Source organism: Caulobacter segnis ATCC 21756 (assembly GCF_000092285.1).
Taxonomy (GTDB): Bacteria; Pseudomonadota; Alphaproteobacteria; order Caulobacterales; family Caulobacteraceae; genus Caulobacter; species Caulobacter segnis.
In genome coordinates, this window is sequence record NC_014100.1 from 2,361,311 (window position 1) to 2,417,568 (window position 56,258).

At 67.8% G+C, this 56,258-nt stretch carries 51 protein-coding genes and 2 pseudogenes (2 of these 53 running past the window's edge); 25 read left to right on the forward strand and 28 right to left on the reverse strand.

What is annotated here, in order from left to right; genetic code table 11:
- Nucleotides 1-380, reverse strand: partial view of a DUF6624 domain-containing protein gene (locus CSEG_RS10825; RefSeq protein ID WP_013079275.1) — the 5' portion only. It extends 298 nt beyond the left edge of the window; only the first 380 of its 678 coding nucleotides appear in the window; it begins with the start codon at nucleotides 378-380; the stop codon falls past the left edge of the window.
- Between the two features lie 65 nt (nucleotides 381-445).
- The gene (locus tag CSEG_RS10830; RefSeq protein ID WP_041538584.1) at nucleotides 446-1,549 is read right to left on the reverse strand and encodes an anhydro-N-acetylmuramic acid kinase; all 1,104 of its coding nucleotides are present in this window, start codon (nucleotides 1,547-1,549) and stop codon (nucleotides 446-448) included.
- 43 nt (nucleotides 1,550-1,592) lie between these two features.
- On the opposite strand from CSEG_RS10830, the gene CSEG_RS22545 reads away from it, so the two are divergent.
- The 5 genes from CSEG_RS22545 (at nucleotide 1,593) to CSEG_RS10850 (ending at nucleotide 5,454) form a co-directional block, all read left to right on the forward strand.
- Nucleotides 1,593-1,643 (forward strand): hypothetical protein, encoded by a 51-nt coding sequence (locus tag CSEG_RS22545; RefSeq protein WP_024265744.1) that lies wholly within the window; start codon nucleotides 1,593-1,595, stop codon nucleotides 1,641-1,643.
- 97 nt (nucleotides 1,644-1,740) lie between these two features.
- Entirely contained in the window at nucleotides 1,741-3,066 is a 1,326-nt protein-coding gene (tyrS, locus tag CSEG_RS10835; RefSeq protein WP_167535122.1) for a tyrosine--tRNA ligase, read from the forward strand.
- Nucleotides 3,067-3,139: 73 nt separating this feature from the next.
- Nucleotides 3,140-3,601: a peroxiredoxin gene (locus CSEG_RS10840; protein WP_013079278.1), complete on the forward strand. Its 462-nt coding sequence runs from the start codon at nucleotides 3,140-3,142 to the stop codon at nucleotides 3,599-3,601.
- A 235-nt stretch (nucleotides 3,602-3,836) separates the two neighbouring features.
- Nucleotides 3,837-4,988, forward strand: a complete 1,152-nt coding sequence (locus CSEG_RS10845) for a peptidoglycan DD-metalloendopeptidase family protein (protein ID WP_013079279.1) — start codon at nucleotides 3,837-3,839, stop codon at nucleotides 4,986-4,988.
- Nucleotides 4,969-5,454, forward strand: coding sequence for a bactofilin family protein (locus tag CSEG_RS10850; RefSeq protein ID WP_013079280.1), 486 nt, complete (start codon nucleotides 4,969-4,971; stop codon nucleotides 5,452-5,454). The genes CSEG_RS10845 and CSEG_RS10850 overlap by 20 nt, the downstream gene beginning before the upstream one ends.
- Nucleotides 5,455-5,468: 14 nt before the next feature.
- Here the strand turns inward: CSEG_RS10850 and CSEG_RS10855 are convergent, their stop codons facing one another.
- Nucleotides 5,469-5,837, reverse strand: coding sequence for a VOC family protein (locus CSEG_RS10855; RefSeq protein ID WP_013079281.1), 369 nt, complete (start codon nucleotides 5,835-5,837; stop codon nucleotides 5,469-5,471).
- A 107-nt stretch (nucleotides 5,838-5,944) separates the two neighbouring features.
- Between CSEG_RS10855 and CSEG_RS10860 the strand changes: the two genes are divergently transcribed.
- A complete protein-coding gene (locus CSEG_RS10860; protein WP_227878824.1) occupies nucleotides 5,945-6,229 on the forward strand; it encodes a helix-turn-helix domain-containing protein in 285 nt (94 codons plus the stop codon).
- Nucleotides 6,230-6,232: 3 nt separating this feature from the next.
- Here the strand turns inward: CSEG_RS10860 and prfB are convergent.
- The 3 genes from prfB to CSEG_RS10875 form a co-directional block, all read right to left on the reverse strand.
- Nucleotides 6,233-7,355, reverse strand: a protein-coding gene (gene prfB, locus CSEG_RS10865; RefSeq protein ID WP_013079283.1) for a peptide chain release factor 2 whose coding sequence is annotated in 2 segments (ribosomal slippage) — nucleotides 6,233-7,285 and nucleotides 7,287-7,355 — 1,122 coding nt in all. Because the reading frame shifts where the segments join, the coding sequence is not laid out codon by codon here.
- 67 nt (nucleotides 7,356-7,422) lie between these two features.
- A complete protein-coding gene (locus CSEG_RS10870) occupies nucleotides 7,423-9,789 on the reverse strand; it encodes a penicillin-binding protein 1A (protein ID WP_013079284.1) in 2,367 nt (788 codons plus the stop codon).
- 125 nt (nucleotides 9,790-9,914) lie between these two features.
- Nucleotides 9,915-11,114 (reverse strand): N-acetylmuramoyl-L-alanine amidase family protein, encoded by a 1,200-nt coding sequence (locus CSEG_RS10875; protein ID WP_013079285.1) that lies wholly within the window; start codon nucleotides 11,112-11,114, stop codon nucleotides 9,915-9,917.
- Nucleotides 11,115-11,517: 403 nt separating this feature from the next.
- Between CSEG_RS10875 and CSEG_RS22000 the strand changes: the two genes are divergently transcribed.
- From CSEG_RS22000 to CSEG_RS10890, 4 genes are all read left to right on the forward strand, one after another.
- Nucleotides 11,518-11,736, forward strand: coding sequence for a hypothetical protein (locus CSEG_RS22000; protein ID WP_083778384.1), 219 nt, complete (start codon nucleotides 11,518-11,520; stop codon nucleotides 11,734-11,736).
- Nucleotides 11,660-14,383, forward strand: coding sequence for an Rne/Rng family ribonuclease (locus CSEG_RS10880; protein ID WP_013079286.1), 2,724 nt, complete (start codon nucleotides 11,660-11,662; stop codon nucleotides 14,381-14,383). Before CSEG_RS22000 ends, CSEG_RS10880 begins: the two co-directional genes overlap by 77 nt.
- A 141-nt stretch (nucleotides 14,384-14,524) precedes the next feature.
- A complete protein-coding gene (locus CSEG_RS10885; protein WP_013079287.1) occupies nucleotides 14,525-15,961 on the forward strand; it encodes a M48 family metalloprotease in 1,437 nt (478 codons plus the stop codon).
- Between the two features lie 28 nt (nucleotides 15,962-15,989).
- Nucleotides 15,990-16,730, forward strand: a complete 741-nt coding sequence (locus tag CSEG_RS10890) for a DsbA family protein (protein ID WP_013079288.1) — start codon at nucleotides 15,990-15,992, stop codon at nucleotides 16,728-16,730.
- Between the two features lie 3 nt (nucleotides 16,731-16,733).
- Here the strand turns inward: CSEG_RS10890 and CSEG_RS10895 are convergent, their stop codons facing one another.
- On the reverse strand, nucleotides 16,734-17,543 hold the full coding sequence (locus CSEG_RS10895; RefSeq protein ID WP_013079289.1) for a thiazole synthase: 810 nt from the start codon (nucleotides 17,541-17,543) through the stop codon (nucleotides 16,734-16,736).
- Nucleotides 17,544-17,588: 45 nt separating this feature from the next.
- The gene (gene thiS, locus CSEG_RS10900) at nucleotides 17,589-17,789 is read right to left on the reverse strand and encodes a sulfur carrier protein ThiS (RefSeq protein WP_013079290.1); all 201 of its coding nucleotides are present in this window, start codon (nucleotides 17,787-17,789) and stop codon (nucleotides 17,589-17,591) included.
- Nucleotides 17,790-17,868: 79 nt separating this feature from the next.
- Here thiS and CSEG_RS10905 point away from each other — a divergent pair, with 79 nt between their 5' ends.
- The 4 genes and pseudogenes from CSEG_RS10905 (at nucleotide 17,869) to aat (ending at nucleotide 20,907) form a co-directional block, all read left to right on the forward strand.
- Entirely contained in the window at nucleotides 17,869-18,309 is a 441-nt protein-coding gene (locus tag CSEG_RS10905) for a type II 3-dehydroquinate dehydratase (protein ID WP_013079291.1), read from the forward strand.
- 64 nt (nucleotides 18,310-18,373) lie between these two features.
- The gene (gene accB, locus CSEG_RS10910) at nucleotides 18,374-18,886 is read left to right on the forward strand and encodes an acetyl-CoA carboxylase biotin carboxyl carrier protein (RefSeq protein WP_013079292.1); all 513 of its coding nucleotides are present in this window, start codon (nucleotides 18,374-18,376) and stop codon (nucleotides 18,884-18,886) included.
- A gap of 5 nt (nucleotides 18,887-18,891) precedes the next feature.
- Entirely contained in the window at nucleotides 18,892-20,238 is a 1,347-nt protein-coding gene (gene accC / locus CSEG_RS10915) for an acetyl-CoA carboxylase biotin carboxylase subunit (protein ID WP_013079293.1), read from the forward strand.
- Nucleotides 20,239-20,251: 13 nt separating this feature from the next.
- A pseudogene (gene aat, locus CSEG_RS10920) lies at nucleotides 20,252-20,907 on the forward strand (leucyl/phenylalanyl-tRNA--protein transferase).
- On the opposite strand, the gene CSEG_RS10925 reads toward aat, so the two are convergent.
- Together CSEG_RS10925 and CSEG_RS10930 are read right to left on the reverse strand one after the other, a co-directional pair.
- Nucleotides 20,844-21,509, reverse strand: a complete 666-nt coding sequence (locus CSEG_RS10925; RefSeq protein ID WP_013079294.1) for a DUF2155 domain-containing protein — start codon at nucleotides 21,507-21,509, stop codon at nucleotides 20,844-20,846. The pseudogene aat and the gene CSEG_RS10925 overlap by 64 nt on opposite strands.
- A 5-nt stretch (nucleotides 21,510-21,514) precedes the next feature.
- Nucleotides 21,515-21,910, reverse strand: coding sequence for an NADH:ubiquinone oxidoreductase subunit NDUFA12 (locus CSEG_RS10930; RefSeq protein ID WP_013079295.1), 396 nt, complete (start codon nucleotides 21,908-21,910; stop codon nucleotides 21,515-21,517).
- A 281-nt stretch (nucleotides 21,911-22,191) separates the two neighbouring features.
- Here CSEG_RS10930 and CSEG_RS10935 point away from each other — a divergent pair, with 281 nt between their 5' ends.
- Together CSEG_RS10935 and CSEG_RS10940 are read left to right on the forward strand one after the other, a co-directional pair.
- A complete protein-coding gene (locus CSEG_RS10935; protein ID WP_013079296.1) occupies nucleotides 22,192-24,927 on the forward strand; it encodes a TSCPD domain-containing protein in 2,736 nt (911 codons plus the stop codon).
- Nucleotides 24,928-25,108: 181 nt separating this feature from the next.
- Nucleotides 25,109-25,984: a pentapeptide repeat-containing protein gene (locus tag CSEG_RS10940; RefSeq protein ID WP_013079297.1), complete on the forward strand. Its 876-nt coding sequence runs from the start codon at nucleotides 25,109-25,111 to the stop codon at nucleotides 25,982-25,984.
- A gap of 91 nt (nucleotides 25,985-26,075) precedes the next feature.
- Here CSEG_RS10940 and aspS read toward each other — a convergent pair whose 3' ends face one another.
- The gene (gene aspS / locus CSEG_RS10945; protein ID WP_013079298.1) at nucleotides 26,076-27,914 is read right to left on the reverse strand and encodes an aspartate--tRNA ligase; all 1,839 of its coding nucleotides are present in this window, start codon (nucleotides 27,912-27,914) and stop codon (nucleotides 26,076-26,078) included.
- A 120-nt stretch (nucleotides 27,915-28,034) separates the two neighbouring features.
- Nucleotides 28,035-28,796: a triose-phosphate isomerase gene (tpiA, locus tag CSEG_RS10950; protein ID WP_013079299.1), complete on the reverse strand. Its 762-nt coding sequence runs from the start codon at nucleotides 28,794-28,796 to the stop codon at nucleotides 28,035-28,037.
- A gap of 139 nt (nucleotides 28,797-28,935) precedes the next feature.
- On the opposite strand from tpiA, the gene CSEG_RS10955 reads away from it, so the two are divergent.
- Together CSEG_RS10955 and trpE are read left to right on the forward strand one after the other, a co-directional pair.
- A complete protein-coding gene (locus tag CSEG_RS10955; RefSeq protein ID WP_013079300.1) occupies nucleotides 28,936-30,897 on the forward strand; it encodes a peptidylprolyl isomerase in 1,962 nt (653 codons plus the stop codon).
- A complete protein-coding gene (gene trpE / locus CSEG_RS10960; protein ID WP_013079301.1) occupies nucleotides 30,897-32,432 on the forward strand; it encodes an anthranilate synthase component I in 1,536 nt (511 codons plus the stop codon). Before CSEG_RS10955 ends, trpE begins: the two co-directional genes overlap by 1 nt.
- A gap of 15 nt (nucleotides 32,433-32,447) precedes the next feature.
- Here the strand turns inward: trpE and CSEG_RS22870 are convergent, their stop codons facing one another.
- A complete protein-coding gene (locus CSEG_RS22870) occupies nucleotides 32,448-32,657 on the reverse strand; it encodes a hypothetical protein (protein WP_041538587.1) in 210 nt (69 codons plus the stop codon).
- A 115-nt stretch (nucleotides 32,658-32,772) separates the two neighbouring features.
- Here CSEG_RS22870 and CSEG_RS10970 point away from each other — a divergent pair, with 115 nt between their 5' ends.
- The 5 genes from CSEG_RS10970 (at nucleotide 32,773) to lexA (ending at nucleotide 36,995) form a co-directional block, all read left to right on the forward strand.
- A complete protein-coding gene (locus tag CSEG_RS10970) occupies nucleotides 32,773-33,369 on the forward strand; it encodes an anthranilate synthase component II (protein ID WP_013079303.1) in 597 nt (198 codons plus the stop codon).
- A gap of 10 nt (nucleotides 33,370-33,379) precedes the next feature.
- The gene (gene trpD / locus CSEG_RS10975) at nucleotides 33,380-34,405 is read left to right on the forward strand and encodes an anthranilate phosphoribosyltransferase (protein WP_013079304.1); all 1,026 of its coding nucleotides are present in this window, start codon (nucleotides 33,380-33,382) and stop codon (nucleotides 34,403-34,405) included.
- Entirely contained in the window at nucleotides 34,402-35,190 is a 789-nt protein-coding gene (trpC, locus tag CSEG_RS10980; RefSeq protein ID WP_013079305.1) for an indole-3-glycerol phosphate synthase TrpC, read from the forward strand. The genes trpD and trpC overlap by 4 nt, the downstream gene beginning before the upstream one ends.
- A gap of 71 nt (nucleotides 35,191-35,261) precedes the next feature.
- Nucleotides 35,262-36,125 carry a class I SAM-dependent methyltransferase gene (locus CSEG_RS10985; RefSeq protein WP_013079306.1) on the forward strand — a complete coding sequence of 288 codons (864 nt, stop codon included), beginning with the start codon at nucleotides 35,262-35,264 and terminating at the stop codon, nucleotides 36,123-36,125.
- 171 nt (nucleotides 36,126-36,296) lie between these two features.
- A complete protein-coding gene (lexA, locus tag CSEG_RS10990) occupies nucleotides 36,297-36,995 on the forward strand; it encodes a transcriptional repressor LexA (RefSeq protein WP_013079307.1) in 699 nt (232 codons plus the stop codon).
- Between the two features lie 86 nt (nucleotides 36,996-37,081).
- Here the strand turns inward: lexA and CSEG_RS10995 are convergent, their stop codons facing one another.
- Together CSEG_RS10995 and CSEG_RS11000 are read right to left on the reverse strand one after the other, a co-directional pair.
- Nucleotides 37,082-37,837, reverse strand: a complete 756-nt coding sequence (locus CSEG_RS10995) for an isocitrate lyase/PEP mutase family protein (RefSeq protein WP_013079308.1) — start codon at nucleotides 37,835-37,837, stop codon at nucleotides 37,082-37,084.
- A gap of 36 nt (nucleotides 37,838-37,873) precedes the next feature.
- Nucleotides 37,874-40,020 (reverse strand): annotated as a pseudogene (locus tag CSEG_RS11000) (ComEC/Rec2 family competence protein).
- A 184-nt stretch (nucleotides 40,021-40,204) separates the two neighbouring features.
- Between CSEG_RS11000 and gltX the strand changes: the two are divergent.
- Together gltX and gltA are read left to right on the forward strand one after the other, a co-directional pair.
- Nucleotides 40,205-41,632 carry a glutamate--tRNA ligase gene (gene gltX, locus CSEG_RS11005; RefSeq protein ID WP_013079310.1) on the forward strand — a complete coding sequence of 476 codons (1,428 nt, stop codon included), beginning with the start codon at nucleotides 40,205-40,207 and terminating at the stop codon, nucleotides 41,630-41,632.
- A 67-nt stretch (nucleotides 41,633-41,699) separates the two neighbouring features.
- Nucleotides 41,700-42,980, forward strand: coding sequence for a citrate synthase (gltA, locus tag CSEG_RS11010; RefSeq protein ID WP_013079311.1), 1,281 nt, complete (start codon nucleotides 41,700-41,702; stop codon nucleotides 42,978-42,980).
- Between the two features lie 53 nt (nucleotides 42,981-43,033).
- On the opposite strand, the gene CSEG_RS11015 is transcribed toward gltA, so the two are convergent.
- From CSEG_RS11015 to uppS, 13 genes are all read right to left on the reverse strand, one after another.
- On the reverse strand, nucleotides 43,034-43,297 hold the full coding sequence (locus CSEG_RS11015) for an EscU/YscU/HrcU family type III secretion system export apparatus switch protein (RefSeq protein WP_013079312.1): 264 nt from the start codon (nucleotides 43,295-43,297) through the stop codon (nucleotides 43,034-43,036).
- Nucleotides 43,294-45,021 carry a flagellar hook-length control protein FliK gene (gene fliK / locus CSEG_RS11020; RefSeq protein WP_013079313.1) on the reverse strand — a complete coding sequence of 576 codons (1,728 nt, stop codon included), beginning with the start codon at nucleotides 45,019-45,021 and terminating at the stop codon, nucleotides 43,294-43,296. Before fliK ends, CSEG_RS11015 begins: the two co-directional genes overlap by 4 nt.
- A gap of 64 nt (nucleotides 45,022-45,085) precedes the next feature.
- Complete coding sequence (gene lpxB / locus CSEG_RS11025) at nucleotides 45,086-46,258, reverse strand: lipid-A-disaccharide synthase (RefSeq protein WP_013079314.1); 1,173 nt, start codon at nucleotides 46,256-46,258, stop codon at nucleotides 45,086-45,088.
- Entirely contained in the window at nucleotides 46,255-47,097 is an 843-nt protein-coding gene (gene lpxI, locus CSEG_RS11030; protein WP_013079315.1) for a UDP-2,3-diacylglucosamine diphosphatase, read from the reverse strand. The genes lpxB and lpxI overlap by 4 nt, the downstream gene beginning before the upstream one ends.
- A gap of 9 nt (nucleotides 47,098-47,106) precedes the next feature.
- On the reverse strand, nucleotides 47,107-47,898 hold the full coding sequence (gene lpxA, locus CSEG_RS11035) for an acyl-ACP--UDP-N-acetylglucosamine O-acyltransferase (protein ID WP_013079316.1): 792 nt from the start codon (nucleotides 47,896-47,898) through the stop codon (nucleotides 47,107-47,109).
- Entirely contained in the window at nucleotides 47,895-48,374 is a 480-nt protein-coding gene (gene fabZ / locus CSEG_RS11040; protein WP_013079317.1) for a 3-hydroxyacyl-ACP dehydratase FabZ, read from the reverse strand. The genes lpxA and fabZ overlap by 4 nt, the downstream gene beginning before the upstream one ends.
- Entirely contained in the window at nucleotides 48,371-49,396 is a 1,026-nt protein-coding gene (gene lpxD / locus CSEG_RS11045; RefSeq protein WP_013079318.1) for a UDP-3-O-(3-hydroxymyristoyl)glucosamine N-acyltransferase, read from the reverse strand. The genes fabZ and lpxD overlap by 4 nt, the downstream gene beginning before the upstream one ends.
- A 54-nt stretch (nucleotides 49,397-49,450) precedes the next feature.
- Nucleotides 49,451-50,089 (reverse strand): OmpH/Skp family outer membrane protein, encoded by a 639-nt coding sequence (locus CSEG_RS11050; RefSeq protein ID WP_013079319.1) that lies wholly within the window; start codon nucleotides 50,087-50,089, stop codon nucleotides 49,451-49,453.
- Between the two features lie 2 nt (nucleotides 50,090-50,091).
- Nucleotides 50,092-52,455, reverse strand: coding sequence for an outer membrane protein assembly factor BamA (bamA, locus tag CSEG_RS11055; RefSeq protein WP_013079320.1), 2,364 nt, complete (start codon nucleotides 52,453-52,455; stop codon nucleotides 50,092-50,094).
- Between the two features lie 17 nt (nucleotides 52,456-52,472).
- A complete protein-coding gene (locus tag CSEG_RS11060; protein WP_013079321.1) occupies nucleotides 52,473-53,669 on the reverse strand; it encodes a M50 family metallopeptidase in 1,197 nt (398 codons plus the stop codon).
- Between the two features lie 20 nt (nucleotides 53,670-53,689).
- Nucleotides 53,690-54,886: a 1-deoxy-D-xylulose-5-phosphate reductoisomerase gene (gene dxr, locus CSEG_RS11065; RefSeq protein ID WP_013079322.1), complete on the reverse strand. Its 1,197-nt coding sequence runs from the start codon at nucleotides 54,884-54,886 to the stop codon at nucleotides 53,690-53,692.
- On the reverse strand, nucleotides 54,874-55,701 hold the full coding sequence (locus CSEG_RS11070) for a phosphatidate cytidylyltransferase (protein ID WP_013079323.1): 828 nt from the start codon (nucleotides 55,699-55,701) through the stop codon (nucleotides 54,874-54,876). The genes dxr and CSEG_RS11070 overlap by 13 nt, the downstream gene beginning before the upstream one ends.
- Nucleotides 55,679-56,258 carry the 3' portion of a polyprenyl diphosphate synthase gene (uppS, locus tag CSEG_RS11075; RefSeq protein ID WP_013079324.1) on the reverse strand. 200 nt of this gene lie beyond the right edge of the window, so only the last 580 of its 780 coding nucleotides appear in the window; its start codon lies beyond the right edge, outside the window; it ends in the stop codon at nucleotides 55,679-55,681. The genes CSEG_RS11070 and uppS overlap by 23 nt, the downstream gene beginning before the upstream one ends.

The following is a 56,258-nucleotide window of genomic DNA, read 5'->3' on the forward strand; positions in this document are numbered from 1 at the left end:
ATAAAGGCGGCCTTCGCGGCCTTGTCGCCATAGCGGCTTTTCAGAAACCAGCCCTCGGGCGGCGCCATGGCCAGGAGGGCCTTCTCGTTCTCGGCGTCCGCCTCCTCGACCGGGTCCCACATGGCCTTTCGCGCGGCGTTCATCTCTTCCGGCGGCAATAGGGAGAGATCAATGGTCACAAGAACGCGCCGACCGACCTGATCCAGCCGCCCCATCCGCTCCAGCTTCTCGGCATCGTTGGCCGGCGGCGGCAGCGCGGCCTGAGCCTTGCGTTCGGCTTCCAGGGCTTGGCGTACGGGCGCGATCAGCTCCGCGGCGCGCGGGCTAAGGGGCGGCCCATCGCTCGCGCCCAACAAGACCGCCAACAAAATCCCGATCATGCTCGCCCCCTGGCTTTAGTCCGAGGCCAGCTCAATTCAAAATCGTGGCCAAGTCTAGGCGTCGGTCAGGGCTCGACGATCCGACCGCCCGTCATCGGCGCCGTCACGCCGGTCGTGCCCGGGAAGCTGATCGGCAGGCCCTGGGCCGTGCGGGCGGCGAGATAGGCGAAGGCCTCGGCCTCGATGCTGTCGCCGCGCCAGCCGAAGGCCTCGGCGGTCTTCACCGGCACGGGCGCGCGCTCGGTCAGGGCGCGCATGATCTGCGGATTGTGACGGCCGCCGCCGCAGACGATCAGCGCGCTGGGCCGCGCGCCGTGGTCGAAGGCCTTGATCACCGCCTCGGCCGTGAAGGCGACGAGGGTCGCGGCCGCGTCCTCGGCCGACAGCGGCTCGACCAGGTCCAGCGGGAAGTCGTAGCGGTCCAGGGACTTGGGCGCGGGCCCGGCGAAGTAGTCGCTGGCCAGGAAGGCGTCGAGGATGGCCTGATCGACCCGGCCGGCGGCGGCCAGCCGGCCGTTCTCGTCGAACCGGCCCAGCCCGCGCTCCTGAAGCATCAGGTCGATCATGCCGTTGCCGGGGCCGGTGTCGAAGGCCCACAGGTCGTCGCCCTCTCCAATAAGGGTGATGTTGGCCACGCCGCCGATGTTCAGCGCCGCCACGGGCGCGGAGAGGCCCGAGGCGCGGGCGCGAGCGGCGTGGTAGATCGGGGCCAGCGGCGCGCCCTGCCCGCCGGCCGCCACGTCGGCGGTGCGGAAGTCGAACGCCACCGGCCGCCCCGTGGCCTTGGCCAGGCGCTCGGCGTCCAGCAGTTGCACCGTCCGACCGATCCGTTCGGGCGTCGGACGCTCATGCAGCACCGTCTGGCCGTGCACGCCCAGAAGATCGAACTCGCTCCATGCGAGGCCATGCTCGGCCAGGAAGCTCTCGGCGGCGTGAAGGTGCTCGTCGGCGACCGCCTGGGCGGCCTCGGCGAAGATCTCCGGCGCGGGCTTGCCACGCGGCCAGCCGCGGGCGACCTCGGTGGCGACCAGCAGCAAGTCCCGGGTTTCCTCGCGCAGCTTGCGCTCGCCGGCCGGGCCGAAGGCTTGAATGTCGTGGCCGTCCGTCTCCAGCACCGCCATGTCGACCGCGTCCAGCGAGGTGCCGGTCATGAATCCCAGGATCTTCATGGGAGCGTTGACTGCCACGGCCGCGAAACGGTAGCTAGGCCCCATGATCGACGCTTTCGTCCTGGCCCGCCCCTATTACCGCCCGCTGCCATAGCGGGAGGCCGACCAGACACGTCGCTTAGCCCCCGCCTCGCCGGGGTCGCTTTCTTTCCAGTCGATCATGCGCTCCGGCATCCTCCCCGGAGTCTGAAATGAAAGCCTCACAATCCAATCCCGCCGTGCTAGACGGCCCGCCAAGTCAAATAGAGAGTCGATCCATGTCCGCCGCGTCGTCCTTCAAGTCAGAGTTCCTGCGAACCCTGGAGGCGCGCGGCTATATCCACCAGATCACCCATCCGGAGGAACTGGACGCGGCCGCCTCGGCCGGGATCGTCACCGCCTACATCGGTTTCGACGCCACCGCGCCATCCCTGCACGTCGGCAGCCTCATCCAGATCATGCTGCTGCGCCGCCTGCAGCAGGCCGGCCACAAGCCGATCGTCCTGATGGGCGGCGGCACCACCAAGGTCGGCGATCCCACCGGCAAGGACGAGAGCCGCAAGCTGCTGTCGGACGCCGACATCCAGGCCAACATCGCCGGCATCAAGCAGGTCTTCGCCAAGTTCCTGACCTTCGGCGACGGGCCCACCGACGCGATCATGGTCGACAACGACGTCTGGCTGTCGAAGTTCGGCTACGTCCAGTTCCTGCGCGAATACGGCGTGCACTTCACCGTCAACCGGATGCTGGCCTTCGACTCGGTCAAGCTGCGCCTAGAGCGCGAGCAGCCGATGACGTTCCTCGAGTTCAACTACATGCTGATGCAGGCGGTGGACTTCCTGGAGCTGAACCGCGCCCACGGCTGCGTGCTGCAGATGGGCGGCTCGGACCAGTGGGGCAACATCCTCAACGGCGTCGAGCTGACCCGTCGCGTCGACCAGAAGAGCGCTTTCGGCCTGACGACGCCGCTCCTGGCCACCGCCTCGGGCGCCAAGATGGGCAAGACGGCGGCCGGCGCGGTGTGGCTGAACGCCGAGCAGCTGAGCCCCTACGACTACTGGCAGTTCTGGCGCAACACCGAGGACGCCGACGTCGGTCGCTTCCTGAAGCTGTTCACCGACCTGCCGCTCGAAAAGATCGCCGAACTGGAAGCCCTCGAAGGCGCCCAGATCAACGAGGCCAAGAAGGTGCTGGCCGACGAAGCCACCCGCATGGCCCACGGCGAGGAAGAGGCCCGCAAGGCCCGCGACGCCGCCGAGAAGGCGTTCGAACAGGGCGCGCTGTCGGCCGACCTGCCGACCTTCGAGGTTCCGGCGGCGGATCTTGAGGCCGGGATCGTGCTGGCGGCGCTCTTCACCGACGCGGGTCTGGCCGGTTCTCGGGGCGAGGCGCGTCGCCTGGCTCAGGGCGGTGGCCTGAAGGTCAACGACAAGGCGGAGGCCGACGCCAACCGGACGATCACCTCGGCCGATCTCGTCGAGGGCGTGGTCAAACTCGCCGCCGGCAAGAAGAAGATCGTGTTGGTGAAGCCCGTTTAGTTATCGTATGCCGGACGGACTTAACCGGCCCGTCCGGCCCCTCACCTGTTTCGAGTGATCGAGGAAGAGACCGATGCTGCAACCCGGCGACAAGGCCCCCGATTTCGACCTCCCGACCGACACCGGTCGCGTCAGCCTGTCGGCCCTGAAGGGCAAGAATGTCGTCCTCTACTTCTATCCGAAGGACGACACGGCCGGCTGCACCTCCGAAGCGCTGCAGTTCTCGTCCGAGGTCGAGGAGTTCCAGAAGCTGGGCGCGGTCATCATCGGCGTCTCCAAGGACAGCGCCGCCTCCCACGCCAAGTTTCGCGCCAAGCACGACCTGACCATCGAACTGGCCGCCGACCCCATGGGCGACATCGTCGAGGCCTATGGCGCCTGGGTCGAGAAAAGCATGTACGGCCGCAAGTACATGGGCATCGACCGCTCCACCTTCCTGATCGACCGCGAGGGCGTCGTGCGCGAGGTCTGGCGCAAGGTGAAGGTGCCGGGGCACATCAAGGCCGTCATGAACGCCGCCAAGGCTATTAAGTAAGTTCGACGGCTTCGGGAACGCTTGCGCCGCGCGCGTGTTGTATTGGCGCCTCAACCTGTGGCGTTTCCACGACTTACGCGGTTAACGCGTATTTCCTCTGGTCAGAAAACGTTAAGGATCGAGGCGCAAAATGACTTTTCGCGACTCGCGTCCTTTCAGGGCGCGAAGAGTCTTGCACGTTAGCGTTTTATCGTTCCATATCCCCCAGACCTGAAACGGGGGGTTTCCTGGGACGATGGCGATCAAGCGCTTCAAGCGACTGCGGCAATCTCTCGAGGCCCTGTTTCCTGAACGGCATGTCTACGTCCGCTCTGGCGGCGAGATGCGCGGCTATGTTCTCTCCACCAACAAACAACTGATCGGCGCGGGCTGCGTCGGCGCTGGCGCTCTGTGGATGGGCGTGTGCACGGCCGCCATGCTGATCAATGTTCTGTCGGTCAGCTCGACCGATCAGCAGGTGATCAAGCAGAAGGCCTACTACGAGCGGCTGAACGCCGACCGCCAGGCTCGCCTGAACAGCGCCGTGGCTCAGCTTTCCGCGACCAACGGCTCGCTCGACGAGCTGGCCAGCTCGGTCGAGAAGCGCCACGCCGCCCTCGCCCTCCTGGTTTCCGATTTCAAGGGCGTTCCGGGCGCCGCCGACGCCCTGAGCGTCGCCAAGCCGCGCCTGCTTGCCGCCGGCCCGGTCGAGCGCATCCAGGCCACGCGCATGGATCAAGAGCGCCTGATCGACGCCGCCGAAGGCTTCGCCAAGAGCCGCGCCGAACGGCTGCGCCTGGCCATGCGCATGGCCGGCCTCGACGCCTCTTCGTTCACCGGACGAGGCGTCTCGCTGGGCGGTCCGCTGATCGAGGCCAAGGACCCGCGCGCGCTGGCCGCGGTTCTGGACGTCGACGAGGATTTCGCCAGCCGCATCCAGCACGCCGCGAACGACATGTCGGACATGCGCAGCCTGGGCGCGGCGGTCAAAAAGCTGCCGTTCTATCGGCCGACCAGCAATCCAGCCCTGTCGTCCAGCTACGGCGTCCGCTTCGATCCGTTCACGCACCGCCCGGCCTTCCACTCGGGCCTCGACTTCCCCGGCGCCATGCGCACGCCGATCATGGCCACCGCCCCGGGCGTCGTCTCGTTCACCGGCGTCCGCGCGGGCTACGGCAATACGGTCGAGGTCGACCACGGCGGCGGCTTCAAGACCCGCTACGCGCACCTGTCCTCGATCGGCGTTCGCGTCGGTCAGCGGGTGACGATCGGCTCGCGCGTCGGCGCGATGGGCTCGACGGGCCGCTCGACCGGCCCGCATCTGCATTACGAAGTCTGGGTCAATGGCAAGGCCCAGAACCCCAACCGCTTCTTGAGGGCTGGTGAGTATGTTCAGCAAACAAGCTAAGTCGGGGCCCAAGGCCTCTGGTCGCGCCGAGGCGCCGGCGAGCCTGCCCTCCAGCAACCCCGCGGACGCCACGCGCCGCACGCCCAAGGTGGCCTCCCTGCTCTCGGCCGACCTGACGATCGAGGGCTGCATCGAGGGCGAAGGCGAGCTTCAACTGGATGGAATTCTACGCGGGGACGTCCGCGTGGCGCGCCTCAGCGTCGGCGAAACCGGCCATGTCGAGGGTTGCGTCCAGGCCGACCTCGTCGAGGTGCGCGGTCGCATCGTCGGCTCGATTATCGCCAAGCAGGTCCGCCTCTACGGCACCGCCTATGTCGATGGCGACATCACCCATGAACAGCTGTCGATGGAGTCGGGCGCCTTCTTCCAAGGCCGCAGCCTGAAGTTCCAGCGCCCGCCCTCGCCGATCCAGCCGACGCCGGAGCCGGAAGTCCTAGCCCTCGCGGCGGCCGAAACGGTCGGCTGACCGGGGACTTCGGCCTAGCGGCTGCTCAGCACGAAGGTGTTGCCGTCGGGGTCCTTGAACTTGGCGAAGGCGCCCCAGGGCTGTTTCTGAGGCGGCCCCTCGAATTCGACGCCCTTCTCGCTGAGCTTGCGATAGGCGTGCTCGACGTCGTCGCAAGCCAGCGAGCCGTTGAAGAAGCTGCCGATCCGGTCCTCGTGGCCCTCGGGCGTGAACAACACCAGCCCCGTCTCCGCGCCGGGGATCGACAGCTCGATCCAGCGCTGGGCGCCCATCGGCTGGTCGGTGGCGACCCGCAGGCCCACCTTCTCCGTCCAGAATTCCAGCGCCCGGTCCTGGTCGCTGACCGGGATGCTGACGAACTTCACCTTACTGATCACGCTCACGACCCGCCTCTCCTGTCGGCCATCGACGAGACCGGCGTAGCCCGCCGGGGTTGCGCCGGTGAAGACGTGCAAATATTGCTATAGCAATGGATGCGCAAAGTTACAGGTTGGACCGGTACGTCCTCGACACGCTGATGGCCGACCTGGTGGGCCATGACCACAAGCCATCCGCCTTCCTCGTCTATCTGGCGATCGTCGCGGCGCGCGCCGACGGCCGCGCCAGCTTCAGCCACGCGGAGTTGGCCGAACGCACCGGCCAGTCACGGCGAACGGTTCAGAACGCCGTCGATATCCTGAAACGAAGGGGTTTGATCTCGGTCAGTCGCCATGCCCCGACCGAACCGGCGACCTATGTCCCGCTGACGCCTTGGCGACGCCAGCGGGATCAATAGACCTTAAGCCTCGGCGCCGTCGCGAGTCGCGCCGACGCGCTGGGCCAGGGCCGCGCCCATGAACGCGTCGAGATCGCCGTCCAGCACCCCCTGGGTGTCGGAGGTCTCGACGTTGGTCCGCAGGTCCTTGACCATCTGGTAGGGCTGCAGGACGTAGCTGCGGATCTGGTGACCCCAGCCGATGTCGGTCTTCTGGTCTTCCAGCGCCTGCTGAGCGGCTTCGCGCTTTTGCAGCTCGGCCTCGTAGAGGCGCGCGCGCAGCATCTTCCAGGCCTCTTCGCGGTTCTGGTGCTGCGAGCGGCCCGCCTGACAGGCCACGGCGATGCCGGTCGGGATGTGCGTCAGGCGCACGGCCGAGTCGGTCTTGTTGATGTGCTGCCCACCGGCCCCGGAGGCCCGATAGGTGTCGGTGCGCACGTCGGCCGGGTTGATCTCGATCTCGATCGTGTCGTCGACCACCGGATAGACCCAGGCCGAGGCGAAGGAGGTGTGGCGGCGAGCGCTGCTGTCGTACGGACTGATGCGCACCAGACGGTGCACGCCGGCCTCGGTCTTCAGCCAGCCGTAGGCGTTGGGGCCCTTGACCAGCAGCGTGGCCGACTTGATGCCGGCCTGGTCGCCGTCGGTCTCTTCGATCAGCTCGGTCTGCATGCCGTGGGCGTTGGCCCAGCGGGTGTACATGCGCAGCAGGATGCCGGCCCAGTCGCAGGACTCGGTGCCGCCAGCGCCGGAGTTGATTTCGATATAGGCGTCGTTGCCGTCGGCCTCGCCCGACAGCAGGGCCTCCAGCTCGGCGCGGCCGGCGCGGTCCTTCAGGGCTTTAAGCTGCACGCGGGCGTCGTTCAGCGACTCCTCGTCGCCTTCCATGTCCGCCAGCTCGGCGTACTCGACGGCGTCCTTCAGATCGCGCTCGATCGACTGCACGGCCTCGACCTTGGCGGCCAGGGCGGCGCGCTCGCGCGAGACGGCTTGAGCCTCGGACGGGCGGTCCCACAGGGTCGGGTCCTCGACCCGGGCGTTCAGCTCATCGAGCTTGCGGAGAGCGACGTCCCAGTCAAAGACGCCTCCTGAGCAGTCCCACGGACTGCTCGATGTCGGCCGCGGCGGCCTCGACATCCGGTCGCATCACGTAACTCCGTGACAGTGTTGAAGGGCGCGGGAGATAGCCTGCGCCGCGCCCACGCGCAATGACATCAATAGAGGCCGCTCAGCGGATCGACCTTTTGTGGCGGCTTGCCGGGCTGGGTTTGAGACTGCGGAACCGGCGGCAGGCCCGGCGTCAGCTCGTTGTAGGGAATGGGCCCGATCGGCGCGACCTCGACCTTGGGCTCGGTGCCCGGGCGGAAAGCCTCGCGCACGCCGCGAACCAGAGCGAACTTGGCGTTCTTCGGCGGCTTGAAGTCGACGACCGGCTGGCCTTCCAAAGCAACCTTCATGAAGTCCATGAAGACGGGAACGGGACCCGCGGCCCCGGTTTCCCCCTCGCCGAGCGAGCGGTTGTCATCGAAGCCGAAGAAAACGCCGACGATCAGGTTGGGCGAATAGCCGACGAACCAGGCGCTGCGATACTCATTGGTGGTGCCGGTCTTGCCGGCCAGCGGACGGCCCAGCGAGCTGACGGCGGCGGCGGTGCCGCGCTGGACCACGCCCTGCAGCATCGAGGTGATCTGGTAGGCCGTCACGGGATCCATGATCTGCTCGCCCGGCGCGGCGAAGCGCGGGCTCTCGTCGCCGTTGAAGCCGGCGGTGCAGCGCTCGCAATCGCGCTTGTCGGCGCGGAAGATGACCTTGCCCTCGCGGTCCTGCACCAGCTCGATCAGGTGCGGATCGACCCGGCGGCCGCCATTGACGAACGGGGCATAGGCCGCGGTCAGCTTGAAGGGCGTGGTCTCCCCCGCCCCCAGCGCCATGGCCAGCACCGGATCCATCTCCTTGACGACGCCGGCCCGCTTGGAGAAATCGATAATCTTCTTCATGCCGACGCCCTGAGCCAGCCGCACGGTCATCGCGTTGATCGACTTTTCCAGGCCCTTTCGGAGAGGCTGGGCGCCGTAGAACTCCTTGTCGTAGTTCTCGGGACTCCAGTCTTGGCCGTTGGCGCCTCTCAGCGTGATGGGACTGTCGACGATGACGCTGGCGGGCGTGTAGCCATTCTCCAGGGCCGTGGCGTAGACGAACGGCTTGAACGACGAGCCCGGCTGACGCTTGGCCTGGGTGGCGCGGTTGAAGTTCGACAGCGAGTAGCTGTAGCCGCCGACCAGAGCCACGATCCGACCCGTATAGGGCTCCATCGCCACGAGGGCGCCGTTGACCGCGGGCACCTGGCGCAGGCGATAGCCGCCGCTGGCGGCCTTCTCGACGAAGACGAGGTCCCCGGCCTTCAGGCCCTTGCCGGCCTTGGCCCAGGCCATGTCCTCGCCAACGATCTGGCCCTCGCCTTCGCTCTTGACCAGACGCACCTGGCCGCCGTTCGAGGTGACAAGGGCCGGACGCCAGGCGGTTCGCTCCGACGGAATCGGCCTGGCCAGCGCGGTCTTTTCCCACTTGAGGTCGGTGGACTCGACATGTCCCCAGGCGCCCCGCCAGCCGTGGCGGCGGTCATAGCGCTCCAGGCCATCCATCAGCGCGATGCGGGCGGTGGTCTGCAGGCGCGGGTCCAGCGTCGTGCGCATGTAGTAGCCGCCCTCGTTGAGGCGGGGGCCGAGCGTGGCCATGCCCCGTTGGCGCACTTCCTCGACGAAGTAGTCGGCGTCCCGATAAGCGGCGCGCTTGGGTCCCGGTTGGACGACCAGATCCTCGGCCATGGCCTGCTGCGCTTGGGCCTTGGTGATCCACCCCTGCTCGGCCATCTGGCCCAGCACCCAGTTGCGTCGGGCCATCGCCTTGGCCTTGTTGCGGGTCGGGTGGTAGTTGTCCGGTCCCTTGGGCAGCGACGCCAGATAGGCGCATTGAGCCAGGGTCAGCTCCGGCAGGGACTTGCCGAAATAGTTGTAGGCGGCCACGCCGACGCCAAACGAGCGATAGCCCAGCCAGATTTCGTTCAGATAGAGCTCGAGGATCTGCTGCTTGGTCAGCGACTGCTCCAGGCGGCTGGCCAGGATCGCTTCCTTGAACTTGCGGCCGACCGTGGCGTCGCTGGTCAGGAGGACGTTCTTGGCCACCTGCTGGGTGATCGTCGAGCCCCCCTCAAGGCGCCGACCGCGGATGGCGTTGCCAACATTGTTGATCATGGCGCGCGACAGACCGCCGACATCGACGCCGCCGTGGGAGAAGAAGTTGCGGTCTTCGGCCGCCAGGAAGGCCTGGGCCAGCTGGGGCGGGATCTGGTCGTAGGGAATGAAGATCCGGCGTTCCTTGGAGTACTCGCCGATCAGGGTGCCGTCCCAGGCGTAGACGCGCGTGGCCGTAGCCGGCCGATAGTCTTGCAGCTCGCCGGCGTCGGGCATGTCGTGGAAAAGCCAGGCCGCATAGATCGCGATCGCGAATCCCGCGACGGCGATAATCGACAGCACCGCCACGCCCGCGATGGCCATCCATCGTTCGGTGGGTTTCAGATCCACGCGACCTCCGTCGAGCGGGCGCCCTCGCCCACCACACACCTAGACTTGGATCGCCCGGCGCACGGCGCGAACGATCGCTTCTGTGATTAGAGCGCGGCGCGCGAAAGGGGAAGCGGGCCTTTCGGTCAGGACTTGCGGACGTCCGCCGAGAAATAGGCCTCGATGGAGTCGCCGACCGCGTCGACCAGGCGGGCGCGGCTGGCCTTGTTGGTCAGGAACGCCTCGTCCTCGGGATTGGTGATGAAGCCCATCTCCAGCAGGACCGCCGGCACGTCGGGCGCCAGCAGCACGAAGAAGCCGGCGTCGCGGTGGCTGCGGCGCAGCAGCGTCGTCTCCTCGCCGACATTGGCCAGCAACAGCTGGGCGAAGGTGGCGGAGCGATTCTTGGTGGCGCGCTGCGACAGGTCGAGCAGGATCTGGCTGACGGCGCGGTCGCGGCCCGGCAGGTTGGCTTTCATCAGCCAGTCGCTCTTGTCCAGCACCAGGCCCACACGCTCGGCGCCCTTTTCGGACACGGTGTAGACCGAGGCGCCGCGCGTGGCGGTGTCGGGGCCGGAATCCGCGTGCAGCGAGATGAACAGGTCAGCGTCGGCGCGGCGGGCGATCTGCACGCGACCTTCCAGCGGCACGAAGGTGTCGGTCTCACGAGTGAGGACCACCTGATAGCGGCCGGTCTTTTCCAGGCGGGTCTTCAGCGCCTTGGCCGCGGCCAGGGTGACGTCCTTCTCGAACGCGTTGGCGCCCAGGGCGCCCGAGTCCTTGCCGCCATGACCCGCGTCGATGACGATGACCTTCTTCAGGCGCAGCGGCGCGGCCTTGATCGGCGCGCTGACCAAGGTCAAGCGCGGCGGGGCCTGTGACGCGGCCGGCGCGGCGGGGCCGTCCACGGCCTTCAGATCGATGACATAGCGATAGGCCGTCGCGCCGTCGCCGGGCGGCAGCAGGAAGCGGCGGCGGACCTCGACCTTGCCGGCCAGTTCCAGGCGCAGGCGGGCGCCGCCAGCGGCCTCGTCGATCAGCCAATGCTTGACCAGCCCCTGGCCGGAGCCTTGCAGGTCGCCGGAAATTGTGACGTTCGGCAGCGCCAGGACCAAGCGCTGATCAGTCGCGCCATCGGACAACAGCTTGCCCGCGGCGGCGCGGTCCAGATCGATCACGACGCGGGTCTCGGTGCGATCGCCGCCGAAGCGGACCTTCTGCACGCCCGAGGGCGCGGCGGGGCCTTGAGCGGTCGCGACAGCGACGCCGGCGGTGGTCATGCCACCGACGATCAGGGCCGCTCGAAACCAGCCCATGCGAGCCAAACTGATCAAAACCTTACGCATACCTGTCCGCGCTAGCCGGATTTGGTGAACGGTTCGTCAATATCGGCGCAAGGCGGTAGCCAAAGGGTTAAGTCCTGATCGGCGTCGAAAGCTTTTCTTTTCCGCGCCGATGTGGCTACAGTCGCGCCGCGTGCGAAGCTCCGTGATCGTCACGACTGCGTGCGGGCCGCCATGGTTTCGAAAGAGGTCCTGAACCCCTTCCGAAGCCGAGGCGGCAGACTAGATAGTTCGAGATGCGGCCGACCGAGCGGGCAAGACGCCTACCGAGACGCCGTATCGCGGGGCCCGCGTCGGGCTCAAACGCCCTTATGGCGACGACGCGCCATCCGATCCGCGCCTTCTGGCGCGACACACGAACCATCCAATCCGCGCCCTGCGCGGTAGGGACAAAACGAAACCCCCAATGGGCTGCGCCGCACCCGACCGCCTCTGGCACCTGACCCTTCGCAACCGCTTCGGCGGGGCGACGGTCGGCGACGCGCGCGCCCTTCATTCATATCGGCGCCCGGGCCTAGAGCCCGCCGCGCGCCGTGGAGACTTCCTTAATGTCGAAGAAGATGCTGATCGACGCAGCACACGCCGAAGAGACGCGTGTGGTCGTCGTGGACGGAACCCGGGTTGAAGAGTTCGATTTCGAGAGCCAGACCCGCAAACAGCTTCGTGGAAATATCTATCTCGCCAAGGTGACCCGCGTCGAACCCAGCCTTCAGGCCGCGTTCGTCGAATATGGTGGTAATCGCCACGGGTTCCTGGCGTTCAACGAAATCCACCCCGACTACTACCAGATCCCGGTCGCCGACCGTGAAGCGCTGATGCGCGACGATTCCGGCGATGACGAGGACGACACCCCGATCTCGCGTCGCGCCACGGGCGGCGACGACGAGGACGACGTCAACGGCGAAGACACCGCGATCGACGACGATGAAGACGACGTCGAAGAAGAGCTGGCGCGCCGCAAGCGCCGGCTGATGCGCAAGTACAAGATCCAGGAAGTGATCCGCCGCCGGCAGATCATGCTGGTCCAGGTCGTCAAGGAAGAGCGCGGCAACAAGGGCGCGGCCCTGACCACCTACCTCTCCCTGGCCGGCCGCTACGGCGTCCTGATGCCCAACACCGCCCGCGGCGGCGGTATCAGCCGCAAGATCACGGCGGTCACCGACCGCAAGCGCTTGAAGAGCGTCGTCCAGAGCCTGGACGTGCCGCAGGGCATGGGCCTGATCGTCCGTACGGCCGGCGCCAAGCGCACCAAGGCCGAGATCAAGCGCGACTACGAATATCTGCTGCGTCTCTGGGAGAACATCCGCGAGAACACGCTGCACTCGATCGCGCCGGCGCTGATCTACGAGGAGGAAGACCTCGTCAAGCGCGCCATCCGCGACATGTACGACAAGGACCTGGACGGCATCTGGGTCGAGGGCGACGCCGGCTACAAGGAAGCGCGCGACTTCATGCGCATGCTGATGCCGAGCCAGGCCAAGAAGGTCTTCAACTACCGCGACCCGACCCCGCTGTTCGTGAAGAACAAGATCGAGGACCATCTGGCCCAGATCTATTCGCCGGTCGTGCCGCTGCGCTCCGGCGGCTATCTGGTGATCAACCAGACCGAAGCCCTGGTCGCGATCGACGTCAACTCGGGCAAGGCCACGCGCGAGCGCAACATCGAGGCCACGGCCCTCAAGACCAATTGCGAGGCCGCCGAGGAAGCCGCCCGCCAGCTGCGCCTGCGCGACCTGGCCGGCCTGATCGTCATCGACTTCATCGACATGGATGAAGCCAAGAACAACCGCACGGTCGAGAAGGTCCTCAAGGACGCCCTCAAGGACGACCGCGCGCGCATCCAGATGGGCAAGATCTCGGGCTTTGGCCTGATGGAGATCAGCCGCCAGCGCCGCCGCACCGGCGTGCTGGAAGGCACCACCCACGTCTGCGAACACTGCGAAGGCACCGGCCGCGTCCGTTCGGTCGAGTCCAGCGCCCTGGCCGCCCTGCGCGCGGTCGAGGTCGAGGCCCTGAAGGGCTCGGGCAGCGTGATCCTGAAGGTCTCGCGCTCGGTCGGCCTCTATATCCTGAACGAAAAGCGCGCCTACCTGCAGCGGCTGCTGGAGACGCACGGCCTGTTCGTGACCGTCGTGGTCGACGACAGCCTGCACGCGGCCGACCAGGAGATCGAGCGCACCGAACTTGGCGAACGCATCGCCGTCGCGCCGGCGCCCTATGTCGATGAAGACGACGACTTCGACTACGCCGCCTTCGACGACGAGGCCGAGGAAGACGACGAAGAAGTCCTCGAGGACGAGGACGACATCGAGCGCGAAGACACCGACGACGACGACGCCTCCGCCCGCAAGCAGGCGCGCGAAGACGATCGTGGCGACCGCAAGGGCCGCCGCCGCCGTGATCGCCGTCGCGGCCGTCGCGACGAGCGCGAAACCGAGACCGAAATCGAGGCTGACAGCGAAGGCGACGAGGAAGACGCCGACGCCGACGACCGCGCCGAGTTCGGCGACGAGGACGAGGACGCCCGCCGCCGTCGCCGCCGTCGCGGCCGTCGTGGCGGCCGTCGTGGCGGTCGCGAAGACGGCGATCGTCCGACCGACGCCTTCGTCTGGATCCGTCCCCGCGTCCCGTTCGGCGAGAACGTGTTCACCTGGCACGACCCGGCAGCCCTGGTCGGCGGCAACGGCGGTAACGGCGGCGAAGGTCGCCGCCCGGCGCCGGAAGCGCGCGCCGAGGCCCCGGCCGAGCGTCCGGAACGCGCCGAGCGCGAGGAGCGTCCCGCCCGCGAGCGTGGCCGTCGCGGTCGTGACCGCGGCCGTCGCAATCGCGACGAGGCCCCGGTCGCCGACGCGGCCGTGGCCGAGGCCGCCGCGCCCGCCGAGATGATCGCCGCCGCCGAGCCGGCCGAACCGTTCGAAGCGCCGATCCTGGCTCCGCCGGTGATCTCCGCGCCTCCGGCCGATGTCTGGGTCGAGTTGCCGGAAGTCGAGGAAGCGCCGAAGAAGCCCAAGCGCGTGCGTTCGCGCGGCAAGAAGCCCGCCGCCGACGTCGCCGAAACGGCGGACGCCGTGGCCGAAGCCGTCACCGAATCGGTGGCGATCGTTCCGCCCGAGCCGGAACCCGAGGCCGCCCCGGTCGTCGAAGCCGCGCCCGAGCCCGCGCCGGAACCGGAGATCGCCGTCGAGGCGGCGCCCGCCGCTCCGGCCGAACCGGACCCGGCCGAGATCACCACGCCGCCCGAAAAGCCGCGCCGCGGCTGGTGGCGCCGGTAATCGAGCCGATCACGGCCCGCGCTTTCTGACCGAAGCGCGGGCCGAAATCGTCGCGGGGACCGGCATGGCCCTTGTTCCCTCGCGCCGATGATCCAAGTTAGACTGGTCGGGTTCGCGGGGGCGCGATCTGGAGATCATTCGATGACCTCGCGTCGAGGGCATGCCGGAAAACGCCAAGCTGGGCGTGGTTTGATCGTTGCGCTGTCGGCGCTGTCGATCATTGCGTCTGGCGTTTCGGTCCCCCAGGTCGCCCTCGCCCAGGACGGCGCCCCCTCCCTGATCCGGGACACCGAGATCGAGGAAATCCTGCATGAGGACGCCGATCCGATCTTCGCGGCGGCGGGACTGGACCCCAAGAACGTCCGGATTCTGATCGTCGGCGACAAGAGCCTCAACGCCTTCGCCACCCAGGGCCTGCAGATGGGCCTGAACACCGGCCTGATCCTGCAGACCGAGAACCCCAATCAGCTGCGCGGCGTCATCGCCCACGAAACCGGACACTTGGCCGGCGGCCACCCCATCCGTTCGGACGAGATGATGCGCGCCGGCCTCAAGCCCATGATCCTGACCATGGGCCTCGGCATCCTGGCGGCCCTGGCCGGCTCGCCCGACGGCGGCGCGGCGCTGATCGCCAACTCGCAATTCGCCGGCGCCCTGGGCGCTCTGGGCTATAGCCGCGAGCAGGAATCGCGCGCCGACCAGGCTGGCGCGGGCTTCCTGGAGGCCACGGGCCAGTCGGGTCGCGGCCTCGTCGAGTTCTTCGACAACTTCCGCTACCAGGAGGTCTTCGATCAAGCGCGTCGGTACGCCTACTTCCGCAGCCACCCGCTGTCGTCGGAACGGATCGAGGTGCTGCGCAGCCGCGTCGAGCGCCAACCGCACTACAGCGCCGTCGACACGCCCGAGGACCTGGCCCAGCACGAGGTCATGAAGGCCAAGCTGGAAGGCTTCATCAACCCGCAGGTGGCGTTGATGAAGTACAAGGAGACCGACGCCAGCTTCCCGGCCCGCTACGCGCGCGCCATCGCCTACTATCAGATGAAGGACCCCGACCGGTCGCTGAAGCTGATCGACGCCCTGATCGCCGACCACCCGGACAACCCCTATCTCTGGGAGCTGAAGGGTCAGGTGCTGTTCGAGTTCAATCGCATCACCCTGGCCGAGGAGCCCCAGCGCAAGTCGGTCCAGCTGAAGCCGGATGCGGCCCTGCTGCGCGTCAATCTGGGCCAAACCCTGATCAGCCTCGACGATCCCGCCAAGGTCGAGGAAGGCGTCAAGGAACTGAAGCGCAGCCTGCTGAACGAACCGGACAACACCGTGGCCTGGCGCTTGCTGGCCCAGGCCTACGACAAGCAGAAGAAAGACGGCGAGGCGCGTCTGGCCACGGCCGAACAGTATTTCTCGCTCGGCGCGGTGCGCGAGGCCCGGGTCTTCGCCATGCGCGCTCGCGAGCTGCTGCCCAAGGACACGCCCGACTGGCGCCGCGCCACCGACATCGTCCTGGCGTCCCGCCCCTCCAACCAGGATCTGAAGGACCTGGCCAAGGATGGGGCCATGCAATCCAATCTCGGCCGATAATCGGCCCTCTCTTGAGTTCGAGACCTCTATGACCTTGCTTCGTCGCGCCGCGACCCTCGCCCTGCCCCTGGCCGTCTCGGGCCTCGTCCTTGCCGGCTGCGACCAGGCCAAGCCCGACAAGGCGTTCGGCGAAAAGGTCCGCGCCTACCTGCTCGAGCACCCCGAGGTGCTGATGGAGGTCAGTCAGAAGCTGCAGGAAAAGCAGGCCAACCAGCAGGCTGTCTCGGCCCAGAAGGCCATCGGCCAGTATCGCCAGGCCATCGAACGCGACCCGCGCGACGTCGTGATCAATCCGGCGGGGACGATCACGGTCACCGAGTTCTTCGACTACCGATGCGGCTATTGCCGCCACGCCGCGCCCGAGATCGTCGAGCTGGTCCAGAAGAACCCGGACATCCGGCTGGTGCTGAAGGACTTCGTGATCTTCGGCCGCGACAGCGAAGCGGCCGCGCGCCTGATGCTGGGCGCCAAGGACCAGGGCAAGAGCCTTGATCTCTACAAGGCGCTGATGGCCGAGAACGCCCTGGACGCCGCCGGGGCGCTGCGCATCGCCAAGGGCCTTGGGATCGACCTCGACAAGGCCAAGGCGGCGGGTGAAAGCGAAGCTGTGACCCAACACCTGGCCGACACCGAAGCGCTGGCCAAGACCCTGGCCTTGCAAGGCACGCCGGCCTTCGTCGTCGGCGACACCCTGATCCCGGGCGCCGACATCAACGCCCTGAAGCTGGCGATCGAGCAGACCCGCGCCAGCAAGGTGAAGGCGGGCTAACCGCTAGATCAGCCCCGCCAGCGGCGAGCTGGGATCGGCGTAGAGGCGCTTCTGCATCCGGCCGGCTAGATAGGCTTCGCGGCCGGCGATGACGGCGTGCTTCATCGCCTTGGCCATGCGGATCGGGTCCTTGGCCTCGGCGATGGCGGTGTTCATCAGGATGGCGTCGCAGCCCAGCTCCATGCCGATCGCCGCGTCCGAGGCCGTGCCGACGCCGGCGTCGACCAGCACGGGCACCTTGGCGTTCTCGACGATGATCCGCAGGTTGACGCGGTTCTGGATGCCCAAGCCCGAGCCGATCGGCGCGCCCAGCGGCATGATCGCCACCGCCCCCGCCTCTTCCAGCTTGCGCGCATAGACCGGGTCGTCCGAGCAGTAGACCATCACCTGGAAGCCGTCGGCGACCAGCAGCTTCAGCGAGCGCAGCGTCTCTTCCATGTCCGGGAACAGGGTCTTGGGGTCGCTGAGGACCTCCAGCTTGACCAGATCCCAGCCGCCGGCCTCGCGGGCCAGGCGCAGCGTGCGCACGGCGTCCTCGCCGGTGAAGCAGCCGGCGGTGTTGGGAAGATAGGTGAACTCGCTGGGCTTCACATAGTCGACCAGCAACGGCTGAGTGGGATCGGTGAGGTTCACGCGGCGCACGGCCACGGTGACGATCTCGGCCCCGGCCGCGCGGGCGGCGGCGGCGTTGGTCGCATAGTCCTTGTACTTGCCCGTGCCGACGATCAGGCGCGAGCGGAAGGTGCGGCCGGCGACGGTCCAGGTTTCTTCGGTGTCAGCGGCGACGGCGTCGGGGGAAACATGCGCGTTCATAGGGCTGGTTTACGCCCCGTCAGCCGGCGTTTCAAATACGCAGGATCAACCGCCGCCGATAAAAGTGACGATCTCGATGCGGTCGCCGTCAGCCAGAGCCGTGTCGGCGTAGGTGGAACGCGGGGCGATCTCGAGGTTGCGCTCGACCGCCACCTTGCGGGCGTCCAGGCCCAGCGACGCCACCAGATCGGCGATCGTCACCACCCCGGCCACGTCCCGTTCTTCCCCGTTCAACAAAAGCCTCATTTCACCTCCGAAGCGAGCCCTGCTTGTGACCTGAGGGAACCGGCTATACAAGACCTCCCGGAATCGACGGCGGAGCCGCATGGTAAAACCGATCCACGTGCTGAGCGGCCCCAACCTCAACCTGTTGGGAACCCGCGAGCCCGAGATTTACGGCAAGGACACCCTCGACGATGTCCGGGCGCGCTGCGAGGCGCGGGCGGCTTCGCGTGGCGTTTCGGTGGTCTTCCGCCAGTCCAATCATGAGGGCGTGCTGATCGATTGGGTGCAAGAGGCGCGTCTGTCGGCCTCGGCGCTCATTCTCAATCCGGCTGGCTACGGCCACACCTCGATCGCGTTGCTGGACGCGCTCAAGACCTTGAGCATCCCAGTGATCGAGTGCCATCTGTCCAACCCGGCGGCGAGGGAGGAATTCCGCCGCCATACCTATGTGTCGCTGGCGGCCACGGGGATCGTCTCCGGGTTCGGCGCGGCGAGCTATGAATTGGCGATCGAGGCCGCTTTCGGCCTGATCGGCGTTTAACGAGAACCTCGCCCCAGCGCTTTTCCGCGGCGCGCGGCGTTTCAGAACAACAAGGTAAGCTTCCATGTCGAACCCCAAGGCCCCCGCCGATCCGGTCGAAGCTCCGGCCATCGACGCCCGTCTGGTCCGCAAGATCGCGGACATCCTGAAGGACACGGGCCTGTCCGAGATCGAAGTCGAGCATGCCGGCTTGAAAATCCGCGTCGCCCGTGAACTGACGGCCGCGCCGATCAACTACGTCCAGGCGACGGCCCCCGCCTATGCCCCGGCGCCCGCCGCCGCGCCCGCCCCCGCCGCGCCCGCTCCGGCGGCCGAAGCGGCTCCGGCGCCCGCCGCCACGCGCGGCGACGCGGTGAAGTCGCCAATGGTCGGCACCGCCTACCTGTCGCCCCAGCCGGGCGCCGATGCGTTCGTGAAGGTCGGCGACACCGTCGCGGCCGGTCAGACCCTGCTGATCGTCGAAGCCATGAAGACCATGAACCCGATCTCGGCCCCCAAGGCCGGCAAGATCGTCGAGATCCTGGTCACCGACGCGCAGCCCGTCGAGTTCGGCGAGCCGCTCGTCGTCATCGAGTAACGCGCATGTTCGACAAGATCCTGATCGCGAACCGGGGCGAGATCGCGCTCCGGGTTCACCGTGCCTGCAAGGAAATGGGCATCGCAACGGTGGCCGTGCACTCCGAGGCTGACCGCAACTCCATGTGGGTGCGCCTGGCTGACGAGAGCGTCTGCATCGGCCCGGCTCCCGCCGCCAAGAGCTATCTGAACATCCCGTCGATCATCGCGGCCGCAGAAATCACCGGCGCCCAGGCGATCCACCCGGGCTATGGCTTCCTGTCCGAGAACGCCCGCTTCGCCGAGATCGTCGGCGCGCACGGCTTCACCTTCATCGGTCCGAAGCCCGAGCACATCCGGATGATGGGCGACAAGATCACCGCCAAGCAGGCCGTGAAGGACGCCGGCATCCCGGTCGTTCCTGGCTCGGACGGCGGCGTCTCGACCGAGGAAGAGGCCTTCGAGGCCGCCGAGAAGATCGGCTTCCCCGTGCTGATCAAGGCCGCCGCCGGCGGCGGCGGTCGCGGCATGAAGGTCGCCCAAACGCGCGAGGACCTGGCCGAAGCGGTCTCGACCGCCCGCGCCGAGGCTCGCGCCGCGTTCGGCGACGACACGGTCTACATGGAGCGCTACCTCCAGAAGCCGCGCCACATCGAGCTGCAGGTGATCGCCGACAGCCATGGCAACGTGGTGCACCTGGGCGAACGCGACTGCTCGCTGCAGCGTCGTCACCAGAAGGTGCTGGAAGAGGCCCCCTCGCCGGCCCTGTCGGCGGAGGGCCGCGCCAAGATCGGCAAGGTCGTGGTCGATGCGGTCAAGGCCATCGGCTATCTGGGCGTCGGGACCATCGAGTTCCTGTGGGAGAACGGCGAGTTCTTCTTCATCGAGATGAACACCCGCCTGCAGGTCGAACACCCGGTCACCGAAGCCATCACCGGCATCGATCTGGTGCGCGAACAGATCCGCATCGCCGCGGGCTTGCCGCTGTCGTTCACCCAGGAAGACGTGGTCTTCGAAGGCCACGCCATCGAATGCCGGATCAACGCCGAGAACGCGCGGACCTTCACGCCTTCGCCGGGCGTGATCACCGACTTCCACGCCCCTGGCGGCCTGGGCGTTCGCCTGGATTCGGCGATCTACACCGGTTATGCGATCCCGCCCTACTACGACAGCCTGATCGGCAAGCTGATCGTCCATGGCCGCGATCGCGCCGAGTGCATCGCTCGTCTCAAGCGCTGCCTTGGCGAGATGGTGGTCGGCGGCGTCGAGACGACGATCCCGCTGTTCCAGGATCTCCTGGTCCAGTCCGACATCCTGGCCGGCGACTACGACATCCACTGGCTGGAGCGCTGGATTAAAGCCCAGGAAGCCTAAGGTCCGGGTGGCGATGGAAGACGCCTTCACGGTCGACGACCTGATCGCCTGCTACGCGCGCGGCGTCTTCCCCATATGGCCGACGCCCGCGAGGACGAAAGCCTCTTCCTGATTGATCCCGAGCGGCGGGGCGTCCTGCCGCTCGGGGACTTCCACATCCCCAAGCGCCTGGCGCGCACGGTGCGCAACGGCCCTTACGAAGTCCGCATCGACACGGCCTTCGACGCGGTGATTGAGGGTTGCGCGGCCTCGAGACCCGGCCGCCAGGACACCTGGATCAACCACCCTATCCAACAGCTCTACGGGCAGCTCTACGCCCGCGGCCTGGCCCACAGCATCGAGACCTGGCTGGACGGCGACCTCGTCGGCGGGCTTTACGGCGTGTCGCTAGGCGGCGCGTTCTTCGGCGAGAGCATGTTCTCGACCGCGCGAGACGCCAGCAAGGTGGCGCTGGTGCATCTGGTCGCGCGGCTGATCGCCGGCGGCTACCAGCTTCTGGACACCCAGTTCCTGACCGATCACCTGACGCAGTTCGGGACGGTCGAGATCAGCCGCGCCGACTATCGCCGGCGTTTGGCCAAGGCCCTGACGGTCCACGGCGACTTCTACGGCTTGGCGGGCGGCGCGACTGGGATCGACTGCTTGCAGGCGATCAGCCAGGCGTCATAGACCGGGTGCTCCAGCGGGTTCAGGCCCGGCGAGCTGGCGTACATCCACCCCTTGTAGATCTGCCGTCCGGGCGGCGCGGGACGGCCCGCCTGCGCCTTGGGCTGGGTGTCGACGATGACATAAGCCGTCGTCTCCGGCGCGATCTCGTCAGCGGCGGCGGTCTCGCAGGCGCGGACCGTGAAGACCAGCGTCTTGTAGCGAATGGGCTGCCCGACCGGGACCTCGAACCGCATGGTCTCGGTGGTGACCTTGTCCAGCGCCTGGAGGATGGCGATGGCGTAACGCTGGCGTTTGGCCGGCTCGGGCGGCTTGACCGGCACGGCGGGGGACGCGGGCTTGTCTGACGCAACGACGGCCGGAGCCGGCGCAGGCTGCGGACTGGCGGCGGCCGGCGCGGGCGCGGTCTGCGCGGACGGAGATGGACGGAGCTCAGGCGCTTGTTGAGCGCCCGCCGGACGTGCGGCGGGGGCGACAGGTGCTTGGGGCGCGGTCGGCGGCGTCTGAGCGGACTGAGGAGCCGCCTGACGCGCGAGCGCCGCGCCTGTCCCGGCCAGACCGGCCAGCACCGCGGCGGCGGCGATCCAGGACGCCCGGCGGGACATCCGTCCTATTCCGGCGACCAGGCTTGATAGTCGCTGGTGGCGGCCGCGCGCTCGCCGCCGCGCGTCAACGAACCCTTCGGACGCCAGGCATGGACGGTGCCGGTCAGGTTCGGGATGTGATCCTTCTCCCAGTCGCGGCGCTTCAGCGGCGTCTGGGTCGGCGGCTCGTCGAAGGTGTAGTGCAGCCAGCCGCTCCAGTCCGGCGGGACCTTCGAGGCCTCGGCGTAACCATTGTAGATCACCCAGCGACGCTTGCGCTGGTCGTAGCTGTCGCTGTTGTCGCGCGCTTCGAAGTAGCGGTTGCCCTGCTCGTCCTGGCCCACGAAGACGCCGCGACGGCCGATATGGAAACGCTGACCCAGGGTCGCGCCGTTCCACCAGGTGAAGATCGCTTTCAGCACTAGGTTCGCACCCGAAACTTAAGAGGGCTCAAGACAGACCGCGACCTGCGCGGCGAAGCGGCGCGACTATAGGGCCGCGGCGATGCAGCGTCCAGCGCCGCACCGCGACAACGAACTTCAACATCTTGTGGATTAGCACCCCTCCACCCGCAACATCTATTGAGAGCGGCGGCGAGAGGTTCTAGCGTGGGTGCGACCTTACGCGCATCCCGACCGCGTGGAATCACGCGTTAGGGATTTGGTAAGCTTCTAAGCTGGCAGACGGAACCAGGAAACGTCCCATGCGCACGCCCGCCAAAGCCGCCGGAACGGTTCCCACGATGGAATGGCGCGACCTCGAGCGCGCCGACAGCATCATCGTGGTCGCCGCCCCCGCGACCTGGACGGACGCCCGTGTCGAGGCTTGGCTCGACTGGGCCGGGACGATCGAGCCCAAGGCGCCGCTCGGCGGCGGTCCGGCCCGCTACGCCGAGCGCGTGGCCAAGATCGGCCTCGCGCGAGGACTGTTCGGGGACAAGGCCGACGCCGCGGCGTTCAAGGACGCGCTTCTGGCGACCATGCTGTCGGGTTACGCCACGCCGGCCGGCGGTCAGGTCGGCCAGGAACTGCTGCCCGACATCAGCGAAATCGAATTCCAGACCGTGGCGCGGCAAAGCCTGGCCCGCCGCCGCGCCGCGAGCCTCGCCGCCCAGGCCGCCGGCCGGCTCGACGCGGCCCTGGCCCAGGTGACCGACGCCGTCCGTCGCTGCCAGGGTGACGCGCGGGCCTGCGCCGACGTCCGCAAGAACCCCGCCCTCGCCCGCGCGGCGCGCAAGGCGCGCGAGCTGGGCGCTGACGACCGTACGATCCTGGAGGCCATCGCCACCGCGGACGCGCCGCGCTCGCCGCTGGCGGATCTGGCGCCGCCGCCCGAAAACGACATGGTCGCCTCGGCGTCGCGTCAGGGCGTGGCCGCCGGCGACGAAGCCGCCGCTCTGGCCGCGCATGTGGCCTGGGAGGCCGGCGCCCTCACCCTCGCCTTCTCGCCGCAGGACGCCGAGATCCTGGCGCGCGGCGTCGCCGTCGGAGCCGCCATCGACGCCAGCGCCTTCCTCGACGACGAAGGCTTTGATGTCGAACGCTTCACCGAGGTGTGCCACCTGTGGGGCACGGCGCTGGAACTGGATCGCGGCGACCAGCCGGCGCGCCTGTCCCTCGCCGGCGTCGGCGACTGCCTGCTGAGCCAAGGCCTCTCGCAAACCAGCGCCGAGGGCCGCGACGGCGCCGCGGCCCTGTGGGCGCTGGCCGTCGGCGCCGCCCTTTCGGCCAGCGCCGAGGCCGCCTCCGCGCTCGGCCAGGACCCCGCCTACGCCCAAGACCGCCAAGGCGTGCTCAAGACGCTGGCCGAACGCCGCGTCCGCGCCGCCGCCCTGCGCTCCGAACTCGCCACCGAGGCCGCCACGGCCCTGGCCACCGCCCATGGCCTGGCGCGCAAGCACGGCCTGCGCTCGGTCGCCTTGGTCGGACCGTTCGAAGACGCCGAGGCCACGCTGCGCCTGGGCGGCGCGCCCATTGGCCCCGCCAATGCGATGGCGCCCGTGTCGGTGGCTCAAACCGCCGACGGCCTGCTTCTGCCGACCTTCAGCCCCGCCGCCATGGAGGCGCTCTCGGCCGAAGGCGCGGACCTCGACGCCGCGCGCCGTCACGCCCTGGGCCATGGAACCCTGGCCGAGAGCCCGGCCATCGACCACCTTGTGCTCCAGGCGCGCGGCTTCACTGCCCACGAGATCGAGAAGGCCGAGAACGCGCTGCGCGAATGCCGCGGCCTGCGCGCGGCCTTCGCGCCCGCAGTTATGGGCGCGGGTTTCCTGCGCGACGTGCTGGGCGCCTCGGCCGAGGACGTCGCCCGCCGCGACTTCGACACCCTGGCCTTCGCCGATTTCACCGAGGACGAGATCGAGGCCGCCGAGCGCCACGCGCTGGGGGCCGGACGCCTTGGCGACTGCGAAGCGCTCAATCCCGAACTGCGCGAGGCTTTCCAATCGGTGGAAGCCCCCGCCTTCGCCGACCGCCTGGCGATGCTGACCGCGGTGGAGGGCTTCGCCTGCCTGCCCACCACGGTGCCTCTGCCGATCGCTTTCGACGCGCGCCCCGCCGACGCCGTCCGGGCCCAAGCCGCCGCCGCGCGCGCCGGGGTCCGCGCCCTGCGCCTGCAACGCGCCGCGGCGCCCGCCGAGTTCAAGCTGGAGCTCCCCGACGAGCCCGTCGCCGAGCCGCAGCGCCCCACGCCCCTTCGCGAAAAGATGGCGCGCGAACCGATCGTCACCGAGCGGGTGGTCGAGAAGATCGTCGAGCGCGATCGCTCGCGCCGCCGCCTTCCCGATCGCCGCAAGGGCTACATCCAGAAGGCGGCCGTCGGCGGCCACAAGGTGTACCTGCATACCGGCGAGTACGAGGACGGCGAGCTGGGCGAGCTGTTCATCGACATGCACAAGGAAGGCGCGGCCTTCCGCAGCCTGATGAACAACTTCGCGATCGCCGTGTCGCTGGGCCTGCAGCACGGCGTGCCGCTGGACGAGTTCGTCGACGCCTTCGTCTACACCAAGTTCGAGCCGGCGGGCCCGGTGACGGGCAACGACTCGATCAAGTCGGCGACCTCGATCCTGGACTATGTGTTCCGGGAGCTGGGGGTCTCGTACCTGGGTCGAGACGACCTGGCCAACGCCGATCCCAGCGAATTCAACGCCGACGGCCTGGGTTTCGGCAAGCAGCTGGTCGACGCCGACGAGGACGGCGAGCTCGATCCGGTGCCCGCCAGCCGCTTCATCTCGAAGGGCTTCTCGCGCGGCGCCACGCCCGACAACTTGGTCTTCGCCGCCTTCGGCCGTCGCCGGGTGGAGGGGGCCGAGCGCCCTGGCGTGGAGGGCGAGATGTGTCCGTCGTGCGGCGACCTCTCGCTGGTCCGCCGAGGCGCGATCACCGTCTGCGACACCTGCGGCGCGCAGTCCGACCAGACGGGACCGATGGCGTCTTCCTGATCGCCCGAACGGAGCGGCGCAGCGCCCTCCCCCTCTCATCGACCCACCGTTGAGACGGCCGCGCGGCTCTACCTGCGGCGCGGTTAAATCCCCGTCATTACCGCGATTTAAGTGGCTTCTGGCGCCGGCCGGGTTCAAACCGTAACTCACACAGTCGCTTATGGACTGCACGGAGAAATTCATGTTCCGCTTGGGCGCTCCCATCGCCGCCTTGTCGCTGAGCCTGCTGGCGATGGCCGGCCAGGCGCACGCCGCGACCGAGGACCGCGATGTCGCCCGGCTGACCTCCTTCGGCGGTACGTGCGCCAGCTGCGATCTGGCCGGCCGCAAGCTGATGAACGCCAAATTCGCCGGCGCCAACTTCTCCAAGTCCGTCCTGATCGGCGCCGACCTGCGTGGCGCCATGTTCTACGGCAGCAATTTCGTCTCGGCCGACCTGAGCCGCGCGGACCTGCGCGGCGCCGAGATGCGCGGCGCCAACTTCAACAACGCCAACTTCACCGACGCGCGCATGTCGGGCGTCGAAAGCAGCGGCGCCAACTTCCAGCTGGCGATTCTCGTGCGGGTCGATCTGTCGTCCGCCGAACTGCACGGCGTCCAGATGAACGGCGCCAACCTGCAAAAAGCCCGTTTCTCGAACGTCGAACTGATCGCGGCGAACCTGTCGGGCGTGAACGCCCGCGACGCCGACTTCTCGAACGCCGACATCAATCACGCCAACTTCCAGGGCGGCCGCTTTGAGGGCGCCAACTTCCGCAACGCCGATCTGACCGGCTCGAACCTGCGCGGGGCCACCTTCGGCGGCGCCGATTTCCGCAACGCCGACCTGTCGCTGGTGGTGTTGAGCGGCGCGGACCTTTCGACCGCGCGCGGCCTGGATCAGGACCAGCTGGATGAAGCCTGCGGCGATGGCGGCACGCGCCTTCCCTCCGGCCTGACGGTTCGCTCGTGCAGCGGCATTCGGGGCTCGCAGCAGTTCATGCTGTGGCGGGAAATGCCCAAGGCGCCGCCCGCGCCTCCGGCCCCGCCCAAGCCGCCGAAGCCGCCCAAGTGGTGATCCGGCTGCGCTGAGCCAGACGCCGCAGCGTCCAAGAAAAAGCCCTCCGATCGCTAGACCGGAGGGCTTTTCTTTGCGGTGGCCGCCGGGCCTAAACCTTGATGGGCGGCGCGGTGCGGATGTGCAGCTCCTTCAGCTGCTTGTCCAGCACGTTGGCCGGGGCGTTCATCAGGAGGTCCTGGCCCTGCTGGTTCAGCGGGAAGGCGATGACCTCGCGGATGGCCACCTGGTCGGCCAGCAGCATGACGATGCGGTCGATGCCGGGCGCCAGACCACCATGCGGCGGCGCGCCGTAGCGGAACGCGTTCAGCATGCCGCCGAACTGCTCCTCGACGACCTCGGGGCCGTAGCCGGCGATCTCGAAGGCCTTGAGCATGATCTCGGGCTTGTGGTTCCGGATCGCGCCCGAGCACAGCTCATAGCCGTTGCAGACGATGTCGTACTGATAGGCGCGGATGGTCAGCGGATCCTGGGTCTCCAGGGCCTCCAGACCGCCTTGCGGCATCGAGAACGGGTTGTGGGAGAAGTCGACCTTCTTCTCGTCCTCGTTCCACTCGAACATCGGGAAGTCGACGATCCAGCAGAACTTGAACTGGTTCTCGTCGACCAGCTTCAGCTCCGTGCCGACGCGGGTGCGGGCCAGGCCGGCGAACTTGGCGAACACGGCCGGATCGCCGGCCACGAAGAACGCGGCGTCGCCGGCGCCCAGGCCCAGCGACTCCATCAGCGCCTGGGTCGGCTCACCCAGGTTCTTGGCGATCGGACCGCCCCAGCCGCCCTGGTCTTCCGACCAGAACACATAGCCCAGGCCCGGCTGACCCTCGCCCTGGGCCCAGCTGTTCATGCGGTCGCAGAAGGCGCGGCTGCCGCCGGTGGGGGCCGGGATCGCCCACACCTGGTTCTTGGCGTCGGCGCCCAGGATCTTGGCGAACAAGCCGAAACCGCCGTCACGGAAGTGCTCCGAGACGTTGGCCATCTTGATCGGGTTGCGCAGGTCCGGCTTGTCGCTGCCGTACCAGGCCATCGACTGGGCGTAGGTCAGGCGCTCGAAGCCCTTGTGCTCGAACGTCGCGCCGAAGTCGTTGACGAAGGTGTGGGTCTCGCTGATCGGCGAGACGCGACGGCCATTGCCGAATTCCTCGAACACGCCATGCATCACCGGCTCGATCGCCGCGAAGACGTCTTCCTGGGTGACGAAGCTCATCTCGACGTCGAGCTGGTAGAATTCCAGCGAGCGGTCGGCGCGCAGGTCCTCGTCGCGGAAGCACGGGGCGATCTGGAAGTAGCGGTCGAAGCCCGAGACCATCAGCAGCTGCTTGAACTGCTGGGGCGCCTGCGGCAGGGCGTAGAACTTCTCCGGATGCAGACGCGAGGGCACCAGGAAGTCGCGCGCGCCTTCCGGCGAGCTGGCCGTCAGGATCGGCGTCTGGAACTCGTTGAAGCCCTGCGCGAACATGTGGTTGCGGATCGACTGGATCACGCGCGAGCGCAGGACGATGTTCTTGTGCAGAGTCTCGCGACGCAGGTCGAGATAGCGGTGCTTGAGGCGGATCTCTTCCGGATAGTCCGGCTCGCCAAAGACCGGCAGCGGCAGTTCGGCGGCTTCGCTCAGCACTTCCACGGCCGAGACACGTATCTCGATCTCGCCGGTCGGCAGGTTCGGGTTCACCACGCTGGCGTCGCGGGCGATGACTTCGCCGTCGACGCGGATCACGCTCTCGGCGCGCAGGCGCTCGACGATCGAGAAGCCCGGCGTTTCGGGGTGCAGGACCAGCTGCGTCAGGCCGTAGTGGTCGCGCAGGTCGATGAAGACCAGCCCGCCGTGGTCGCGCTTGCGGTGGATCCAGCCCGACAGCCGCACGGCCGCGCCGGTGTCGGAAGCGCGAAGAGCGCCGCAGTTATGGGTGCGATAGGCGTGCATCGAGGTCATGAAAGTCTTGAATACGCGGTGATTTGCAAGGCGCGGTAAGGCGCACGTGGGCGCCGCGATGTCAAGGATTCTGGGACAAGCCATGCGCCCGCGCGGCTTGTCCCAGGGTGATCCGAACCCTCAGGCGGCCTGGATGATGGCCAGGAAATCCTTGGCCTTCAGCGAGGCGCCGCCGACCAGGGCGCCGCCGACTTCCGGCGCGGCCAGAATCTCGGCCGCGTTCTCGGGCTTGACCGAGCCGCCATAGAGGATCGGGATCGTCCGGCCCTGCTCGCCGAAACGGGTCGCCAGCTCGGCGCGGATGGCCGCGTGCATCTCGATGATATTGTCGACGGAGGCGACATGGCCAGTGCCGATTGCCCAGATCGGCTCGTAGGCGACATTGAAGGCCTTGCCTTGGAGGCTGTCCGGTAGCGAGTTGCGCAGCTGACCGACCACGAAGCTCACCGCCTCGCCGGCCTGACGCTGTTCCAGGCTCTCGCCGACGCAGATGACCGGTTCCAGATCCCCGGCTAGAGCCGCTTCGACCTTGGCGGCCACCTGCTGGCAGGTCTCTCCGTGATCGGTCCGCCGCTCAGAATGGCCGACGATGACCATGGCGCCGCCCGCGTCGCCGATCATTTCGGCCGAGATGTCGCCCGTATGGGCGCCGCTGGCCTTCGGATGGCAGTCCTGGCCGCCGACCAAGACGGTGGAGCCCTCCACAGCCTCCGCCAGCCGGTGCAGCAGGGTCGAAGGCGGGAAGATCGCCACCCGCGCCGAGGCCGGACGTTGCTCCAGCGCCGCCGCGACGGCGCGGGCTTCATCCAGAGCGGCCGCCAGGCCGTTCATTTTCCAGTTTCCGGCGATCAACGGCCGGGGCGTCGTGCTTGAAAGGGTCATGAGCGCCTTCTTGGGGACACGCTCGCTTGGGAAGTCAAGCCCGCGCCGCTTGCCCCCGCGCCCGCGGCTCTACTATACCCGCTGCTCTCGACCGCCTTGCTCGTTGCTTCGGCGGTCTGACTGGAAGGTTCTCACCCTCATGCTCGCCGGTTTCCGCTCCTTCGCCAAATCGCCGTTTGCGGTGCTGCTGTTTGGCCTGCTGATCGTCAGCTTCGCCATCTTCGGCATCAGCGACGTCTTCAAGGGTCCTCGCGGCTCGGGCGTGATCGACGCCGGCTCGCGCGAAATGTCCGCGCAGGATTTCAAGCTGCGCTTCGACAACTACCGCAAGGAGATCGAGCGCCGGAACGGCGAGCCTATGACGCCCGACCAGGCCGTCGAGCGCGGCGTGGACAAGCAGATCGTGCAGGAGCTGGCGCTTCAGGAATCGATCGCCGCCGCCATCGCCAAGATGGGTGTCGTTCCCTCCGACAAGCTGATCGCCAAGACCGTCCACGAGCAGATGAGCTCGTTGCCGCCCGGCCAGCGTCCGTTCGATCCGATCACCGGCAAGTTCGATTCCAAGCTCTACGCCGCGCTTCTGGCCCAGAACAATCTCACGCCGCAGGCCTACGAGGCCTCGCTGCGCGACGAGATCGCCCAAGCCCACTTCTTCTCGGCGGTCGCCGACGGCCTGAAGGCGCCGCGCATCTACGCCGCCCTGCAGGCCGCCTACGGCCTCGAGGCCCGCGATGTGGCCGCCTTCGCCGTCAACCCGGCCTCCGTCGAGAAGCCCGCGCCGCCGACCGACGCGCAACTGATGGCCTTCATGAAGGAGAACGCCGATCGCCTGACGCGTCCCGAGACGCGCGTCCTGTCGATCATGCGCGTCAGCGCCAAGGCTCTTGAGCCGACCGTCACCCTCAACCCCGCCGAGGTCCAGAAGGCCTTCGACTTCCGCAAGGACAGCCTGGCCAAGCCGGAAACCCGTTCGCTGATCCAGATCGTCGCGCCGGACGCCAAGACGGCCGCCACGATCTCGCAACGTCTGGCCAGGGGTGAAGACCCCGCCACGGTCGCCAAGGCCTATGGCAAGTCGCCGGTCGCTCTGATCGACAAGCCCAAGTCCGCCCTTCCTGACCGCAAGGTCGCCGACGCCGCCTTCAGCCTGGCCGTCGGTCAGGTCAGCGGCCCGATCAACGGCGAGCTGGGCGTTTCGGTCGTCAAGGTGACGAAGGTGACGCCGGGCGTCGTCGCCACGCTGGACAGCGTTCGCCCGGAAATCGAAGCCGAGGTCCGCGCCCAAACCGCCCAGAGCAAGGCCTACGACCAGACCCAAGCCTACCAGGACGCTCATGACGCGGGCGCCGACCTGGTCGCCGCCGCCAGCAAGGCCGGCGCCATGGTCGTCACGACCGCGCCGATCACCGCTCAGGGCGCCGACCAGATGGGCCAACCGGCGGCCGGCCTGACCCCCGAGATGATCAAGACCGCGTTCGGCCTGCCCCAGGGCGGCGAAAGCGACCTGATCGAGCTGGGCAAGGGCGAATACTACGCCGTCAAGGTCGAGAAGGTGGTCCCGGCCGCCATGCCTCCTCTGGCCGAGATCAAGCCCCAACTGACCGCCGTCTGGATGGGCCAGGAAATGGGCAAGCGTCTCAAGGCCAAGGCCGACGCCCTGGCCGCCCGCGTCAAGAAAGGCGAGTCGCTGGAAGCCGTCGCCGCCTCGGCTCAGTCGAACGTCCAGCGTGTCCCGGGCCTCTCGCGCCAGAACGCCCAGCAGCACATGGGCCTGGGCCCGGCCTTCCTGGGAGCGGCGTTCGACGCCAAGCCGAACGAGGTGTTCACCGCCCGCGCCGGCCAGCAGGGCGAGGCCTATGTCGTCGCCAAGCTGGAAGCCGTCCACGCCGCGCCGACCAATGACGTGGCCCGCTACGCCGTGCTCGCTCAGGCTCAGGCCGCGAACGGCCTGATGCGCGACCTCGGCGAAGCCTCGCGCGCCGCCGCCAAGGCTCAGCTGAAGACCAAGACCAACCTGACCCTGGCTCGCCAGGCCATCGGCGTGGACACCGACGCCCTGGCCAAGGCCGAGGCCGCCAAGTCTGGAAAGAAAGCCGACTAATGAGTCTGGAACCCGCCTTCGACGCCTTTTCGGAAGCCTATGATTCCGGGCGGCAGCAGGTTGTCTGGACACGTCTGATCGACGATCTGGAGACGCCGGTATCGGCCTATCTGAAGATCGCCCAGACGCGGCCCTACAGCTTCCTGTTCGAAAGCGTCGAGGGCGGCGCCTGGCGCGGTCGCTACTCGATCGTGACCATGAACCCGGACCTCGTCTGGCGCTGCCGCGGCGACCAGGCCGAGATCGCCGAGGGCGACGACATCGCCGCCGGCCGCTACACGCCGCAAGCGGGCGGCGCGCTGGACAGCCTACGTGACCTGGTGGCGCGCTCGCGCATGGAGCTGCCCAAGGGCCTGCCGCCCATGGCGGCCGGCGTGTTTGGGGCCCTCGGCTATGACCTTGTGCGCCTCGTCGAGCGACTGCCCGACATCAACGAAGACACGCTGGGTCTGCCGGACGGGATCATGACCCGGCCGCAGATCGTCGCGATCTTCGACGCCATCGCTCAGGAGATCATCCTGACGACGGCGGTGCGGCCCAAGGCCGGCGTCTCGGCCAAGGCGGCCTACGAGGCCGCCCGTTCGCGGATCGAGACCGTGATGGCGGACCTGCACCGCCCTCTGGCCCACGACGCGCCGCGCGCGCCCCGTGGTCCGATGGAGTTCACGACGCCGGTCAGCCGCGCCGACTATCACCAGGTCGTGGCCAAGGCGAAGGACTACATCGCCGCCGGCGACATCTTCCAGGTCGTGGCCAGCCACCGCTTCCGCGCGCCCTTCGACCTGCCGCCGTTCGCGCTCTATCGCTCGCTGCGCCGGACCAATCCGTCGCCGTTCCTGTTCTTCCTGAACCTGGACGGTTTCCATCTCGTGGGCTCCAGCCCCGAGATCCTGGTCCGTTTGCGCGACGGCAAGATCACCATCCGCCCGATCGCCGGCACGCGTCCGCGCGGCGCGACGCCCGAGCAGGACGCGGCGCTGGAAGCCGAGCTGCTGGCCGACCCCAAGGAACGCGCCGAGCACCTGATGCTGCTGGACCTTGGCCGCAACGACGTGGGTCGCGTGGCGATGCTGAACCGCGCCGGACGCAACGCCCCGGCTGAGCGTCCGAAAGGCCCGAACGTCCGCGTGACCGAGAGCTTCAAGATCGAGCGCTACAGCCACGTCATGCACATCGTCTCGAACGTCGAGGGCACCGCGCCCGAAGGCGTCGATCCGGTGGACGTGCTGATGGCCGCCCTGCCCGCCGGCACGCTCTCGGGCGCGCCCAAGGTCCGGGCCATGGAGATCATCGACGAGCTGGAAGTCGAAAAACGCGGCATCGGCTACGCCGGCGCCGTCGGCTACTTCGGCGCGGACGGCTCGGTCGACACCTGCATCGTGCTGCGCACGGCGCTGGTCAAGGATGGCATGATGTACGTGCAGGCCGGCGGCGGCATCGTCGCCGACAGCGATCCGGACGGCGAATACGACGAGACCCTGCACAAGTCGCGCGCCCTCAAGCGCGCGGCCGAGGAAGCCTGGCGATTCAGCTGAGCCTTAGGGCTGCCTCTAGGGACCGCCCAGTCGATCCTCGGGAAGGTGCTGAGTGACCGTCGGCGGCGCCAGCACCATCACCGTGGCGAAGCTGATCGCGCAGAACGCGGCGAAGGCCGCGGCGGCCAGGACCGGTCCCAACTTCTGGACGCGCGTCTTGGGCCGCAGCAATGCGCGGACATAGGCGACGGCGACAGCGTCCAAGGCGGAATCACGCGGGTCCATCCCCATATGATGCTCCAGACCGCGTCCGCTGTAACCGCAACTGAAAGCCGCAGGCGAAATTGGCGCTACACATTGCACCCGCTCAGGCTAGAACCGCACTTCGAAAGGCGGCGTCATGATCCTCGTCATCGATAACTACGACAGCTTCACCTACAACCTCGTCCACTATCTGAACGAGCTGGGCGCGGAGACCGAGGTGTTCCGCAACGACGCCCTGACGGTGCAGGAGGCTCTGGGCCTCAAACCCGCCGCCGTCCTTCTGTCGCCAGGCCCCAAGGCGCCGGATCAGGCGGGCATATGCCTGCCGCTACTGCGCGCCGCGCCGGAAGACCTGCCGATCCTGGGCGTCTGCCTCGGCCACCAGGCCATCGGCCAGGCCTATGGCGGCGAGGTGATCCGCGCCAAGCAGGTCATGCACGGCAAGGTCAGCAAGGTCCGCCACAACGACAAGGGCATCTTCAAGGGCCTGCCCAACCCGTTCACCGCCACCCGCTACCACAGCCTGGCCGTCCGCAAGGAAGACCTGCCGCCGGAGCTGGAAGTCACCGCCTGGACTGACGACGGCGAGATCATGGGCGTGCAGCACAAGACCCGGCCCGTGTTCGGCGTCCAATTCCACCCGGAGTCCATCGCCACCGAGGGCGGCCACCAGATGCTGGCCAACTTCATGGATCTGGCCGGCGTCAAGCGCGACGCGGCGGTCTGGGTCTAGGTCCGCCTCTATGTCCGACGCTTTCAAGCCTTTGCTGGCCAAGCTGGCCGACGGCCAGACCCTGGGCGACGAGGACGCCGAGGTGTTCTTCGCCGCCTGCCTGCGGGGCGAGCCGACCCCGGCCCAGGTCGCCGCCGCCGTGACCGCCATGCGCCTGCGCGGCGAGACCGTGGGCGAGATCGCCGCCTGCGCCCGCGCCATGCGCCGCGCCGCCGTGCACCTCGAGCACCCGTACGAGGTCATCGACGTCTGCGGCACCGGCGGCGACGGCCTCCACACCCTCAACATCTCGACCGCCGTGGGCTTCGTCGCTGCTGGCGGGGGCCTGAAGGTCGCCAAGCACGGCAACCGCGCCATCACCTCCAAGTCCGGCACCGCCGACGTGCTAACGGCCCTGGGCGTCAATATCGACGCCACGCGGGAGCAGCAGCGCCGGGCATTGGACGAGGCCGGAATCTGCTTCCTGTTCGCCCAGGCTCACCACGGCGCCATGCGCCACGTCTCGCCGATCCGCCAGGAGCTGGGCTTCCGGACGATCTTCAACCTGCTGGGCCCGCTGACCAATCCGGCCGGCGCCAAGCGGCAGGTGGTGGGCGTCTCCGCGCCCCGCTTCGTCGAGCCGATCGCCAAGGCGCTGGGCGCCCTGGGGGCCGAGCGCGCCTGGTCGGTGCACGGATCGGGCCTGGACGAGCTGACCACCACCGGCGAGACTGAGGTCGCCGAGTGGCGCGACGGGCGCATGCGTCTCTTCACGATCACGCCGGAGGCCGTCGGCCTGCCGCGCGCGGCGCTGTCGGACATCACCGGCGGCGATCCCGCCTTCAACGCCGCCGCCCTGACCCGCCTGTTCGAGGGCGAGAAGGGTCCCTACCGCGACATCGTGCTGCTGAACGCCGCCGCCGCCTTCCTGGTCGCCGACAAGGTCGAGACCCTGGTCGAGGGCATCGAACTGGCCGCCGACGTCATCGACGAGGGCCGCGCCCGCGCCGCCCTGGACGGCCTGGTGGCCGCCACCAATACGGAAATGCCCGCGTGACCGACATCCTGGCCAAGATCGCCGCCTACAAGCGCGAGGACGTCGCCGCCCGCAAGGCCGTCCGCTCGCAAGCCGATGTCGACGCCGCCGCCAAGGCCGCCTCGCCGACGCGTGGCTTCAAGGCGGCCCTGGAGACCAGGCACGCGCCCGGCAAGCTGTCACTGATCGCCGAGATCAAGAAGGCCTCGCCGTCCAAGGGCCTGATCCGTGAGGATTTCGATCCGCCGGTCCTGGCCAAGGCCTACGAGGCCGGCGGCGCGGCCTGCCTGTCGGTCCTGACGGATGGTCCCAGCTTCCAGGGGGCGGACGAATATCTGGTGGCCGCCCGCGCGGCGACCACCCTGCCCTGCATCCGCAAGGACTTCCTGGTCGATCCTTGGCAAGTGGCTGAAAGCCGCGCCCTCGGCGCCGACGCGATCCTGGTGATCCTGGCCATGATCGACGACGTCCTGGCGGCCGAGCTGATGTCCGAGGCCAAGCGCCTGGGCATGGACGCCCTGGTCGAGGTGCACGACGAGGCCGAGATGGCCCGCGCCGGCGCGCTGGGCTCGGATCTGGTCGGGATCAACAACCGCGACCTGAAGAGCTTCGTCGTCGACCTCGCCGTCACCGAACGGCTGTCGGCGCAGGCCCCGAAGGGCGCCCTCCTGGTCACCGAGAGCGGCGTCTTCACCCACGACGACGCGGTGCGGATGGAGGCGGCCGGCGCCAAGGCCATGCTGGTCGGCGAGAGCCTGATGCGGCACGCCGACGTTACGGCCGCCACCAAGACACTAATCGGCTGACCATCCGGCGATGGTTGGCCCAGGACCACAGGCTCTCTAGGGTCTGGTCGCCTCGAACGAAGAGGAATCGGATGCAGGCTTTCCTGACCGCGCTACGCAACGCCACCCCCGCGCCCTTGCGACCGGCGCTCGGCCGCCTACGTCGCGCCCTGGCGCCGCCGCGCGTCTCCGCAGCGCCCGCCGAGCTCCCTGAGCCTGCTGACGTCGACGCCGTGACCGCGCCCCAGGAGCTTTGGCACCTGGTGGGCGCGGCCGACGCGGACTTCGTGCGCGTGGGCCAGGAGTTCAAGCGCCTGTTCATCGAGGCCGGCCTGCAGCCCCACCACGCCATCCTCGACGTCGGCTGCGGCATTGGCCGCGCCGCCGCGCCGCTGGTCAACTATCTGGATGAAAACGGCCGATACGCCGGCTTCGACGTGATGGCCGAGGCGATCGACTGGTGCAAAGCCAATATCGCCGTCGGCGACCCACGATTCGACTTCGCGCACGCCGATATGCGCAGCGATCGCTACAATCCGGCCGGATCGCAACCCGCCAGCGCCTATGTCTTCCCCTATCCGGACGCCAGCTTCGATTACGTCTGGCTGGGCTCGGTGTTCACTCACCTGCTGGCGGCCGATCAGGCCCAGTTCGCGCGCGAGATCGCCCGGGTGCTCAAGCCGGGCGGGATCAGCATCGTCTCCTGGTATCTGATCGACGAGGAGGCCCGCGCCAACACCGGCAACGGCCAGATCGCCTTCGACTTTGTCCATCCGCTGGATGGTTGCTGGACCGCCACCCCGGACCTGCCGGAAGCCGTGATCGGATACGACCTCGAACCGGTCCTGGCGCAATACGACGCCCTGGGACTTGAGGTGCTCAATCCGGCGCTGGGCGTCTGGCGGCGACAGCCCCTGCAGGACCAGGACATCGTCATCGCGCGCAAACGCGCCTGAAGGCTTTCGTTAAGCTTTTGATTCTTGGCGACATTTACCTATATCTCCGCCCTAGCCTTTGATTTTGCTGATGTTTTTACCCGCGAGAGGCGCAGACTTGACTTTAACCCGGAACGCCTAGAGAACATTCGAAAGGTTTGCGGTTTGTTCCGCGCTCCATTCGAGGTCGAGATGCTCACCCGCAAGCAGCACGAATTGCTGATGTTCATCCACGAGCGGATCAAGGAGACGGGCGTCTCCCCGTCGTTCGACGAGATGAAGGAGGCCCTGGACCTGGCTTCCAAGTCCGGGATCCACCGGCTGATCACGGCCCTGGAGGAGCGTGGCTTCATCCGTCGTCTGGCCCATCGGGCCCGGGCGCTCGAAGTGGTGAAGCTGCCGCAGCAGGCCACGACCGCCGCCCCGCCGAAGGGGCGCGGCGCGTTCCGTCCGCAGGTGTTCGAAGGCGGCGGGACCCCGCCTCCGGCCGCGACGGCGCCCGCCAACGACAGCCGCGAACTGCCGATCCTGGGCCGCATCGCCGCCGGCACGCCGATCGACGCCATCCAGCATGAACGCGAGCGCCTGCCGGTGCCGGAAGCCATGTTGGGCGGCGGCGAGCACTATGTTCTCGAGGTGCAGGGGGACTCGATGATCGAGGCCGGCATCCTCGACGGCGACTACGTCATCATCAAGAAGGGCGACACCGCCACGTCGGGCGAGATCGTCGTCGCCCTGGTCGGCGAGGAAGCCACTCTCAAGCGCCTGCGCAAGAAGGGCGGCTCGATCGCTCTGGAAGCCGCCAACCCCAAGTACGAGACCCGCATCTTTGGCCCCGACCAGGTCGAGGTCCAGGGCAAGCTGGTGGGCCTGATCCGCCGCTATCACTGAGATCCAACGCCGCGAAGGGAAACAATCTCCGAAAATTGGCCCCGACCTCAGGCGAGGATCGGGGCCTTTTCGTATCGGGGCTGGCGCTACAACCGCCCCTCCTCCGCCAAGCGCTTCGTCGCGGCGTCGAAACCCTTCCAGGCGGCGGCGGCCAGCGCGCCGCCCGTGCTGACCCGGCGCGCGCCCAAGGCGGCTGCGCTCGCGACCGTCATTTCGGGCCCCCAAAGCAGGACATTGACCGGCTTGGGCGCGACGGCCTGGACAACGGCCTTGATCTCTTCCGGATCGGTGACCGCCGGCGCGTAGAGGCAGTCGGCGCCGGCCTCGGCATAGGCTTTCAGGCGTTCCAGAATCTGGCCGAGATCGCGCACGCCGCGCAGGTAGCCCTCCGCGCGGCCAACCAGGACAACGTCCTCGCCCGAGGCGTCGATCGCGCGCCGCGCCGCCCTCAGCCGCTCCACGGCCGTGGGAAGGTCATAAAGGGTCGAGCCGGACCAATCCTCGATCGAGAGGCCCGCGACGCCGGCGTCGATCGCCAGGGCCACATTCTCCGCCACGCCTTCAGGCGTATCGGAAAAGCCGTTCTCGAAATCGGCGTTCACCGGCAGGTCGGTCGCCGCGCAGAGCGCGCGCAGGTGGTCGATGACCTCGTCCCGCGTAAGTTGCCCGTCATCCTTGCCCATGGACCACGCCGCGCCAGCGCTGGTCGAGGCCAGGGCCTTGAAACCCAGCTTCTCCAGCCGGCGCGCGCTGCCGGCGTCCCAGGGATTGGGAAGCGCAAAGCAACCCTCGGCGTGCAGCGCGCGGAACGCCGCGCGGCGAGCGGAGAAGGGATTGGACATGGCGACGTCTCCAGACATGAACGCTTTCCCTGACGCCTAGCGCTGGCCGACGTCATCCGGTGTCAGCAGGCGACTCCAAGGACGCTCGCCGCGCAAGGGCTGGGCCCAGACGATCCGCCAGCCATCCCCGCGATGGTAGAGCTCGGCGGCGCCGCCTTGGGAGAAATCCTCAGCTGTCAGCAGGACGGTGTCCTCGCACAGAGGCGGCGTGCGGACGGGCGCCGGCCCGCGGATCACCACGACCTCGCTGTTGACACATAGGCCCGACAAGGTCTCCGCGTCGGGCGTCCCGCGGCTCCAAGCCAGCGACAGTCGCACCGGCGCGCCCAGGGCCGGCGTGCAGATCCGCTTGTCGCAGGCGTAGAGGCTCCAGGTCGCAGGGGTCAGGCCCCGCCGCCGCGCCCACAGTTCCGCTCCGAACCGCTTGGCGTCCGTCCGCAGCAGCACGGCGGCGTCGCCCGATCGCACGGCGGCCGTTGCCCCGTCGGCGGCGATCCAGGCGTCCGGCGGCACGGGTCTAGGCCAAAGCGCGACGGCAAGGGCCATGGGCGCGCCGATCCAGCGCAGCCGACCCTTCCAGAGGCAAAGGATCATCAGCCCCAGAAAGGCGATGACCAGCACCTGCGGCGGCGCGCTCGCAACGATCCTCTGTGCGCCATGGGCGTCGGCGAAGCCGTTGGCGACATCGACCATCGCGTCCACGCCCCAGCCCGCCACGGCCAGGAACGGCCCGCCGAGGCCGAAAGGCTCCAGCAGCGTGCCAATCGCCAGGAAGGGCATGATCACGAACGAGGACAGCGGTGCGACCGCCAGGTTGGCCGGAAGCCCCCATACCGCGACCCGATTGAAGTGCTGCATGGCGAACGGCGCGGTGGCCAGGCCCGCGACGAGGCTGGCGGCGACGCTGGCGGCGAGCCACGTGATCCCCGCCTGCGGCCAGCGAATCCACCAGGGCGTGGAGATCTCCTTGACCGGGCGCGGCCAGCCCTCGGCCAAAGCCACCAAGGCCGCGGTGGCGGCGAACGACATCTGGAAGCCCGGCTCGCCCGCCGTCTCGGGCTTCAAGGCCAGGATCAGCAGCGCGGCGATCGCCAGACCGTGCAGCGTGATGGCGCGCCGATCGAACAGGATGGCCAGGAAGGCGACGCTGGCCGTGATCGCGGCCCGCTCGGCTGGCGGCGGGGCGCCGGAGATCACCAGATAGCCCAGGACGGCGACGAGCCCCGCGCCGGCGGCGATCTTCTTGCCCGGCGCGCGCAACGCCAGCCACGGCCAGGCGGCGACGCCCAGGCGCACGGCGCCGAACACGAAGCCGCCGACGATCGCCATGTGCAGGCCGGAAATCGACAGGATATGCGCCAGGCCCGAGGCCCGCATGGCGTCGGTCTGCTCTTGGGTGATCCAGGCCTCATGCCCCGTCACCATCGCCGCGCCAATGCCACCGCTGGTGGGTCCCATGCGATCGAGGATCCGCTGCGCCAGACTCCAGCGGAAGGCGTTGACCGCCATCGCCAGGCGCAGCCGAAGCGGTGGCGGGTCCAGGCTCGCCGGCTCCATCTCGCCAATCACGAAGCCGACGCCCCCGATCGAATCGAACCAGGCGTCTCGGGCGAAGTCGTAGGATCCGGGCGCGGCCGGCGGCGGCGGCGGCCCGAGCATGGCCTTGAGACGGATCGCCTGGCCCGGCGCCGGCGTATCGCTCTCGCCGATCGTGACTCGGATCCGCCTTGGCGTTCGCTCCGCCGACAACCCTGAGATCGTGGCTGGCGCGATCAGCAGGCGAGGCCCGCCCGCGCCAGGACTGACCACATCGACGACGAAGCCGTCCACGCGGCGCACCACGCGCTCGCCGGCCATGATCGGCGCGGCGACGCGGTCGCTGCGGATCTTGGCGGCGAAGGCGCCCGCCGCGCCGAACGCCGCCAGACTGGCCAAGGCGACGAGAAGCGCCGAAGCGGCCCGGCGCCGGAGCCCCCACCACACGACTGTCAGCGCCAAGACCGTGACGCCCAGCCCCCACCAGGACGGCTCTCTTCCGGCGTCCAGATAGGCGGCCGCCCCTAACCCAAAGGCGACCGGCGTCCAGAGAAAAACCCTGGTCTCGTTGGCGCGCAACTCCGCCAAGCCGAGCGCCGCCAGGGCGCCGAGGGAGAGCCGCCTGACCGCGACGGACTTAGGGATATCGATAACTTCCGCCCCTAACACGCGGAAACCACGAGATTTTTGACAGCTTGGCCAACTTCGCCGCAGCATGTGAAAGCGCTAGGCCTCGTGCGAACCGCCATGCTAAGACGCCCCGCCCAAGCCGCGTCGCGGCTCGCGTTTTTCGACGCCGCTTCGGCGTCCAGCCTTGCAGCCTTGAAGTCCATGTCGAACCCCTCATCCACCGGCCCCAATCCCACGGGCGTCGTCACGCGCTTCGCCCCCTCGCCCACCGGCTTCCTGCATATCGGCGGCGCCCGCACGGCGCTGTTCAACTGGTTATATGCACGCCATACGGGAGGGAAGTTCCTAATTCGCGTCGAGGACACCGATCGCGAGCGCTCGACCGAGGCCGCCGTGGCCGCGATCTTCGAGGGCCTGGATTGGTTGGGCCTGAAGTCCGACGATGAGGTGATCTTCCAGCACACCCGCGCCCCGCGTCACGTCGAGGTCGTGCACGCGCTGCTGGCCAAGGGTCGCGCCTATCGCTGCTGGATGACGGTCGAGGAACTGGAAGTCGCCCGCGAAAAGGCCCGCGCTGAGGGCAAGGCGATCCGCTCGCCCTGGCGCGACGCGCCCGAGGGCGACCTGTCGATCCCACATGTGATCCGCTTCAAGGGTCCGCTGGACGGCGAGACCCTGGTCGATGACATGGTCAAGGGTCCGGTGACGTTCCGCAACATCGAGCTGGACGACCTCGTGCTGCTGCGCGCCGACGGCGCCCCGACCTACAACCTCGCCGTCGTCGTGGACGACCACGACATGGGCGTCACCCACGTCATCCGCGGCGACGACCACCTGAACAACGCCGCGCGTCAGTCCCTGATCTATCAGGCGATGGACTGGGCCGTGCCGGCCTTCGCCCACATTCCGCTGATCCACGGTCCGGACGGCGCCAAGCTCTCCAAGCGTCACGGCGCCCAAGCGGTCGGCGAGTTCGCCGACCTCGGCTACATCCCCGAGGGCATGCGCAACTACCTGGCGCGCCTGGGTTGGGGCCACGGCGATGACGAGGTCTTCAACGACGAACAGGCGATCAGCTGGTTCGACGTGGCCGACGTGGTCAAGGCGCCCGCGCGCCTGGACTGGGCCAAGCTGAATCACATCAACGCCCAGCACCTGCGCAAGGCTGAGGATGGGCGTCTGACCGAGCTTGCCCTGGCGGCCGCCCAGAAGCGCGACGAACCCCTCCCCGCCGACGCCCGCGAGCGCATCGCCCGCACGGTTCCGGAAGTGAAGGAAGGCGCCAAGACCATCCTGGAGCTGGTGGATCACTGTGCGTTCGCACTGAAGACGCGCCCGCTCGCCTTGGACGAAAAGACGCAGAAGCAACTGACCGACGAAACCGTCGAGCGGCTCAAGCGCTTGCGTGAACAGCTGGCCGCCGCGCCGGCGTTCGACGCCCCCACGCTGGAGACCGTGTTGAAATCATTCGCGGAATCGGAAGGCGTGGGCTTCGGTAAGTTCGGTCCCGCCCTGCGCGGAATCCTGACCGGCGGCGCGCCGGCTCCGGATCTGAACAAGACGATGGCCGCGCTCTCCCGAGAAGAGAGCTTGGGGCGACTTGACGACGCCCTGGCGCCGCGCGCATGAGGCGCTATAACGCACCCGCGAAAACGAAAGTTGGACTGCTCGTTCCAATTTATGAAGGGGTCTAAGTATGACCGATAAAGCCACGCTGACGATCGGCGACAAGAGCTACGACCTGCCGATCCTCAAGGGCAGCACGGGTCCGGACGTTCTCGACATCCGGAAAGTCTACGCTGAAAGCGACCACTTCACCTTCGATCCGGGCTTCACCTCGACGGCCTCTTGCGAGAGCAAGATCACCTATATCGACGGCGACGCCGGCGTTTTGCTGCACCGCGGCTACCCGATCGACCAGCTGGCCGAAAAGTCGACCTTCCTCGAGGTCTGCCACCTTCTGCTGAACGGCGAACTGCCCACGGCCGACGAGTTCGCCAAGTTCGAGCACAACATCACCTACCACACGATGCTGCACGCGCAGTTCGACCGCTTCTTCGAGGGCTTCCGCCGCGACGCCCACCCGATGGCGGTGATGACCGGCGCCGTCGGCGCCCTGTCGGCCTTCTACGCCGACAGCATCAATGTCGACGACGCCCGTGAGCGCGAAATCAGCGCCCACCGCCTGATCGCCAAAATGCCGACGATCGCCGCCCGCGCCTACAAGTACACGATCGGCCAGCCGTTCGTGTCGCCGCGCAACGACCTGTCCTACTCGGAAAACTTCCTGCGCATGTGCTTCGCCGTGCCGGCCGAGGATTGGAAGCCGAACCCGGTGCTGACCCGCGCCATGGACCGGATCTTCATCCTGCACGCCGACCACGAGCAGAACGCCTCGACCTCGACCGTCCGCCTGGCCGGTTCGTCGGGCGCGCACCCGTTCGCCTGCATCGCCGCCGGCATCGCCTGCCTGTGGGGCCCGTCGCACGGCGGCGCCAACCAGGAAGCCCTCGAGATGCTGGAGACCATCGGTTCGGTCGACAACATCAAGGACTACGTCCAGGGCGTGAAGGATCGTAAGTACAAGCTGATGGGCTTCGGCCACCGCGTGTACAAGAACTTCGATCCGCGCGCGAAGGTCATGCAGAAGACCGCGCACGAAGTGCTGGCGGAACTGGGCCACAACAACGACCCGCTGCTGCAGGTCGCCCAGGAGCTGGAAAAGGTCGCCCTGAACGACCCGTATTTCGTCGATCGCAAGCTGTACCCGAACATCGACTTCTATTCGGGCATCACCCTGCGCGCGATGGGCTTCCCGACCAACATGTTCACCGTGTTGTTCGCCCTGGCCCGCACCGTCGGCTGGATCAGCCAATGGAAGGAGATGTTCGAGGATCCGACCCGCAAGATCGGTCGTCCGCGTCAGCTCTACACCGGCGCCACCCAGCGCGACTACATCCCGGTCGAAAAGCGCTAAGCGCTTTATTGCGGACCCAGGATCAGGCCCCGCTTCGGCGGGGCCTTTTTCGTTCAGGGCTGGAGCAGGAAGCCCAGAACCTCGGCGACGGCGCGATAGAGGGCGTCAGGGATTTCCTCGTCGATCTCGATCGTCGAGAGGGCCTGCGCGAGCACAGGGTCTTCCTCGATCGGCACGCCATGCTCGCGCGCCGTCTCAATGATCTTCTCGCCAACCCAACCCTGTCCCGAGGCGAGCACCCTCGGCGCGCTGGCGTCGTCATGCAGCAGCGCGACCGCGATCCGCGGACGCGGCGCAGGCCCGAAGATCCCGCTCACGAGGCCTGGTCCACGAAGTGGCCAAGCGCGCTGGCGTCTTTCACCGGCGGAGGTCCAGAGTGGATAGAAACCTCCGGGTTCAGCTCAGCCTGCCGTAGCGCCGCGCCCAGGCCCTCCTCGCCCGCGCGCAGGCGGGCGATGGTTTCGGCCCGCTCGGCCCAAAGCGACACCCGCGTCCGGCTCCCCGTCAGGGTCACCAGCGCGTGCACCGGCCCCAGAGGTTCGACGTCGATCGAGAACCGCGCGCGGTAGGTCCGCTCGACCGGCCCGACCAGGGAGCCGCCCGCGCCGCCGCCGTCCCGCGTGATCTCGAACTGCGCCACGGCGACGCCTTGCGGGGTCACGAAAGGCACATCGAGGTTCAGGCGGGCGGGCTGCGGACGGGCCTCGCCCGTCTCCGGGTCATGGTGGACTTCTTGGAGCGAGGCGATCTGCATCAGGTCTTGCCGCGCCAGGGCCGCGCTGGCGCCTTTCAAGAGACGGCGGACGATCTCCTCCGGCGCGGCTAGGACCGGCAAATGCGAGGGCATGGGCCGCTGTCCCGCCATGGGACCGTCGGCGAACGGGGGCGGCGGCGCGCTCGGCTTTCCCGGATCGGCGACCACGGCGCCGTAGCCTCGGGCGGCGATCGGGGCTGGCGGCCGCCTCTCCTCATGCGAGAGCGATACTTCGGCGAACTCCAGAAGCCCCAGCATCGGCGAGACGGGCTGACTGGCTCGCGCCAGAGGCGGTGATCTCGAGGGCGCAAGGAAGGCGGCGAAGCGGGGCTCGACAGCATCGTCCTCGACCACCGATGGCTGATCGGTGACGGGCCTCGCCACTTGAACGTCCTCCTCGGCTTGCGTTGGCGATAAGGACTTCGAAGAGCCGGACGGGGGCTGGGTCTGCTCACTCGCCTCGAGGGGCGTCTCAAGCGCCGTCGTGAGCGCGGATGTCTTCGCCCCCTCCTCAGTGTCCTGAGAGTCTGAATGCGGCGAAATCACCGAAGTTGGCGTTTGGGCCTCGGCGTCTTGCACGGCGTCGTCGGCCTCTGGCGGCGGACCGAGCAGTCTTTCTGCAGGCTCGGGCTCCTTGACTTGCTCGACGGGCGTCGCGCGGACGAGCCAGTCGCTCAGCTTACCCTTGAAGACCAGCAGGACCGCCTTCAGATCGGTCGCGGGAAACGCTGGCGCGGCGGCGCCTTCCGTCGAGCTGGTCTTGGCCAGCCGGGCCTCCAGGAAGACGCCGGACTGCTCCACCGCCTTCTTGAGCCCTCGAGCCGTCGCTATTTCGAAGGCGCGCGGCAACCGCGCCAGCAGGTCCTCGCCGGCGCCCCGCACTTCCGGTGGCGTATCAGGGCGCTCCAGCACCGCGCGCACATCCGCCATCAGCGGCGCGAGCCCCGCCTGACGCGGAACCGCCTCGGTGGCCGCCAGCCGCACCGCGCGCAGCAGCCGGCTCTCCTGAGGGGGCGACCGCGGAGCCGCAGCGCTGGATCCGCCGCCAGACGACGATGATACCGCTGGGCGCCCGGCGTCTTGGGTGGAGGATTTGTCGGCCTGCTCGACACCCTGCCGAGGTGTTGGCGCATCGGGTCCCGGCCGTCCGGCCAGTTCCCCCATCTTGCCGGCGGTGTTCGCCAGGGCGGCGCGCGCCATGGCCTGGAGAACGACAGAATGCGGTTGGCTCCCGGGCGGCGCGGCGGGAGGGATCGGTGTCACGGGCGCGGTCGGGTCTATGGCCACGACGACGGCTCCACGAGGGATGTTATCCAGAGATTAAGACTCGGACGTAAACCGGCGGTTAACCTTAAAGCTGACCGCGTGCGCCCAGGAAATCGATCATCGCGCTCGCCGCGGCCTCCGAGGGGTCGGGCATTCCACGTCCCATGCGCTCGAGCGCTTCATACTGCTCAGCAGTTTGACGCGCGCGGCGCTCGGGATCATCGAGCAACTCGCCGACCGCCCTCGCCAAGGCCTCACCCTCACAGGCGTCCTGGATGAACTCTGGCGCTATCGTCCGATCGGCCGCGATGTTGAACAGGGTGATCCAGCGCGGCTTCATCAGGCGCTTTAGGATGGCGTAGGTGATCGCGCCAGTCTTGTAGCCAACCACCATCGGCCGACCGGCCAAAGCAAGCTCCGTGGTCACGGTGCCGCTGCAGGCCAGGGCGACATCCCCCGCGACGAAGGCATCGTCCTTGAGCTGCTCGTCCTCGATCACATGGGCGCGGAACGGCCAACCGGCCACCCGGGCCTTGACGGCTTCAGCGACGGTGTAGGCGGCGGGCACGACGATGGCCAGGTCTGGCCGGTCGGCCTTCAAGCGCCGCACCGCGTCCTCGAAGGCCGGCATCACCCGCTCGATCTCGGACGGGCGGCTGCCCGGCAGAACCAACAGCATCGGCTCATCCCCGCCCACGCCGATGGCCGCGCGAAGACGATCGGCGTCGGCTTCGTCAAAGCGCTTGGCCAGCGCGGAGTTGCCGACGAAAACGTTCTCCAGCCCGGCGGCGTCGAAATAGGCCTTGTCCATGGGCTGGATCGACAGCAGCAGGTCCACCGCCTTGGCCAGGGTATGGGCGCGAGCGGCATGGTAGGCCCAGACCTGCGGGGCCACGTACTTCACGAGGACAATATCGGGATTGGCTTTCCGCAGAGCCTTGGCCAAGCGGATATTGAAACCCCAGCTGTCGATCAGCACGGCGACGTCGGGCTTCTCGCGCAGGGCGAGCGCCACGGTGTCGTCGAGGCGCGCCTTGACGATCGGATACGCCTTCAGCCCCTCCCAGATGCCCAGGATCGAGAGCTGGGCGATATCGAAGGGGCTTTCGATCCCCTGCTCGGCCATCTTGACGCCGCCGACGCCGACAAAGGTCACGCGATCGCCGAGCCGGGCCCTCAACGCCTTGGCCAAGGCCGCGCCAAGGGCGTCGCCCGAGGCCTCGGCCGCCACCAGCATGACCTTCAGGGGCGCGCTCACGCGTCCCCTCGCGGATCGACCCCCAGCACGAAGAGACCCAACTCATCGGCCGCCGCGATCACGGCCTCGCGGTCGACGACCAGCAGCCGCCCCGCTTCCCCGACCACGCCCGCCAGCCCCGCACGGGCGGCGCGATGCAGCGTGGCGACGCCGATGGTCGGGAGATCCACCTTGGTCTCCTGGATCGGCTTGGGCGCTTTCGCCAGGACGCCGCGCGGCCGCTCGGCGGAGCCGCGGATGGCGTGCGGCAGGTCGGCGACCCGGCGGAGCATGGCGTCGGTGCCCTCCTGGGCCTCCACGGCCAGCACAAGGCCGTCGCAGACCACGGCGCCCTGCCCCACGTCCAACCGACCGATCTCGCGCGCCACCATTAGCGCCTTGTCGATGTCGGCCATATGGTCGGCGGCGGGGTAGAAGCGGCCAAGGCGCCCCAGAGGCAGGGTCATCTCATCCACGACCTCGTGCGCGCCCTCGATCTCGAAACCTTCCTTCTCGAACTCGTCCAGCACGCGGCGCAGCAGGGCGTCGTCGCCCTGGCGCGCGGCCATGATCAAGCCCGGCACGACCTTGAGACCCCGCGCGTCGGGCATCAGGGTCGCGAAGTCCGGACGCTTCACGTTCCCCGCGAAGCAGACGACCTCGCAGCCCTCGGCCCGGAGCGCCTTGAACACCTTGCCGAACTCGCCCAGGCCAACGTCGATCCCCGGATAACGGGCCAGCGCCGGGTCGGCGAAGCTCTTCAGCCGCATGACCGCGAACGAACGCCCCGCCGCCTCGCAGCGCGCGGCGAGCTCGACGGGCAGCGCCCCGCCACCGGCGATCAGTCCCAGCTTACGCATATCGTGAGCCTAGACTTCCCGCTCGGGCAGGCACAGGGGTCGGTTGGCGTCGGCGCGGATGAAATCGACGATCTCCATCACCTCGGGATTACCCGCATGGATCTCCGCCACGTCCTCCAGGCGCTCCTGGAAGGTGCCTTCGTCGGCGAACATCAGGCGATAGGCGGCGCGCAGAGCGTTGATCGTTTCCCGCGAGAAGCCGCGCCGCTTGAGTCCGACGAGGTTCAGGCCTTCGAGATGGGCGTGGTTGCCCCAGACCGAGCCATAGGGGATGACATCCTTGGTCACCGCGGCCAGGCCGCCGATGAAGCTGTAGCGACCGATCCGCGAGAACTGGTGGGCGGCCGCGAGCCCACCCATGAAGACATAGTCGCCGATGGCGACGTGACCACCCAGGGTCGCGCCCTTGGCCAGCACGACGAAGTCGCCGACCGAGCAGTCATGGGCGACGTGCGAGCCCACCATGTAGAGGCCGTCCGAGCCGATAGTCGTCACGCCCTTCCCGGAGGCCGTGCCCGTATGCATCGTCACGTGTTCGCGAATGATGTTGCGCGGCCCGATCAAAAGCTCGGTGCGCTCGCCTTTGTGACCGAGATGCTGGGGCGGTCCGCCCAGATTGGCGAACGGGTGGACGACGCAGCCTTCACCGAGCGTCGTCGCGCCTTCGACGACCACATGGGACAGCAGGCGCACGCCCGCGCTCAGGGTCACGTCTGGGCCGACGATGCTGTAGGGCCCGATCTCGACGTCCGAAGCGATCTTGGCCTCGGGCGCGACGATGGCTGTGGGGTGGATCGTCATGCCTTGGGTCCCGTCTCGACGACCATCGCGGCGAATTCTACCTCGGCGGCGACCTTGTCGCCGACCTTGGCCACGCCCTTGAACTTGAAGATCGACGAGCGGGCGCGCAGGACCTCGACTTCCATGTGCAGCACATCGCCCGGACGGACGGGCGTGCGGAAGCGGGCGTTGTCGACCGACATGAAGAAGATCGTCTTGCCTTCGGTGTCGACTTCCAGCGACTTGCTCATCAGCACCGCGCCGGTCTGGGCCAGGGCCTCGATGATCAGCACGCCCGGCATGACAGGGTTGCCCGGGAAGTGGCCTTGGAAGAAGGGTTCGTTGACCGTCACGCACTTGATGCCGACGATCGACTTATGCGCGTTGTAGTCCTCCGCGCGATCGACCAGCAGAAACGGGTAGCGGTGCGGGATGCGCGCCAGGATCTCGGCGATGTCGATATCGGTCGACGCCGCTTGTTCGGTGGTCTGGCTCATTCATCGCCCCTCGTCACTCGGCCGCCGGCTCTACGCGACAGCCAGGCGGTTTCCCGGAGCCACTTCTTCAGCGGCCTCGCCGGGAATCCCGTCCATGTTTCACCCGCCGGCACGTTCTTGAACACCGAGGCGGCCGCCCCGACGCTCGCGCCCGAACCGATATTCAAATGGTCGGCCACCCCGGCCTTGCCGCCGAAGGCGACGCCGTCGCCCACCGTCGTGCTGCCGGAAACACCCGTGAAGGCCGCCAGTACGCAATTACGCCCGATACGGACGTTGTGGGCGACGTGCACAAGATTGTCGATCTTGGTGTTTTCGCCGATCGTGGTGTCGGCGAAGGCTCCCCGATCCACGCAGCTATTGGCGCCGATCGTCACGTTGTCCTGAATGACGACCCGGCCCAACTGAGGAAGATCGACCATACCGCGCGGACCGGCGGCCGCGCCAAAGCCAGCTTCACCGATCACGGCTCCGGCGGAGATCGAGACCCGGTCGCCCACCAAGGCGAAACCGATCACGGCATTGGGCCCGATCACACAATCGCGGCCAATGACGACTCCAGGGCCAACCACGGCTCCAGGCCCGATCCGCGTTCCCCGGCCGACACGAGCGTCTTGTCCGATCGTCGCGCCTGGCGACAACAGGACACCGTCCTCGAGCACGGCGTCAGCGTGTACGGCGCCTGACGACGGCTCATGGCGACGCGGTGCGTGAAGCCGCGCCGCAGCGGCGGCCCATGCCGCCTGCGGATGCCGGGTGATCAGCGCGGCGCAGGTCGCCGGTAGAAGGTCACGGTGTTCGGGGCGAACAAAGCAAGCGCCCGCGCGTGTCGCGGCGGCGGCGTCCTTGCGCTTTGCATCGGAAAAGAAGGTGACCGCCTGGACGTCGGCCGAGTCCAAGGGCGCGGCGCGAACAATCTGGCGGTCGCCCGAGGTTGCATCCGCCAGTTCGGCGGCGCCAACCCGGGCCAACTCGGAAAGCGATGCCGGACCCAGGCTATCGAAGAAACGCGGGTCCGGCATGGCTCCTCACGGCGAATTCAGTTCCCTTAGGTAACCCCAAAGGAGACGATTCGCTTACTTATTGGTCGGCTGCAGAGCTTGAGCGCCCGGGACCTGTTGGTCCAGACGTTCGCGATCGAAGGTCAGCGTCTTGATGCGAGCGTCCAGCGCGGCGACCACGCCATCGGTGATGTCCATGGCCGGGTTGGCCAGCATCACGGAATCGCGGTCGAGCAGCAGGCTGCACTTCTGGGTCTGGTAGACCTGACGGATCGGCGTATCGAGCTCTTGGTAGACGCGCGACAGCGCCTTCTGCTCGGTCGCTTCGTATTCCTTCTGGCGCAGCTGCGCCTTACGCTGCCAGGCGTTGGCCTTGACCTGCAGAGCGGCGCCTTGCTGCTCCTGGGCATCCTGGGCCAGGGTGGCCCGCTTGGCTTCGAGAGCCTTGGCTTCGGTTTCGAGCGCGGTGCGTTCGCCGTTGAGTTCGGCTTGCACCTGCTGGGCGATCGTCTTTAGGCGAGCGTCGACGGCCTTGCCGACCAGCGACTGACCAACGGCCCGCTTGTCGGAGAAGATGCAGACGCCAGGCAGGGCCGGACCGTGGGTCACGGCCGGAGCCGCCGGAGCGGCGGCCGGAGCCGTCTGGGCCGAAGCGCTGGTCGCGATGGCGAGGGCGACAACGCTGTAAGCGGCCGCGGACAGGAACTTGGACATGTTTATTGGAACCTTGTGGAGGTGGAGAACCGGAACGTTTCGGTTCGGTCGTAGCTTTCCTTGGCCAAAATGCGGCTGATATCGAACCGAATGGGGCCCATGGGGGATTTCCAGTCGATCGAGATACCGGCCGTGGCACGCAGGCCAAGGTTATCCTTGATGTTCGGATCGAAGACGCCGGCGGAGCTCTGGCGATCCTCGTCATCCAGCAGACCGGCCGTCCCCACGTCGCTAAACAGCGCGGCCTTGATGCCGTACTGCTCAGGCAGGAAGGTCGGGATGGTCAGCTCGAAGGTGCTGATCGCATAGAGCTTGGCCCCCAGCGAGTTGTTCGTGCTCGAGACGTCACGCGGGCCGATGCCGGCGATCTCGAAGCCGCGGAACGAGGTGCCGCCACGATAGAAGCGGTCGTTGATGCGGACGTTGTCGCCGCCCCAGCCCTGGATATAGCCAAACGAGCCGGTGGCGCTGAACACCAGATCCTTGGTGAAGCCCCAGTACCAGCCGGCGTCAGCTTCGGTCTTCAGGTACTTCACGTCGCCGCCGATGCCGGCCAGATCCTGGTTCAGATCCGCGAACCAGCCGCGCGTCGGATTGATCGGATCGTTCCGCTTGTCGATGCGCAGGCCATAGCCAATCATCGAGGTGATGTAGGCGCCGCGCTGCAGGCAGAGGATCTGCGAAACCGAGCCGCTGGTGCAGAGGCTGTCGGCGACGCTGACGTCGTCCTGACGGACGGTGTAGCGCAGACTCATCGACGCGTCGTTGGTCAGCGGGAAGCCGAAGCGGATATCGCCGCCGACCGACTTGGTGTCGTAAGCCGCGTAGTCCGACAGGTCGTAGCGGAACGTATAGAGGTTCACGCCGGCGACCAGGTTACGCCCGAGGAAGCGCGGCTCGGAGAAGCCGAAATCGACCTGCTGACGCAGGGAGCCGACCGAAGCCCGCGCGCGGAAGTTCTGGCCCCGCCCGCGGAAGTTCCGCTCGGTGATGCCGACGTCCAGCACCAGCTTGTCGACCGAGCTGTAGCCGGCGCTGAACGAGAGTTCGCCGGTCGGTTGCTCTTCGACCTTCACACGCAGGCTGGTGCGGTCCGGCGCAGAGCCCTGCGTATCGTCGATCTCGACTTCCTTGAAGAAGCCCAGGCGACGAATGTTGTTCTTGGACCGGTCGACCAGAACGCGGTTGTAGGCGTCGCCCTCGGCGACCTCCAGCTCGCGACGCAGGACATAGTCGAGCGTGCGGGTGTTGCCGACGATGTCGATGCGATCGACATAGACGCGCGGGCCTTCGCGGACCTGGAAGACCACGTCGACGGTCTTGGTTTCGCGGTTGGGAACGTAGCGCGGGCGCACGTCCACGAACGCGAAGCCGGCCGCGCCCGCCGCGAAGGTCAGGGCGTCGGTCGCCTGCTCGATCTTCTCGTCTTCGTACAGCTGGCCAGCGCGGATCGGGAGGATCTGGGCCAGCAGGTTGCCGTCCAGCTTCTTGAGCTCGGTCTCGACGGTGACCTTGCCGAACTTGTACTTCGGACCTTCGTCCAGGGTGTAGGTGACGGCGAAACCGTTCTTGTCCGGCGCCAGTTCGGCCACCGACGAGATGACGCGGAAGTCGAAATAGCCGCGGTTACGATAGAACTTCCGCAGTTGCTCGCGGTCGTACTCGATCCGGTCGGGATCGTAGTTGTCGTTGCTGGTGAGGAACTTGTACCAGTGACTTTCCTTGGTCACGATCACGTCGCGCAGATCGTTGTCCGAGAACTCGGCGTTGCCCAGGAAGTTGATTCCGAGCACGCCGCTCTTGGGGCCTTCACTGATCTCGAACACCAGGTCGACGCGCTTTTGCGGCAGCTCGACCACCTTGGGCGTGACGGTCGCGGAGATACGGCCGGAGCGGCGATACAGCTCGATGATTCGCTGAACGTCTGCCTGCACCTTGGCGCGGGTGAAGATGCCACGCGGACGGATTTGCACCTCGTCCTTCAGCTTGTCTTCCTTGAGCGAGGAATTCCCCTCGAAGACCACCTGATTGATGATCGGGTTCTCGACGACGCGGACGACCAGATCGCCGCCCTGCATTTCAATCTTCACGTCGGCGAAGAGGTCGGTGCGGGCCAGGGTCTTCAGCGCCAGGTCGAGACGCTGCGAATCGACCGTGTCACCGGGCTGGATCGGCAGATAGGACAGCACCGTGCCCTGCTCGATGCGTTCGTTGCCCTGCACGACGATACGCTGCACCAACCCGGTCTGGGCGGCCTGGGCGAACGCCTGCTGCGGCGCCGTCAGGGCCGTCGAGCCAAGGAGAAGCGCCACGCCGGTGGCAAACGCGGCGCTTTGGGCGCGAAATCTGTTCATGTGACCAATCATGGACGGAGGGCGGGCGTTCACGTGAACAGGCCGCCGATGAATTTGAACACGTCGTACCGGTTGAGGTCGTTCCATGCCGCGAACAGCATGAAACCCAGGATCAAGGCAAGCCCCGCCCGGAAACCGGCCGCTTGGAAGTCCGCTCGCAGAGGGCGGCGAGCAACCGCTTCATAGGCGTACATCAGCAGGTGGCCGCCATCGAGGACAGGGATCGGCAACAGGTTCATGAAGCCGATGCTGACCGACAGGCTGGCGATCAGGAGCATCGACGAGACGAACACGCGCAGCGCCATGGTCGCCATGTCCGGGGCGCCGGCGGCGCTGGCCTTGGTCACCGCGCCAGCTGTGTGGCCGATGCCGATGATCCCACTGATCTGATCGGCCGGCATCTGGCCGGTGACGAGACGGCCGAGATAGAAGCCGATCGTCTTGACCATGTTCCAAACCTCGACGGTCGCGTCGGGAATGGCGCTGATGAGGCTCGACTTCTCGAGTTTGGAAACGCTGGCGAGCACCACGCCCATCCGGCCTTCCTTGACGCGGCCGCGGATGTCGTCGCGGCTTTCGGCCAGGGCGGGAACGACCGTCACGTGCTGGATCCGCCCCGCCCGCTCGATGGTCAGGTCGATCGGCATCTTTGCACGCAGCGAGATATAGGCGCTGACGTCGCCAGCCCCGCGGAGCGGCGTCTTGTCCGCCCTCAGCAGGATATCGCCCGGCAAGAGACCCGCCTGGGCGGCGGGCGAGTTCGGTTGCACCTCGCGCACCGACGCCTGACCACGCGGATTGCCGATCACGACCAGGAAGACGGCCATGATCAGGATCGCCAGGATGAAATTCGCCATGGGACCGGCGACGGCGATCAGCGCGCGCTGCCAGACCGGCTTGAAATGGAAATAGCGGTTCACGGCCGCCTCGCCCTCGCGCTCGATGATGGCGCGCTTCATGGCCGAGAGGTCATTCTGATCGGGCACGCTGGCGGCGTTCTCATCGCCCGAGAACCGGACATAGCCGCCCAGCGGAATGGCCGCGATACGCCACTCGACGCCCTGCTTGTCGCGCCACGAGACCAGCGCGCGCCCGAACCCGATCGAGAAGCAGTCGATGGCGACCCCGCAGGCCCGCGCCACCCAGAAGTGGCCCAGCTCGTGGATGGTCACCACGATGGACAGCACAAAGACCGTCGGAACGATGTAGAACAGCACGTCGGTCATGAAATGGCCGGGTCTCCCGATCAGCGCCGATGCTTTTGCGCGACAACCTCGGCCGCAATGCGGCGAGCGCTGGCGTCGATCATCATCGCGTTATCGACGGCGTCACCTTCCGCAATGGAGAGCCCACCAAGACTATTCATGCGCTCGAGGGTTCCCGCCACTGCGGCGGCAATATCGAGAAAGCCAATCTCCCGGTCAAGGAAAGCGGCGACCGCGACCTCGTTGGCGGCGTTCATCGCCGTCGGCGCGCCGCCGCCCAACCGCAGCGCCTCTCGGGCGATGGCGATCGAGGGGAAGCGATCCAGGTCGGGCGATTCGAAGGTCAGCTGCCCGTAGGCGGCGAGGTCCAGCCGCGGCGCGGGCCAGGGCAGCCGGTCGGGCCAGGAGAAGGCGCAGGCGATCGGGCTGCGCATGTCGGGCGGTCCCAACTGGGCGAGCGTAGAGCCGTCGGCGTACTCCACCAGGCTATGGATCACGGACTGCGGGTGGATCAAGACGTCGACGCGGTCTTCAGGCGTTCCGAACAGGTAGGAGGCTTCGATCATTTCGAGCCCCTTGTTCATCATCGTCGCGGAATCGACCGAAATCTTGGCGCCCATGGACCAGTTTGGGTGGGCCACGGCCTGCTCGGGGGTGGCCTGAGCCATCGCGGCCCTGTCCCAGGTGCGGAACGGACCGCCCGAAGCGGTCAGGATCAGCCGCGCGACACGATGGGCGCATTCGGGCTGCAACACCTGGAAGATCGCCGAATGTTCGGAATCGACGGGGATCACAGAACCGCCGGCCGCCTTGGCGATCGCCAGCAGGGCCGGCCCCGCGCAAACCAAGCTTTCCTTGTTGGCGAGGGCGATGACCGCGCCGGTGCGGGCGGCGGCCACGGTCGGCGCCAGGCCCGCCGCGCCGACGATGGCCGACATCACCCAGTCCGCGCCCATGGCGGCGGCCTCGATGATCGCGGCTGAGCCGGCGGCGGCGCGCACGCCGCTCCCCGCCAGCCCATTCCTGAGAGCCTCGAGCTTGGTCTCATCCTGGATGACCGCGACTTGCGGACGCCAGCGCAACGCCTGCTCGATCAGGCGTTCGACGTTGCCGCCCGCCGTCAACGCCAGAATTTCAACCGGCGCGCCGGATTCCTCGAAAAGGCTCAAGGTCGAAAGGCCGATCGATCCGGTCGAGCCCAGCACCACCACCTTGCGTGGCGAGGTCAATGCGCCCATCCCCAATGATCGACGAGGCGTACGGCGGCGATCACAATGGCCGCGAACATCAGACCGTCGACCCGGTCGAGCAGGCCGCCATGGCCCGGAATGATGTCGCCGCTGTCCTTCACGCCAAAGCGGCGCTTGAGCATCGATTCCCAGAGATCGCCGGCCATGGTCGCCAGACCGCCGAGGAAGCCGACCAGCGCCGCCGCCGGCCAGACAAGCCTCAGATGGGCGAAATAGGCCACCAGCATGGCTCCGATCGTCGCCGCCACGAGTCCGCCGACAAAGCCCGACCAGGTCTTGTTCGGCGAAATCTGCGGCCAGAGCTTGGGGCCCTTGAAGATGCTGCCGGCGACATAGGCGAAGATGTCCGCGAACCAGGTGACCACGAACAGCAGCAGGGTCCACCACAGGCCGTCCGGCAGGGATCGAACCCAGACCAGAGCGATGACGGCGGGCGCGATATAGACCACGCCATAGGCGGCGTCGGCCCGCCGCTCGACCGCGCCGCGCGCGATCAATCCGGCCAGGAAAGCTCCGACCAACACGACGGTCCAGGCGATGAAGAACTGATGCAGGAAGGCGGCGATGACCGCCAAGGCGCAGAAGACGCCGACGACGGCGCCGACGGCGCGCGGCGCTTTCGGAGCGCTGATCTTGCCCCACTCCCTCGCCAGCAAGGCCACGCAGATCAGGGCCAACGCCAGGATCCACGCGCCGCCCAACCATACGGCGGCCACGACGGTAGGCACGAGCACGGTGGCCGAGACCACACGCATTCGTAGATTGCCCCAGTTGAAGCGCTTAGCCGGCGACGGCGACGTCATCGGCCGCGACCCCTCCGTAACGTCGATCCCGACGGCGATACTCGGCGATGGCGGCCGCAAGGGCTTCCGGTCCGTAGTCGGGCCACAGGACGTCCTGGAACACCAGTTCGGCGTAGGCGCTGTCCCAGAGCAGGAAGTTGGAGATACGGCGCTCACCGCTGGTGCGCACGATCAGATCCGGCGGCGGCGCGGCGGCGGTCGACAGCAACTGACCAAAGGACTCCTCGGTGAGGTCCTCAGGCCTGGCCTCGCCGCGGACGACCTTTTCGGCGAAAGCCCTGGCCGCGTCGGCGATATCGGCCTGACCGCCATAGTTGAAGGCGACCTGCAACACGAACTCGGTGTTCTGGGCCGTGCGCTTTTCGGCCCGCTCGATGACCTCGGCGATATCCGGGGACAGGCCAGCCCGGCGACCGATGATGCGGACTTTCACACCCGCCCGCGCCAGCCGCTCGAGGTCGGACTCCACATAGGCCTTGAGCAGACCCATCAGCTCGGAGACCTCCTGGGCCGGGCGGCGCCAGTTCTCGGTCGAGAAGCCGAAGACCGTCAGCACA

Bases quoted from the DNA above. Each gene is read 5' to 3' on its own strand.
- CSEG_RS10935 (WP_013079296.1), top strand. From the start codon at position 22,192: ATGCGCACGCCCGCCAAAGCCGCCGGAACGGTTCCCACGATGGAATGG.
- trpD (WP_013079304.1), top strand. From the start codon at position 33,380: ATGTCCGACGCTTTCAAGCCTTTGCTGGCCAAGCTGGCCGACGGCCAG.
- CSEG_RS11060 (WP_013079321.1), bottom strand. From the start codon at position 53,669: ATGACCGACGTGCTGTTCTACATCGTTCCGACGGTCTTTGTGCTGTCC.
- tpiA (WP_013079299.1), bottom strand. From the start codon at position 28,796: ATGACCCTTTCAAGCACGACGCCCCGGCCGTTGATCGCCGGAAACTGG.
- CSEG_RS10850 (WP_013079280.1), top strand. From the start codon at position 4,969: ATGTTCAGCAAACAAGCTAAGTCGGGGCCCAAGGCCTCTGGTCGCGCC.
- accC (WP_013079293.1), top strand. From the start codon at position 18,892: ATGTTCGACAAGATCCTGATCGCGAACCGGGGCGAGATCGCGCTCCGG.
- CSEG_RS10845 (WP_013079279.1), top strand. From the start codon at position 3,837: ATGGCGATCAAGCGCTTCAAGCGACTGCGGCAATCTCTCGAGGCCCTG.
- CSEG_RS10985 (WP_013079306.1), top strand. From the start codon at position 35,262: ATGCAGGCTTTCCTGACCGCGCTACGCAACGCCACCCCCGCGCCCTTG.
- CSEG_RS10890 (WP_013079288.1), top strand. From the start codon at position 15,990: ATGACCTTGCTTCGTCGCGCCGCGACCCTCGCCCTGCCCCTGGCCGTC.
- aspS (WP_013079298.1), bottom strand. From the start codon at position 27,914: ATGACCTCGATGCACGCCTATCGCACCCATAACTGCGGCGCTCTTCGC.
- lpxI (WP_013079315.1), bottom strand. From the start codon at position 47,097: ATGCGTAAGCTGGGACTGATCGCCGGTGGCGGGGCGCTGCCCGTCGAG.
- CSEG_RS10895 (WP_013079289.1), bottom strand. From the start codon at position 17,543: ATGAACGCGCATGTTTCCCCCGACGCCGTCGCCGCTGACACCGAAGAA.
- CSEG_RS10875 (WP_013079285.1), bottom strand. From the start codon at position 11,114: ATGCGTAAGGTTTTGATCAGTTTGGCTCGCATGGGCTGGTTTCGAGCG.
- CSEG_RS10885 (WP_013079287.1), top strand. From the start codon at position 14,525: ATGACCTCGCGTCGAGGGCATGCCGGAAAACGCCAAGCTGGGCGTGGT.
- fabZ (WP_013079317.1), bottom strand. From the start codon at position 48,374: ATGAGCCAGACCACCGAACAAGCGGCGTCGACCGATATCGACATCGCC.
- CSEG_RS11050 (WP_013079319.1), bottom strand. From the start codon at position 50,089: ATGTCCAAGTTCCTGTCCGCGGCCGCTTACAGCGTTGTCGCCCTCGCC.
- CSEG_RS22870 (WP_041538587.1), bottom strand. From the start codon at position 32,657: ATGGACCCGCGTGATTCCGCCTTGGACGCTGTCGCCGTCGCCTATGTC.
- tyrS (WP_167535122.1), top strand. From the start codon at position 1,741: ATGAAAGCCTCACAATCCAATCCCGCCGTGCTAGACGGCCCGCCAAGT.
- gltX (WP_013079310.1), top strand. From the start codon at position 40,205: ATGTCGAACCCCTCATCCACCGGCCCCAATCCCACGGGCGTCGTCACG.
- CSEG_RS10840 (WP_013079278.1), top strand. From the start codon at position 3,140: ATGCTGCAACCCGGCGACAAGGCCCCCGATTTCGACCTCCCGACCGAC.
- lpxA (WP_013079316.1), bottom strand. From the start codon at position 47,898: ATGACGATCCACCCCACAGCCATCGTCGCGCCCGAGGCCAAGATCGCT.
- lpxD (WP_013079318.1), bottom strand. From the start codon at position 49,396: ATGCCGGACCCGCGTTTCTTCGATAGCCTGGGTCCGGCATCGCTTTCC.
- CSEG_RS10970 (WP_013079303.1), top strand. From the start codon at position 32,773: ATGATCCTCGTCATCGATAACTACGACAGCTTCACCTACAACCTCGTC.
- CSEG_RS10925 (WP_013079294.1), bottom strand. From the start codon at position 21,509: ATGTCCCGCCGGGCGTCCTGGATCGCCGCCGCCGCGGTGCTGGCCGGT.
- CSEG_RS10830 (WP_041538584.1), bottom strand. From the start codon at position 1,549: ATGAAGATCCTGGGATTCATGACCGGCACCTCGCTGGACGCGGTCGAC.
- CSEG_RS10995 (WP_013079308.1), bottom strand. From the start codon at position 37,837: ATGTCCAATCCCTTCTCCGCTCGCCGCGCGGCGTTCCGCGCGCTGCAC.
- CSEG_RS10905 (WP_013079291.1), top strand. From the start codon at position 17,869: ATGGTAAAACCGATCCACGTGCTGAGCGGCCCCAACCTCAACCTGTTG.
- accB (WP_013079292.1), top strand. From the start codon at position 18,374: ATGTCGAACCCCAAGGCCCCCGCCGATCCGGTCGAAGCTCCGGCCATC.
- CSEG_RS22000 (WP_083778384.1), top strand. From the start codon at position 11,518: ATGGGCTGCGCCGCACCCGACCGCCTCTGGCACCTGACCCTTCGCAAC.
- CSEG_RS10880 (WP_013079286.1), top strand. From the start codon at position 11,660: ATGTCGAAGAAGATGCTGATCGACGCAGCACACGCCGAAGAGACGCGT.
- lexA (WP_013079307.1), top strand. From the start codon at position 36,297: ATGCTCACCCGCAAGCAGCACGAATTGCTGATGTTCATCCACGAGCGG.
- trpE (WP_013079301.1), top strand. From the start codon at position 30,897: ATGAGTCTGGAACCCGCCTTCGACGCCTTTTCGGAAGCCTATGATTCC.
- CSEG_RS10940 (WP_013079297.1), top strand. From the start codon at position 25,109: ATGTTCCGCTTGGGCGCTCCCATCGCCGCCTTGTCGCTGAGCCTGCTG.
- bamA (WP_013079320.1), bottom strand. From the start codon at position 52,455: ATGATTGGTCACATGAACAGATTTCGCGCCCAAAGCGCCGCGTTTGCC.
- thiS (WP_013079290.1), bottom strand. From the start codon at position 17,789: ATGAGGCTTTTGTTGAACGGGGAAGAACGGGACGTGGCCGGGGTGGTG.
- dxr (WP_013079322.1), bottom strand. From the start codon at position 54,886: ATGGGCGCATTGACCTCGCCACGCAAGGTGGTGGTGCTGGGCTCGACC.
- CSEG_RS11070 (WP_013079323.1), bottom strand. From the start codon at position 55,701: ATGACGTCGCCGTCGCCGGCTAAGCGCTTCAACTGGGGCAATCTACGA.
- CSEG_RS10955 (WP_013079300.1), top strand. From the start codon at position 28,936: ATGCTCGCCGGTTTCCGCTCCTTCGCCAAATCGCCGTTTGCGGTGCTG.
- gltA (WP_013079311.1), top strand. From the start codon at position 41,700: ATGACCGATAAAGCCACGCTGACGATCGGCGACAAGAGCTACGACCTG.